This window comes from Serratia sp. CY38905, assembly GCF_052168875.1.
GTDB lineage: Bacteria > Pseudomonadota > Gammaproteobacteria > Enterobacterales > Enterobacteriaceae > Serratia > Serratia sarumanii.
The window spans coordinates 1-57,671 of record NZ_JBJNLV010000010.1; the positions used below are offsets into that span (position 1 = coordinate 1).

The following is a 57,671-nucleotide window of genomic DNA, read 5'->3' on the forward strand; positions in this document are numbered from 1 at the left end:
GCAATAGCGCGGTGGTCCCACCTGACCCCATGCCGAACTCAGAAGTGAAACGCCGTAGCGCCGATGGTAGTGTGGGGTCTCCCCATGCGAGAGTAGGACACTGCCAGGCATCAAATAAAACAACAAGCCTCATGCGAAAGCATGGGGCTTTTTGTTTTGTCTGTTATCTGGCGTTCTGCACGAGCATGGGCATGCGAAAGGCCCGTCGGGAACGGGCCTTAACGCCGCTCGCGGCGGCCCCGGAGGGGAGAGTCTCAGGATGAGACGAATTGTGTAGGACAAATCCGCCGGGAGCGGATTTGAACGTTGCGAAGCAACGGCCCGAAGGGGGGCGGGCAGGACGCCCGCCATAAACTGCCAGGCATCAAATTAAGCCGAAAGCCCTGAACTGACGTTCAGGGCTTTTTGCTATGCGTAAAACGGAAAAAAGCGCAGCTATGCTGCGCTGTTTCTCCGACAAAACAGCCAGAGAAAAGGCCCCGAAGGGCCTTTGATTAGGGTGTGTTTGCTTTTTTCACTTATTATTCGGTCAATGCGAGCTGCCCTGAGAGATGCCCAACCCGGTTTGCGAACGGACAAACTGAGCCCGGAAGCGTTCCCGCTCTTGCTGCCCGGCCAGCGAGCTATCGGTGATCGAGAATAGCCAGGTACCGACAAAGGCGACAATCATCGAGAACAGCGCCGGATATTCATAAGGGTAAATCGGTTTTTCATGGCCGAGGATCTGCACCCAGATCGTCGGGCCGAGGATCATCAGAATCACTGCCGTCAACAGGCCCAGCCAGCCGCCAATCATCGCGCCGCGAGTGGTCAAACGTGACCAGTACATCGACAGGATGATGATAGGGAAGTTACAGCTGGCGGCGATGGAGAACGCCAACCCGACCATAAAGGCGATGTTCTGCTTCTCGAACAAGATCCCCAGGGCAATGGCGACAATGCCTAGCACCACAACGGTGATCTTGGATACTCTCAGTTCGTCGCGCTCGGTCGCCTTGCCGTTTTTCATCACGCTGGCGTACAGGTCATGGGAAACGGCCGAGGCGCCGGCCAGCGTCAGGCCTGCAACGACCGCCAGAATGGTGGCGAAGGCCACCGCCGAGATAAAGCCGAGGAAGAAGTTGCCGCCAACGGCATTGGCCAGGTGTACCGCCGCCATGTTGGTGCCGCCCAGCAGCGCGCCGGTGGCGTCTTTGAAGGCCGGATTGGCGCTGACCAGCAAGATGGCGCCGAAGCCGATGATAAAGGTCAGGATATAGAAATAACCGATAAAACCGGTGGCGTAGAACACGCTCTTGCGCGCTTCCTTGGCGTCACTCACGGTGAAGAAGCGCATCAGGATGTGCGGCAGACCGGCGGTGCCGAACATCAGCGCCAGGCCGAGCGACAGCGCGGAAACCGGATCGGACACCAGGCCGCCTGGGCTCATGATGGCGATGCCTTTCGGATGCACCTTCACCGCTTCGGCGAACAGGGTGTTGAAGTCGAAGTTAACCGACTTCATCACCATCAGCGCCATAAAGCTGGCGCCGGACAGCAGCAGCACCGCCTTGATGATTTGCACCCAGGTGGTGGCCAGCATGCCGCCGAACAGCACGTACAGCACCATCAGGATACCGACCAGGATCACCGCCACGTGGTAGTTGAGCCCGAACAGCAGCTGGATCAGCTTGCCGGCGCCGACCATCTGCGCGATCAGATACAGCGCCACCACCACCAAAGAGCCGCAGGCCGACAGGGTACGGATCGGTTTCTGTTTTAGGCGGTAAGAGGCGACATCGGCAAAGGTATAGCGGCCGAGGTTGCGCAGGCGCTCCGCGATCAGGAACAGAATGATCGGCCAGCCGATGAGGAAGCCGATGGAATAGATCAGGCCGTCATAGCCCGAGGTGTAGACCAGGGCGGAGATGCCGAGAAACGAGGCGGCAGACATGAAGTCGCCGGCGATCGCCAGCCCGTTTTGCAGGCCGGTGATGCGCCCGCCCGCGGTGTAGTAATCCTGACGGGAACGGGTGCGTTTGGACGCCCAATAGGTGATGTAGAGCGTGGCGCCGACAAACAGGATAAACATCACGATCGCCTGGATGTTCAGCGGCTGACGATGCACTTCGCCGCCGATGGCTTCGGCGCAGGCCAGACCGGGCAGCAACAGCAGCGCGGTGGCAGAGAATAAGCGCTTCATTGTTTCACCTCACGCAGAATTTCTGCGGTGAGGCGATCGAACTCGCCGTTGGCGCGAAACACGTAGATCCCGGTCAAGACGAAAGAGATCACGATCAGCCCGACGCCGACCGGGATCCCGCGGGTGATGGTCGATCCGGCGGCGATCGGCGTGCCGAGCCATTGCGGATCGAAGGCGATCAACAGAATAAAGCCGACGTACAGCGCCAGCGTAATCAGCGAAAGCAGCCAGGCGAACCGGCCGCGTTTTCTCACCAGCTCTTTAAAGCGCGGGTTTTCTTCAATCCCTTGATAAATGGTGTCATTCATCAGAGTGTCTCCAGTCGGTATTGAGAGATTACGCCGCGCCAGGGCCGCTCAACGGCGCGTTATCCGAATGAACGGCCTGAAGCGGCGTAAATTATGACGGCACTTTCATTGATTGTTTTTCTTCCAACAGCTTGTCGACTACGGCCGGATCCGCCAGCGTGGAGGTGTCCCCCAGGTTGCTGGTGTCGCCGGCGGCAATTTTGCGCAGGATACGCCGCATGATCTTGCCGGAGCGCGTCTTGGGCAGCGAATCTGTCCAGTGCAGCACGTCCGGCGTGGCGATCGGCCCTATCTCTTTGCGCACCCAGTTGCGCACTTCGGTATAGAGCTCCGGCGTCGGTTCTTCGCCGTGGTTCAGCGTGATGTAGGCGTAGATCGCCTGGCCTTTGATGTTATGAGGAATGCCGACCACCGCCGCTTCGGCGATTTTCGGGTGCGATACCAGCGCAGACTCGATCTCGGCGGTGCCCAGACGGTGGCCGGAGACGTTCAGCACGTCGTCGACGCGGCCGGTGATCCAGTAGTAACCGTCCTCGTCGCGACGGGCGCCGTCACCGCTGAAGTACATACCTTTGAAGGTCGAGAAGTAGGTTTGCTCGAAGCGGTCATGATCGCCGAACAGGGTGCGTGCCTGGCCCGGCCAGGAGTCGACGATCACCAGGTTGCCTTCGCAGGCGCCTTCCTGCGGTGTGCCGACGTTATCGACCAGCGCCGGCTGTACGCCGAAGAACGGCCGCGTGGCGGAACCGGCCTTCAGCTCGGTGGCGCCCGGCAGCGGGGTAATCATGAAGCCGCCGGTTTCGGTTTGCCACCAGGTGTCGACGATCGGGCACTTTGCGTTGCCTATCTTGTTGTAGTACCACTCCCAGGCTTCCGGGTTGATCGGCTCGCCGACCGAGCCCATGATGCGCAGCGAATCGCGTCGGGTGCCTTCGATCGCCTTGTCGCCTTCGGCCATCAGGGCGCGAATGGCGGTTGGTGCGGTATACAGAATGTTGACCTGGTGCTTGTCGATCACCTGCGACAGGCGATTGACGCCCGGATAGTTAGGCACGCCTTCGAACATCAGCGTGGTGGCGCCGCAGGCCAGCGGGCCGTACAGCAGATAGCTGTGGCCGGTAACCCAGCCCACGTCGGCGGTGCACCAGTAAATGTCGCCGTCGTGGTAGTCAAACACATATTTAAAGGTCATCGCGGCGTACACCAGGTAGCCGCCTGTGGTGTGCAGCACGCCTTTCGGTTTGCCGGTCGAGCCTGAGGTGTACAGGATAAACAGCGGATCTTCGGCGTTCACTTCTTCCGGCGGGCAGTCGGCGGAGACGCCCTGGATCAGCTCATGCCACCACAGATCGCGCCCTTCCTGCCAGTAGCCCGGTTTCCCGGTGCGTTGGAACACCACCACGTTGGTGACGCTGACCACGCTGGGATTTTTCAGCGCATCATCGACGTTCTTTTTCAGCGGCACGGCGCGGCCGGCGCGCAGGCCTTCATCGGCGGTGATCACCAGCTTGGCGTTGGAGTCGATAATGCGCCCGGCGACCGCTTCCGGCGAGAAGCCGCCGAAGATCACCGAATGTACGGCGCCGATGCGCGCACAGGCCAGCATCGCGACCGCCGCTTCCGGCACCATCGGCATATAGATAGCCACCACGTCGCCCTTTTTCACGCCGAGCTTTTTCAGCACGTTGGCGAACTGGCAGACGTCATGGTGCAACTGTTTGTAAGTCACTTTTTTGGATTGGGTCGGGTCATCGCCTTCCCAGATAATGGCGGTTTGGTCGCCGCGCTCGGCCAAATGGCGATCCAGACAGTTGGCCGCCAGGTTCAACGTGCCGTCTTCAAACCAGCGAATGCTGACGTGGCCCGGATCGAACGAGGTATTTTTAACTTTGGTATAGGGTTTGATCCAATCCAGGATTTTGCCATGCTCACCCCAGAAAGCCTCTGGGTCTTGAACCGACTGTTGATAATACTCTTGGTATTGTGCCGGATTAATCAGGGCGCGTTCTGCAATTGCAGAAGGAATAGCGTGTTTATGCAGTTGGCTCATAGCTTTTCTCCTTGAAGTTGTTAATGATATGTCAACTGAAGGTTAAGTATAGTTTGCTACGATTCTTTGTTTCTTTTTTGCGCGGCAGATCACGCAACAAAGATATTGATTTGTAATCGTTCTGTCGCATTTGCAGGGCATATCTATCTCTTTGGTGCTTAAATCCCCATAAACCCGCATTTTTAACCAAAAACACTTATATAAAGAACAAAAAAGAATAAACAAAGACGGGGGGGAACTGTCTCGATATTAATAGATACGCGCAGGGTCATAATTATTTCTCGCTATAAATCTTTTTGGATTATTTTTCGCTATTAATATTCGAAGTTGGTATTAACACCATATAACGATGGACGACATATCGTGAAATAACGTTTTATTAACCTTAATTCCTGATGAAAGGTCGGATGATACCTTATGGCATTCGCTCTGCAATATCGTTCGTTTTTTAATCTGAATATAAAGTGGCGCTGCATTTATGGCCGAAAGTGTCACTCGGTCAATTCTCATTTGTTTGACTTTTAAGTAACAAAATATAAACATTTTATGCGGATTAAATATGCAGAATGGGTGAAAAATAACGCATTTTAATGGCGTTCAAAAAATCGTCTCCGGCGTGCTTATGTGCTTCATTGTATGAAAAATTATGTTTTTAATAACAAGCAATTATGCTGTTTGAAATAGTAACGCGAAATTTTTGTTATTCGATTCAGCGCTCAACCCTGACAAATCAAGGCTTGCAGAGCATGCCGCCCGGATGATACAGATTTATACTGCGTCGCACCCAGGGCAGGTGAACGCTTCCACTGAATTAACATAAGCCTGTAATAAATGATTAAGTATTCTTTTCGCCGTGTTGCGACTTTGTACGGCGAAAAGGGTCTTTGAGGACTTTTTGGGTATGAAAAGTGTAAAAATTAGCCTGGCTTGGCAAATCCTGATCGCGTTGGTGCTGGGTATTATTGTTGGCGCGGTATTGCACAACCAGACCGAATCTCGTGAGTGGCTGGTGAGTAATATTCTCAGCCCGGCGGGCGATATCTTTATTCGTCTGATCAAGATGATTGTGGTGCCGATCGTTATTTCCACGCTGATTGTCGGTATTGCCGGCGTGGGCGATGCGAAAAAGCTGGGCCGCATCGGATTGAAAACCATTATCTACTTCGAAGTGATCACCACCGTTGCCATCGTGGTGGGGTTGACGTTGGCCAACGTATTCCAACCCGGCCACGGCATCGATATGTCGACGCTGACCACGGTGGACATTTCGCAGTATGAGAAAACCACCGAACAGGTGCAAAGCGGTTCGCACAGCCTGGTGGCGACCATTCTGTCGCTGATCCCGTCGAACGTCTTCTCGTCGATGGCCAAGGGCGACATGTTGCCGATTATCTTCTTCTCGGTGCTGTTCGGTCTGGGGCTGTCGTCGTTGCCGAAAGAGACTAAAGAGCCGCTGCTGAAGGTGTTCAAGGCGGTGTCCGAAAGCATGTTCAAAGTCACCCACATGATCATGCGCTATGCGCCGATCGGGGTGTTTGGCCTGATTGCGGTCACGGTAGCCAACTTCGGTTTCGCTTCGCTGCTGCCGCTGGCCAAGCTGGTGGTGCTGGTGTACTTCGCCATCGCGTTCTTCGCCCTGGTGGTGCTGGGGGCGGTCGCCCGGCTGTGCAACCTGCGCATCTGGACGCTGATCCGCATCCTGAAAGACGAACTGATCCTGGCTTATTCCACCGCCAGCTCGGAAACGGTGCTGCCGCGCATCATCGAAAAGATGGAGGCTTACGGCGCGCCCAAGTCGATCACCAGCTTCGTGGTGCCGACCGGCTACTCCTTTAACCTGGATGGCTCGACGCTGTACCAGAGCATCGCCGCCATCTTTATCGCCCAGCTGTACGGCATCGAGCTGTCGTTGGGGCAGGAGATCGTGCTGGTGCTGACGCTGATGGTCACCTCGAAAGGGATCGCCGGCGTGCCGGGCGTCTCGTTCGTGGTGCTGCTGGCCACGCTGGGCAGCGTCGGCATTCCGCTGGAAGGCCTGGCGTTCATCGCCGGCGTGGACCGTATCCTGGATATGGCGCGCACCGCGCTGAACGTCGTGGGTAACGCGTTGGCGGTATTGGTGATCGCCAAATGGGAGCACCAGTTCGATCGCAAGAAGGCGCTGGCCTACGAAACGGAGTTTCTGGCGCAGAAGGTGAAGCCGGCCAATCAGGCCTAATCGCCGAGTCTCGCCGATGTTAAAAACGCCCCGGGCAGTTGTGCCGGGCGTTTTGTTTTTATGGCCCTTCAACCTGCCGCTTTCTTTTCTTTGCCCTACTGCGCGACTTGCATCCCCGCTTAACAGAATCTAAAGTGTTACCAAATTAATAGAAATGATAATAGATGTTATTATCATTTTCATTTGATGATGTATGGAGACACGCAAAAGCCGTTGAACGGCGGGGTTACGCCCGTTCGGCGTCTTTATTCGGGCTTATCAAAGGTAGGTAACATGTCGGACACCGCTTTGGCCTCTGAATGGTTGCCGCTGGCGCCAGCGCAGCTTGATTTCTGGGAAGAACACACCTTGCACCCCGGGCAGACCCTGTCCACCGTCGCACACTGCACCGAACTGTGCGGCGCGGTAGAGGAAGAGACGCTCTGCCGGGCGATCGCCACTACCCTCGCCGAGACGCAGGCGTTTGCCCTGCGCTTTGGTGAGCGGCGTGGCGACGCTCCTCCGCCGTTACGGCACGATCCACAGTGCATACCGCCATTACAACGCATCGATCTGCAAACGCACGGCGATCCCTGGCAGGCGGCGCAAAGCCTGATGCGCGAAGATATCGCGCAGCGCCGGGCGCTGCACAGCGAGCCGCTAGCCGCCGCCTGGCTGCTCAAGCTGGGGCCGGAGCGCTACCTCTGGTACGTGCGTGCGCACCATATTCTGGTTGATGGCTTCGGCATGGCCTTGATTGAACACCGTTGCGCCGCGTTATATGCGCACTATCTGGGTGAAGGCAGCGCGGGTATTCCCCTGGGCGCCTTTGACGCCTTTCAACAGGCCGAGCTGGCCTACGCTGATTCTGAGCGATGCGAGCGCGATCGGCGCTTTTGGCAGAGCTATCTGCCGCCGTCGCAGGCGCTGCCGACGGTGCGCAAAGGCGGCAGGGAGTATGGCGTACGGCGTCTAAGCACCCACCACCGGCTGCCGGCGGCGGTATCGCAACGGCTGGCACAGCTGGCGGAACGCAGCGGCATAAATTGGCCCGACTTGCTGGTGGCGCTGTCGGCGGCCTGGCTGTTTCAGGTGATGCCGCGCGACACCCGACAAGGCGATACGCTGCCGATGTGGATGCCGGCGATGAATCGCCGCGGGCAGGCTGCCACCAACGTGCCTTCGCTGGCGGTCAACACGCTGCCGCTGCTGGTGTCGTCACCCCCGTCGGCGACGCTGGGAGATTTTCTGATGACGATGGCGCAGCAACTGCGGGAGCTGCGCAGCCACGCCGGCTACCGCCTGCGTCAACTGGCCGCCGATCGCGGCGTGGAGCCAGGCTCGCGCTTCTTTATTTCTCCTTTCATCAACGTGCAACCCTTCGATGCGCCCCGGTTTACCGGCTGCAGCGGCACCCGCCGCGTATTGGCCGGCGGTTCGGGCGACGGTTTTAATCTGACTTATCGCGGCCGCACCGACGCCCGCGATCTGCAGGTCGATATCGATATTTATCTGGAACAGTTCCCGACGGAGGATGTGCTGGACTATGGCGAGGCGCTGCAAGAGTTTCTGTTGCGCGCGCTGCAGCGGGAAGCCTGGGAACAACCGCTGGCGGTTCTGACGGCGTTGCCTGCCTGATAAAGTGCGGGCGGGGGATGTCCCCGCCCGAGTTTTATGGCATCAGTTGGCCAGCAATGCCGCCACTTCGCGCGCGTTCTTGCATGGCAGGAGCGAACTGCTTACCAGCCGGGTGCCGAAAGCGTCATTGAGGCGCTCCGCCACCTGTTTGATATGCGGCAACTTCAGCCCCATGGTGATAAACGCCGTCTCTTCCCCCCATTCCGGGCGTGGCGTTACGCCGATCGCCTGCCAGTAAATAGTCAGGATCTCTGCGCTGCGCGCCAAAGGCGCGTTCGGCGGCGGCGCCGCACAGGCGTTCAGCGCCGGCGCGGTTTGCTGGTGGCTCAGATCGGCGCGGATGCGATGGCGGTCGGTTTTGCCGTTGGCGGACAGCGGCAGCGCCTCGGCATGGATAAAGCGCGTGGGAATATGGGTGCAGGGCAGATAGCCGGTGGCGAAGGCGCGGATCTCGGACAGCGGCAGCGGTTTGCCGTCGCGGGTCAGATACAGGGCGCCGAGCGCCGCTTCTTTGTTCTCTCCGCTGGGATAGTCCACCACCACCATATCCAGGATCGCCGGATGGCGGCGCAGCACATCTTCGATTTCCGGCAACGAGACGCGCACGCCGCGGATCTTCACATAGCCGTTCACCCGGGTGGCGAACATGATGTTGCCGTCCGCACGGTAGTAGCCCTGATCGCCGGTGCGAAAAGCGCGCAGCGGTTGCCCGTCCGGCCCTTCGAGGGTGACGAAGTCATGTTGCTTCAGCTCCCCCTGCTCCAGATAGCCCAACGCCAGGTTGACCCCGGCGGTATGAATGCGGCCGACCACGCCGGCCGGGCAGTGGCTGCCGTCGTCATGGCAGATGAAGTAGCGGTTGGCCGGCAGCGGGCGGCCGTAAGGCACGGTGCCGCTCTCCTGCGGGGCGATCGGGTGCCAGATGCTCCAGATGGTGGTTTCGGTCGGCCCGCCGAGCGAGAACAGCGCGAGATCCGGGCGCAGGGTGCGCAGGGTTTGCACCGTCGCCGGCTTGATGTAGTCGCCGCCTTGCGCCACCAGGCGCAGCGAACGCAGGCTGTCGGCCGTTTTGCAGGTGAGCAGCATCTCCAGAATGGCGGGCACCGAACACCACAGGGTGACCCGGTGCTTTTCCACCAGCTGGTTCCAGCTGATGGCGTCCTTTTCCTGATGCGGCGCCGGCAGTACCAGCGTGGCGCCGGCGCACAGCGAACCGAACAGATCGAACATCGACATGTCATGGTGCGGCGGCGTGACGGAAATGAAGACGTCGTCGGCAGTGACCGCCCAGCGTTGCTGAGTCTGGTGGACGACGTTGGCGGTGGCGCGGTTGTTGAGCACCACGCATTTGGGTTTACCGGTGGTGCCGGAGGTATACAGGTAGTAGCTCGCGGCCTGGCTGGTGCTGCGTTCCGCCAACGTCTGTGCATCCGGCAGCGCAGGCGCGCGATCCGTCGGCGCCAGCAGGGCCGCCGGCGTTACGCCGATCGGCGTCTCCAGATCGCCGCCGTGCACCACCAGCGTCGGTCGGCAGTTTTCCAGCAGGTAGGCGGTGCGTTCCGGCGGCGAGTTGATATCGACAGGTACCCAGATCACGCCCTGCAGGGCGCAGGCGAGGCTGAAGATGATCTGTTCCGGGCTGCGCGGTAGATACAGCGCCACCACGTTGCCCGGCTGCACGCCGCGGCTCTGCAGGTTGGCGATCGCCGTGGCGATCCGCTGGCCCAGTTCGCAGTAGGTCAGCGTCTGTTCGCCGCAGATCAGCGCGTTGCCGCCGTTTTGTACGCCAAACAGCCGCTCGGCCAGCTGCGCCAAATAAGGATAAGGTGCGTAATTCGCTTCGCTGTCGTTGTGGCGGTAATGCGCCAGATCGATGAAGTCCCGCGGCGCGATCGCCAGGTCGGCCCGTTGGCAGCTGTGCAGGATGCGTCGCTGCAGTGCCGCCAGCATGGCTTCTACCTGCTCGCCGTGCAGCGCCTGCTCGGCGTAGTCCACGCACAGCTGCAGGTTTTTTTCGCTGTCCAGCGTCAGGCGAATGTCGATGGCGACCTGCGGCGTTTGGGTCAGGCCGTCGTGGAAGCGCACCGGCGCCTCGGCCGGCAGCGTTTCCCAGCCCAGGCAGTTGGTCAGGATCACCGGCAGCGCCGGGCCGCCCTGGCTTTGGCCGAGCAACTGCCGCGCCAGATCGACGCCGGAAAACGTCAGGTGGTCGAGCGCGCCGAGCACGTCGTCCTGTAAGGCTTGCGCGCGTTGGATAAAGTCTTCGCCGTGGCGGGAATAGCGCACCGCCACGAAGCTGGAGGCGTTGCCCAGAGCGCCGTCGGCGGCGGGGAACGCTACCGGCACGCCGACGCACAGCTCGCCGTCGGTGGTCCAGTGGGCCAGCGTATCGAGGATCAGCGCCGACAGCAGGCTGTTGCGCAGCAGCGCATGCGGCGATCCCAGACGGCCAAGCCGTTTTATCGTATCGCGCGGCAGCGTCAGGCTGGCGCGGCGATAGCGCGATGAGGTGAGATTGGCGAGCGGGGCGCGCCACGGCAACGCCGACGGCGTGGTGACATCCTGCAGCTTTTCGCGCCAGTAGGCGGCGTCGGCCTGGCGCTGCGCCGCCGATGCGGTGGGGAGCGGCAGCGCGGCGGCGGTCGGCGTCAGAGGGCGATCGTCGAACAGGCGCGCGATCACGGTGGAGATCCCTTGGCCGTCGAGGATCAAGGCATCGAAACTGGTAAAGATCAGCGTATCGTACGGCGATCCCGTCGGATCCTGCTGTTCGGCAAGTTGGATCACGGCGATGCACCACAGCGGTTGGCTCGGATCGTGGCGCTGGTGGGAGTAACGCTCGCGCAGTTGTTCGACCTGGCGCTGCGCCGCTTCGCCATCAAGGGCGCGCAGATCGTGACGATCCAGATGCAGCGTCACCTCCGGGCGTACGTGCTGCGTGCCGCGCTGCACATCGATGCAGGTGCGCAACGCCGGGTAGTGCTGTACCAGCTCGGTCAGGCGCGCTTCAAAGCGCGGCATATCCGGCTGCCGGGCGCGGTATTCGCGAAAGTCGTGCATCGCCACGCCGCCGAGCGGCCATCGATCGCTGCGGCCCAGAAGATAGGCCTGCTGCAGTGCGGTTAATGCTGTCTCCATGGTACTTCCCTATAGTCGCTAACCGATTAAAACGAGCCGGGCGCCGCGCGCCCGGAAACCGATCTCAGTGCTGCGGCGCCAGCGCGGCGAGCAGCGTTTTCGCATGCTTTCCTGCCTCGGGCGAGCGTTGGCAGATCAGCGCCGCCAGCGCCGCAGGGGAGGAATGCGCCGCCAGATCCTGCGCCGTCAGCGCCGCCGCCAGATACTTGTTGAGCACCGTCAGCAGCGCGTTCACCCCGGCATCCGGCAAGGCCAACCGGCGGATATCGTCGTGGTCGCGCAAGCCGGCCCCGGGGGCCACCCGCGCCAGCAGCCGATGCAGCACCTGGCGCACCGGCGCCTGCTGCGCCAGCGCGTCGGGCGTGCATTGCGCCAACAGCTGCGACAGCGGGCGATCGAACGCCTCCGTTTGCCGCGCGGCCAAGTGCAGCAGCGCCCGGTAACAGGCCAGCAGGCGTGGCAGCACCTGCTCGGGGAACGCATCCAGCCGCACGTCCCAGTTGATCAGAATGCCATCGTCGACGTGGGCGACCTGCGCATCCAGCGCCACCTGCGGCCCCTGAGAGATGACCCAGCCGAGATGGCCGAAGGTGTCGGTGACCCGTTCGGAAAACAGCGTCTTGCCGCGGATGCCGAAACCGGCGGTAAACACCACCGGCGAAGGCTGCAGGCTGCCGTGCAGGCGCGACAGATCGCGCATCACGCTGACGCCGGGGTAATCCGCATGCTCGATCAGCTCCGCCAGCTGCGTCATCAGGCGCCGGCAGAAGGCGCTCAGATTTTCCGTCGGGTTCAGCTCCACGCCGAGCAGCACCAGGTTAGAGAAATCGCCGATGAGGCGATGCGCGTCCTCCCGTTCGCTCTCGCGGTGGAACAGCGGCACGTTGAGCCGGAAACGCGTCATATTCCAACCCTGGCCGACGGCCAGGGCGAACAGTGCGAGAAACAGCGTCGAGAGCGAGGTGTGGTGCCGTTTGGCGGCGCTCTCCAGCGCGCGGCTTTCTTCCGCATTCAGCTGTATGGCCAGGCGATCGCTGCGGCAGCGGTCCGGCGTGCGCAGCAGGCGCGGCGCCGGTGGCACCTGCGCCAGGCGCTCACGCCACCAACGCTGGCCGCGTTCGCGCCGCTGGCGCAGCGCCTCGTCGGCGTCGCGCCGTTCGAGGTGGTCGAAGTAGGCCGGCGGCACGTCATGGGGGGGCGCCGGTGGGCACTGGTGATAAAACGCCGTCAGATCTTCCATCAACAGGCGAAAGCTCATGGCATCGCCGGCGATCATATCGAGATCGACATGCAGGCGGCTGCGCCCTTCCGGCAACAGGCTCAGGCTGATATCGCAGGGCACACCCTGCTCCAGCGGCAGCAGTTGGGTGCTTTTCGCCTGGCGTTTGGCGGCGAGCGCGGCCGCCAGCGTCGCTTCATCGGCATGTTGCCAGTCGTCGATATGCAAGGTGTGCCGGGGGCCGGGAGGCGCGATCGTCTGCCGGCCATCATCGGTAATGCGCAGGCGCAACAGCGGATGATGCAGGTACAGCGCATCAACGGCCTGGCGTAGTCGGACGAGATCCAGCTCGCCGCCGTCGAATTCCGCATACAGGTGGGCGGCCATGCCGCCGAGGGGAGGAGCGGACTGTCGGCCTACCCAATAGGCGGCCTGCATCGTGGTCAAAGCTTTCATCGGGTATCCATTTTGATTCAGCCAACGAGACTGCAAGAATATATCCAAATGTTAATAGGAATGAAAATTATTATTATTTAATCCATTTGGCGCGAAGGTGCTATTTATAAGGGGTTTTAGCGATGCCGGGCAGGTAGGGCTTTGGAGGTGAATAATTTATCTATATTATTCTTAGCATTGAAATGATTGCTTGTTATTGCAGCGCTTGTTTTACCTGCAAAAATATAAGGCTTTCTGGCTGTTTCCGTGCTCGGCTCCTCATCTTTGTTGATAATGATTTGCATTAGAAAATGCAAAATATTATCATTCTTAACACTCTTTTACGTTTTTATACAAGCTGCCGGCCGCTTCGCCGGCGGCTTGGCCGTGGACGGGGCCGCGCTCGTTTGGCCGCGAAAAACATGGGTTTGCCGCAGGGATAAGCAACAGCAAGGCCGGGAAGGCCGCAGCGTCATGGTCTGTGTGAGTGTCGATGTAGGTTGTGTAAAAAAAATCAAATTTTGTGCACCTCTGGGATGAAAGGAGAAGACATCTATGGGCAAGCATTTTGCGGCTCAACGGCATGAAAGCGTAGGAAACGGGGAAAAAGCGGGGATGAAAGCCATTGGGGCGTTTTCCTCCGTATTTTTAGGGGTTTGTTCACTGGCGATCGGTAACGTCAACGCGGCGGAAACGAAGAGCAACGAAACCTACCAGGACGCGGAAACGCTGCTGGTTACCGGTGAGAAGGTCAAACGTTCTATTTTCGACACCAGTTCCAGCGTGCAGGTGTTCGACAGCAACCGCATTGCATCGATGCCCGACGCAGTGCAGATCCCCGATCTGCTGCGCATGACCCCCAACGTGGTGGATCTGGGCATCGGCAACGAACTTCCGACCGTGCGCGGTATCGACGGTTCCGGTCCGAACGTCGGCGCCAACGCTTTCCTCAGCGGCACCCGCCCGCGCCTCAACCTGTCGTTGGACGGCCGTTCGCTGACCTATAACGAACAGGCGTTCGGCCCGCAGTCGCTGTGGGATCTGGATCGCGTCGAAGTGTTCCTCGGCCCGCAAAGCTACATTCAGGGGCGCAACGCCATCGCCGGCGCCATCGTCATGGCCAGTAAAGATCCGACCTTCGAGTGGGAAAGCGCCTTCAAGGGCGGCGCCGGCAACCAACACTCTTCGCAACTGGCCGCCATGGCGTCCGGCCCGCTGGTGGAAGATCAGCTGGCGTTCCGCGTCAGCGTCGATCGCCAGCGCCGCCGCAGCGAGGCCGATCTGCCGGCCTATGCGCCGGTGGGCGATCCGCGAGAAGTGGAAGCCACCACCGCCCGCGCCAAGCTGTTGTTCAATCCGGCCGGCTTGCGCGACCTGACTACCAAACTGACCTTTAACCATTTCGGCAGCACCGCACCACAGAACGAAAGCCTCAACCCGCAGCCGCACCCAACCAATCCGCGCCACGATCCGCGCCGCGCCGTGTTCAAAAGCAACATGAACAGCACCATCTGGGATCTGGCCTGGGAGGCCTCCGATGCGCTGACGTTGGAAAACCGCGTTATCTATACCGATTTCAACATCAACCGTCCTACCGCTTACAACATCCAATACGCCGAGATTGACGGCCAGGAAGTTCACGTAGAGCCGGTGGTGCGCTTCGGCGGCGCGGACAGCCGCCTGCACGGGCTGGCTGGGCTGCGTTATTTCCACGGTACGCAGGATGAGTTCGTCAACATCTTCGGCGGATCGACCTTCAAGGATAAAACCGATACCCATTCGGCGTTCGCTGAGCTGACCTATGCGCTGACGCCGCAGGTGGACGTGACCGCCGCCAGCCGTCTGGAACGCGAACACCGCCGCCGCGACGGCGGCAGTCAGGCGGTGCGTATCGACTTCGATGAAACCTACACCGTGTTCCTGCCGAAGCTGGACGTGGCCTGGAAACCGACGGATACCCAAACCTACGGCGCCAAGATCGCGCGCGGCTATAACGCCGGCGGCGGCGGCATCACGATCGGCACGCCGGTGGTCAGCTATACCTACGGTTCCGAGTATGTGTGGAACTATGAGCTGTACACCCGCCATCACCTGAAAGACGCCAACGTGGTGCTGACGGGTAACATCTTCTACAACGATTACAAAGACATGCAGCTGCCGTACTCGTTGGGTGAGAACTCCAGCGTGATCCGCAACGCCGACAAGGTGGAAACCTACGGCGCGGAAATCGGCGCCACCTGGCAGCCGCGTTGGGACTTTGAACTGTTCGGCAACCTCGGCCTGCTGAAAACCGACATCAAGAAATTCTCGGGCAGCGGCGTGGAAGGGCATGAGCTGGCGCGCGCACCGGCTTACACCGCCAATATGGGCGCCAAATATCAGTTCCTGAAAGGGTGGGAGCTGAGCAGCAACGTGGCGTTCTCGGACTCCTATTACTCGGCGTATGACAACGATTCGCGCGGGCGTATCGGCTCCTATTGGACGGCCAACGCCCAGCTGGCTTACACCTTCGACTACGGCCGCGCCACGCTGTATGCGAAAAACCTGTTTGATTCCGACCGCCGCGAGATGGTCAGAAGTAATGACATCTACACGGCGACCCTGCAGCGAGGCCGCCTGGTCGGCGCGGCGGTTGAGCTGAATTTCTAACGCTATCGTGATGACGGGGGACGAATGTCCCCCGTTTTATGCGCTATCCCGGCACGGCCGGGCAGAGGAGATAACGCAGTGATCGGTGATTTTGACAGCATTCTGAGCGATGAAGAGGCCCAGCGGCTGGAGAGCGCGTTTCAGGCGCTGGGCGCGGCGTCGGCGAGCGGCGAGCGGCCGGTGAGCGAAGCCGAAGAGCGGGCATGGTTTGCCCATCTGCAGCAGGGTGACGCACGCGGGCAGCGGGCGTTGGCTTGGCGTTTGACGGGGGATGTGGATATCGCCCAATTGACGGCGGCGCTGCAGGCGCTGGTGCGGGAAACGCCGGGCGTGGACGTGCGCTACGTTTTTGATGACGAAAACGGCCTGGTGAAACGCCCCGCCGGCTCGGCGCCGTTGCCGTTGAGCCTTCGTCAGGTGGCGGACGAACAACAGGCCATTTGTCGCCTGCTGCAAGCGCAGGCAACGCCGTTTGTACTGGAAAGCGAAGCGCCGCTGCGCTGCCTGGTGTTGCTCACGCCGGGCGATAACGTGATTTTGGGCGTGGTCTTGCATGACATCCTGGCGGAAACGCTGCCGTGGCGTCATCTGCCGGCGATGCTGTCCGCCCGTTATAACGGGGACGCGATGCCTCTGCCTTTCGCGGCGGAGCCGGTCGAGCTGGCGGAAACTCCGGAGCCGCAGCTGCCGTGGGTGCGCCAGGCGGTCTCACTGCAGGATTATCGCAGCCCGGCGCAGCGCGCTGAAGCCTTACCGCCGGTGGGCGCGCGCGTGGTCACGCGCATTGCGCGCTCGCTGTTGCCCGCCAACGACACGCCGCGGGCGCTGCTGGCGGCGGTGGCGGCGCGGTTTGCCGAGTTCGTCGCCGCGCAGGCCGGCGGCCAAGCGGTGCAGCTGTGCGTGCCGGCGGCGGATACGGCAGAGTGCGTCGGCCTGGAGCTGGGCCTGACGGCGCCGCCGCTGATGCGCCTGACCGTGCAGCATGGCGAGGGCGACGCCGGGCAGCGGCTGCTGGCGCAAACCGTGGCTGAACAGCCGGATCCGCAACGGGCGCAGCTGCTGGTGGCCTGGCGCGACGATCTGGCCGCAGAGTGGCGGCTGGAAGGCGTTCACGCCGAACGCCTGTTGCTGCCGCCGCTGCATACGCCGTTTGAGCTGGCGCTGCTGCTGGGGTTGCCGGAGGCGGAAGCGCTGACGCTCGAGCTGGTCACCGATCCGCGCCTGTCTCCGCATGTGGCGCCTTTCCTGCTGGAGCAGTTCAGCGCCTTCCTGGCCGGGCAGCGGATTGCCGTCGCATTGCCGGCGGCTGAGTCCGTTTCCCCGGCGATGGCCGCGCCGGCGGCGAACGGCGACGCGGACGAAAGCGTTGCACCGCTGATTTTGCAGGAATTCCGTGAGGCGCTGGTGGCGCCGGAAATGACCCTGGATGAAGACTTCTTCGATCGCGGCGGCCATTCGCTGGTGGCCACCCGGGTGATCGGCCGTTTGCTGAGCCTGCATCAGATCGAAATCAACATTAACGATCTGTTCAGCCATCCGACGGCGCTCGGGTTGGCGGGCTATGCCAAACGCCTGAACGTTGCGCAGCCGAATGCCGCGGTGGCCACCGCCGACGATCATGATCGGGCGCAGGCACCGCTGTCGCTGGCGCAGGAATCGCTGTGGAAGGTGTATGAAGCCTTCGGCCATGACGAAATTTTCAACCTGCCGTTCTCTCTGCGCTTCTTCGATGCGGTGGATGAAACGGCGCTGCGTCAGGCGTTTATCGACGTCATGACTCGCCATACAGTGCTGCGTTCACGCTTCGTCGAGCAGCAGGGCGCGGTGGTGCAGGTGGTGGTGCCGGCCGCCGAGCTGCCGGAGTACCAGTGGTTCCGCTTCTCCCACGAGACGCCGGCGGGCAACGCCGCCGCCCTGTTGGCCGACGCCGGCCAGCACCGGTTCGATCTGGCCGCCGAGCTGCCGCTGCGCGTCACGCTGCTGCGCGATGCGGACAACGGCCAGCAGCTGCTGTCGCTGCTGTTCCACCATGTGGTGCTGGATGAATGGTCGCTCAACCTGATGATGGATGAATTGGGCGTCGCCTACCGCCATCGCGTCGTCGGCCAGGCGCCGCAGTGGAGCGGGCAGCCGCCGCAGTTCCACACCTTCGCCCGGCAGCAGCGGGCCTCCGGGGTGCAGCAGCAACATCTGGACTACTGGCTCGACGCGCTGCGCGGCGCGCCGGTCGGCCAGCCGATCTTCCGGCAAGAGCCATCCACCCACCCGGCGGTGCCGGCACCGGCGGACGTCAACGGCGGCTGGCTGGAGTTCGAGGTCGATCCCGCCGTGGCGGAAGGCCTGTATCAGCTCGCCCGCCGCAACAACGCTTCGCTGTTCAACGTGGTGTATGCCGGGATTACCTCGGCGCTGCACCTGCTTGGCGGCCCGGCGGATCTGTTGGTGGGCACCTCGACCTCCGGCCGTAACGACGCCGAGTTCTTCGATACCGTCGGCTACTTCACCACCGTGGTGGTGCACCGCGTGCGCTTCGACGAGGGGCTGACGGTGGCCGGGTTGGTCAGCCAGGTGAAAAACACCATCAACGGCTCGCTGCCGTACACCGATATTCCAATCGATCTGGTGGAGGAAGGGTTGTTCGGCGTGGACGCTGACCGCAAGAACCACATGTTCGAAGTGTTTATCCAGATCCACAGCCGCATCAAGCTGAACGGCGAGTTCCGGCTGCAGGACGGCAGCGCGATCGCCTACCGCCAGGTGGAGCCGGAAAAAGCCGAGTCGCTGCTTGGCCTGCAGTTTGAGGTGATGGAAGACGATCTGGCCGGGGCGAAATCCCTGCGGGTGATGATGACCTACCGCCAGGATCACTACAGCCGGGAGCAGGCCAATCTGATCGCCGACGGCGTTCAGCACGTCTTTACCCAGTTTGCGCAGCACATCGCTGGCGATATCGCTCTGGCGGCGCTGCCGCCCGGGCCGCAGGCATGACGTTGTTTCACTCTAACCGAAAGCATGATTTTCAAGGAGATAAAAGGATGTCTGGAACCCTAGCAACCCCGCGCGCGTTACTTTCGCTGCTGGTGGCGGCCTCTCTGGTGGTCGCCGGCGCTGCGCAGGCCGACGATGCCGGCATCAAACCGCAGGACATCAAGCGCGAGGCGCTGTCGTCGGCGGTGGTGGAGATGGCCTACAGCACCTCGCAACAGGCGCTGTTCGTCAGCGCGCCGGACTGGAAGGAAGAGGCGCGCTCCCGTGTGCTGCGGCTGGATCCCAACACCCTGGCGATCAAGGCGGAGATCCCGCTGCAGGTGAAAGGCTTCGGCGTGGCGCTGAACGATGCGGGCAATCGCCTGTACCTGACTCAGGGCTTCAACGGCGAAGTCGGGGTGGTGGACACCACCACCAACCACGCGCTGGGCAGCATCAAGCTGCTGGACAAAGCGGTGCTGGAGCAGGCCTACAAGCAGGCGGGCATCAGCGGCAAGCGCCTGGACTTCCTGCTGGCGGAGTTGAAGAAGTTCAAAATCACCGAGGACTACCTGTACCGCATTCGCGAGATCAAGTATGACGCGCAAAGCGGCCGCTTGTTCCTGCCGGGGCTGGGCTTCGGCGTCGACAGCGTGCTATACGTGGTCGATACCAAGGCCGGCAAGCTGGAGAAAGTGATCCCGGGCTTCGGCTACAACGCGGTGGGTATCACATTGGATGAGAAGGGCCGCCGGGTATTCGTCTCCAACATGCAGGGGCAGGTGATCACCCTGAACGCCGACACGCTGGCGATCACCGCCACCCACGAAGTGCAGGCCGATCAGCTGCTGAATCTGGTGTATGATCCGGCGAGTAATCGTCTGCTGGGTGTCGATCAGGGTATCGATCGCGATAACTACCGCAATCATCATCTGGGGCACGACTACGTGAAGCGCAGCAGCGGCCACCGGGTATTCGCGCTGGATGCGGACAGCGGCAAGGTACTGGCCAGCGAGCTGACGGATGAGGTGCCGATCGGCCTGCTGCTCGACGAGCGCAGCCAGCGGCTGTACGTCGCCAACCGCAAAGGCGTGCGCGTGGATCACGGCGCCGGGACGCTGACGGTGTTCGACGCCAAGACGCTCAAGCGCCTGCAAACCGTAGACCTGCCGCCGCACCCTAACAGTCTGGCGTTGGATCCGAAAGGCGACGCGCTGTTCGTGACGGTGAAAAACGACGGCGCTTCCACCAAGGCCGGTAAGCCGGAAAGCGTGGTGCGTATTCAGCTGCACACCAACTAACTGAATATAAATATAAAAAAGGGGCGCCACGGCGCCCCTTTGTCATTGGGTCATGTCGTCAGAAGTGGGTGTTGATGCTCATGTAGTAGGTGCGGCCCGATTCGTTATAGGTGGCTGCGCCTGCGCCATACATGTAGGAGTTGGTTTTCGCGTTACCGACAGTTTGTGCATTACCGGCGCGGAACTGGCGTTTGTCGAACAGGTTGTCGATGCCGGCGGTGAGGCTGACGTTTTTGGTCAAGTCATAGGTCGCGCTGGCGCCGACGATGGCGTAAGGGCTGACCTCGCGGGCTTCTGAGCCGACAGCGCTCTCTCCTTTATAGTTATACTTCTTCGGCTTCTGGCGGCCGTACCAGGTCAGGGTGGACTGCATCGACAGATCCTGCGTGGCCTGCCAGCTGAGGGTCGAGTTGACGGTGAATTTCGGGATCACTGACAGGTAATCGCCGGTGGTCTTGTTCTTGTTCTCGATCATGTAGGTGGCGTTGTTGCTCCAGGTGACGGTCTCGCTGACCGGCACGTTCAGCGAGCCTTCCAGCCCCTGCACCACCGCCTTCGGCACGTTTTCCCACTGATAGATATCGGTTTTAAGACTGTTTGAGGAAATTGGCGCGTAGCCAGCCTCAATTTTGTTGCGGTAATCGTTGCGGAAGTAGGTCACGCCGGCCAGCCAGCCGTCGTTATGGAACTCCAGCCCGATCTCTTTGTTAACGCTGGTTTCCGCTTTCAAATCGTCGTTGCCCATCAGATAGCAAGCACCAGCACTGGCTGCACAACCTTGACCACGGCTGTACAGGATATAGTTACCGTTGTTCTGGAACAGATTGGGCGCTTTGTAGGAGCGTGCGATACCCATCTTAAGCGTGAAGTAGTCGCCCAGTTCCTGCGACAGGTTCAGCGCCGGGCTCCAGTTGTTGCCGGATTCGGAGTGCAGATCGTAGCGCAGGCCCGGCGTCAGCATGGTGGTGTCGGTCAGCTCGATATTGTCTTCGGCGAACAGCGAGAAGATATGTGCGGAGGAATAAGGACTACGGTTAGTGCTGTCCACTCCTGGGATCACTCCACCTTCGGTGAGAGACTGGCTGGTGGAGGTGCCGTCTTTCATCCGTTGCTGAGACCACTCGGTGCCCAGCGTGGCGGTCTGGGCGACGCCCAGCTCAAACGGCACGCTGACTTCGCTGTGCGCCAGGAAGTCGTCCAGCTTGATGGTGCCGAAGCCGGTGTTATTGGTGTCGAAGATGCCTTCGGTGCCGCCGGCCAACCCTTCGTTCAGGCGGGTGTTGCGGGTGCGCTCAAACTGCACGTAGTTGTTGGTGCTCACGCCGTTGTCCCAGGCGCCGCGGTGGGTCAGGCCGAAGGTTTCACGGTAGATGCGGTTGGTCTCTTTGCCGTAGTTGCTTTGCACCAGGGCGTTGGTGTTGGTGTTCTGGGTATCGCCGGCGTACAGGTTGCCCTGGCGGCCATAGGCGTACTCGAACTCCAATGACTGCAGATGAGCGAAGTCCCAGTGCAGCAGGGCGTCGATATTTTTATCGACCACACCTTCACGTCCGGCAGGTAAAGTATTGGAATAGCTGCCGGTGCGCTCGGATTGATGGCCTTGGTTAATATCCCAGGCGTCGGCCTGCGTTTTGCTGTAGCCGCCGAACAGACGGAAGCTCAGGGAATCGCTCAACGGGCCGGACAGGCTGAAGTCGGTGCGTTTGGTGGCGCCTTCCTGCTTGTGCTGCGGCACGTTGAAGTAGCCGTTCAGCGAGCCGTGCAGCGCATCGCCGGCCTTCTTGGTGATGATGTTAACCACGCCGCCCGCGGCGCCGTTGCCGTAGCGCGCCGCGGCAGGGCCGCGCAGCACTTCGATGCGCTCGATCATTTCCGGCGGTACCCAGGCGGTATCGCCGCGCGAGTCGCGCTCGCCGCGCCAGCCCTGACGCACCGAGTTGCGGCTGGAGGCCGGTTTGCCGTCGATCAGAATCAGGGTGTTTTCCGGGCCCATGCCGCGGATATCGATCTGGCGGTTGTTGCCGCGCTGGCCGCTGGTGGAGTTGCCGGTCAGGTTAACCCCGGGCATGGTGCGGATCAGTTCGCTGATGTCGCGCGCCGGCGGGCGTTTCTTGATCTCATCGGCGGTGATGGTGGACACCCCAGGTGCCTGCAGGTTCTGCCGGGCGGCGGTCACGACGATGGTGTCTTCGCCGCGCGGCTTTTTATCCGCGGCGCCGCTGTTTTCTTCCGTGGTGGGGGTGTCGGTCTGCTGCGCGGCGTTGGCGAACGCGGACGCGCCCAATCCCAAGCCGATAAGAGTGGCTAAAGAATAACGTGATAGCTTGCTTTTCATCTGAGTGTCCTACCTTGCTGCCATCCCTCGCCGAACGGGGGGAAGGGCGGTTGTAGTTTTTGTGTAGTCGGAAATAGAAAATCGGCTGCGGCAAGGGATGCCATTGATATATCCCCGATCCCTGTCCGTTGCGCGCAATACCAGCACGATCTCCAAGCCTTACACACTATTGCAAATGCAAATTATTATCAATAGTATTTGGCGTACAGTGCGTTCGGGCGGTGGCCGGCGATAGGGAAAAGTCGACGTTCCCGGTGCCGCCAACTACAAAATGGGTAGGCGTTGTGAATACAGAACTACAGTCAGAAAGCAGCAGATTATTGGCCAGCAGCAATGCGGGCAGTCCAGGATGGTGGTTGACGGTGGCACGGCGCGGTACGCCATGGGTAGAACCGGCGGGTAATGGCCGCTGGCGAACCACCTTTTTCTGGCGCGATCCTCAGGGATGCGAATTGACCTCCGCCTACCGCCGCGTGTGGATCAACATCAACTGCCTGACCGACCATCACCAGCCGAATCCGCCGCAAAGCCTGCAGCGTCTGGCCGGCACCGACGTGTGGTACTGGCAGACCGAGCTGAGCGGCGCCTGGCGCGGCAGCTACTGCTTTATTCCCTGCTTTGACGAGCGGCCGCCGGCGTTCAGCGGCGACGATGCGCACGCCAATATGCACAACCTGCGCCACTGGTGGCACCAGGTGTTCGCCAGCGCCACCCCCGATCTGCTCAACCCGTATCGCTCCTGGCAAAGCGCCAGCGGCCACAGCGTCTCCGGCCTGCACATGCCGGATGCGCCGCCGCAGCCGGTATGGCGTTCGTTCGACGAGTATGAGATCGCCAGCGGGCGTTGCACGCCGCCGCTGCCGGCGCGTTTGCAGCGCCATACCTGGCAGAGCGAGCGCCTGGGCAACAGCCGCGACGTCTGGATCTACACCACCGGCGACAGCAAGCCGGCCGAGCGCCCGTTGGCTATCCTGCTTGACGGTCAGTTCTGGGCGAAGCAGATGCCGGTCTGGGAGCCGCTGATGCAGCTGACCCGCGAGGGAGCGTTGCCGGAAGCGGTGTATGTGTTGATCGACATCATCGATCTGCCGCACCGGGCGCGAGAATTAACCTGCAAGGACGATTTCTGGCTGGCGGTGCAGGAAGAACTGATGCCGCAGCTGGCCGACTGGGCGCCGCACAGCGACAAACCGGCCGATACGGTGGTGGCGGGGCAAAGCTTTGGCGGCCTGGCCTCCCTGTATGCCGGGCTGCGCTGGCCGCAGCGTTTCGGTGCGGTGATCACCCAGTCCGGTTCCTACTGGTGGCCGCGGCGCGACATGCTGCAGCTGCCGAGCATCCCCGACGACGCCTGCTGGCTGATGCAGCAGGTGGAACGGCATGGCCTGGGCAACCACGGTGCGCTGAAGGTATTTATGGAAGCCGGTTCGCAGGAAAAGCTGGTGCATCGGGTCAGCGGCGAAATGGCGGCTCGCCTGAGCGACGCCGGCCATCGGGTGCACTACCGGGTGGTGGAAGGCGGGCACGACGCGCTGTGCTGGCGCAGCGGCCTGACCGACGGGCTGCAGGCGGTCTGGGCCTCCGCTTTCGCCACCGCTTATCCGGCATCGGCGACGGCACGAGGAACACATGATGGAAAGCCTGAATCCGTTCGATGATCAACAGCAGCGCAGCTTGGTGCTGCGCAACGTACAACAACAATACAGTTTGTGGCCGGATTTCCGCGCCATTCCGTCCGATTGGACGATCGTCTTCGGCCCGGCGGCGCGCACCGCGTGCACCGAGTGGCTGGAACAGCATTGGCAAGACATTCTGCCGGTCGCAGCAAGCAAGGCGTGACCGGCGCCAGGTAATCACGGGAGCAATAAGCAGTGTCACACACCCCTAACTCTCTCAGCGGCCCGGCGCTTGCGGGCGAATGGCCGCTGGTCGCGGCGCAACCCGGCATCTGGGTCGCCGATCAAATCTCCCCGCATCGCAATGCCTACGCGGTGGCCCACGCCATCGAACTCAACGGCCCCATTGCCGTAGAGCCTCTGCTGCAGGCCATCATCCAGGGCCTGGGCGAGGTGGACATGCTGCGCCTGCGTTTTGCGGAACGCGACGGCGTGCCGGTGCAATGGCTGGATGACGCGCTGGCGGTGCACGAGCCGGAACTTGTCGATCTGACGACGTCGCCGGATCCCGAAGCCGCCGCGCGCGCGCTGATGGACATCGATCTGGCGAGCGATCTGCGCGCCGGCAGCGGCGCACCGCTGTATCGCCATGTGGTGATGCGCCTGGCGGATAACCGCTGGTTCTGGTATCAGCGCTATCACCATCTGCTGGTGGACGGTTTCAGCTTCACCGCCATCGCTCGCCGCGTGGCGGCGATTTACACCCATCTTTGCCGCGGCGACGCGCTGGAACCGACGCCTTTCACGGCGTTCAGCGACGTGGTGGCGGAATACCAGGCTTACCGGGAGGCGCCGGCCTGGCAGCGCGACGCCGATTTCTGGCTCGAAAAAGCGCGGCAGTTGCCGCCGCCGGCCACGCTCTGCCCGCAGCCGCTGGCCGGGCAAACCCCCACGCCGCGCATCCACCGGCTGGAACAGCGCTGCGATCCGCAGGCTTTCGCCGAACTGGTGCAGTGCGGCGCGCAGCAGAAGCTGAACGCCGCCGATATGGCGGTGGCGCTGGTGGCGCTGTGGGTATCGCGCCTGAGCGGCCAACCGAGTTTCAGCGCCGGTTTTATCTTCATGCGCCGTACCGGATCGGCCGCCCTGTGCGCCGCCGGGCCAGTGATCAACGTACTGCCGATGGAGATGCATCTCGAGCCGCAGGCCACGCTGTATGAGGCCGCCGCCCGCATCAGCCGCGAGCTGAAAACGGTGCGCCGCCATCAGCGCTACGACGCCGAGCAGGTGCAGCGCGATCTGGGGCGCATCGGCGACGGCGAACCGCTGTACGGCACGGTCTTCAACTTCAAAATGTTCGATTACCAGCTGGATTTCGCCGGTATCGAAGGCATCACTCACGATCTGGCCTCCGGGCCGGTGCGCGATCTGGAGATTGCGCTGTTTATCGACGAACACCATCAGTTGAAGGTGGAACTGCTGGCCAACGCCGAGCGTTACGGTCGCCAGGAACTGCAGGCGCACCTGCAGCGACTGCCGCTGCTGCTGGCGCAGTTCGCCGCGCAGGCAACGTTGCCGATCGGCGAAGCCGATATGCTGACCGCCGACGATCACGCGCTGCTGACGCGGGTCAACGACACGGCGCACCCGGTGCCGGCGACCACGCTGAGCCAGTTGCTGGCGCAGCAGGCGCAAACCACGCCGGACGCGCCGGCGCTGGCGGATGCGCATTTCAATTTCACCTACCGCGAAACGCGCGAGCAGGTCATGGCGCTGGCGCGTGAGCTGGTTGCGCAGGGCGTGCGGCCGGGCGACATCGTGGCGGTGGCGCTGCCGCGTTCGGTGTTCCTGTCGCTGGCGTTGATGGCGATCGTGGAAGCGGGCGCCGCCTATCTGCCGTTGGACACCGGTTATCCGGACGAGCGGCTGGCGATGATGCTGGAAGACGCCGCGCCCCGGCTGGTCATCACCAACCCGGCGCAGCAGGCGCGGTTCGCCGACAAGGGCGAAATTTTGCTGTATGACGCGCCGCTGCCGGCCGATCACGCCGCCGGGGTGGCGATCGCGGGCCCGACGCCGAACCATGCGGCCTATATCATCTTTACCTCCGGCTCCACCGGGCGCCCGAAAGGTGTGCTGGTCGGCCATCAGGCGATCGTCAACCGCTTGCTGTGGATGCAGCACCAGTATCCGCTGGGGGCGGACGACGCGGTGCTGCAGAAAACGCCGTGCAGTTTCGACGTCTCGGTATGGGAATTCTTCTGGCCGCTGATGGTCGGTGCCCGGCTGGTGATGGCGCCGCCGGAAGCGCACCGCGATCCGCAGCAGCTGCAACAGCTGATCGCGCAGCAGAGCATTACCACGCTGCACTTCGTGCCGTCGATGCTGGCGGCTTTCGTTGCCGCCCTGGACGACGACGCGGCGGTGGCGAGCTGCGCCGCGCTGCGCCAGGTGTTCTGCAGCGGCGAAGCGCTGCCGGCGGAGCTGTGCCGCCTGTGGCAAAGCCGCACGGCGGTGCCGCTGCACAACCTCTACGGCCCGACCGAAGCGGCGGTGGACGTGACCTGGCATCCGGCCTACGGCGACGCGCTGGCGAAGGTGACCGGCGCCAACGTGCCGATCGGCCTGCCGGTATGGAACACCGGGCTGCGCATTCTTGACGCGCGCCTGCGGCCGGTGCCGCCGGGCGTGGCGGGCGATCTGTATCTGACCGGCGTGCAGCTGGCGCACGGCTACCTTGGCCGGCCGGATCTGACTGCCAGTCGCTTTGTCGCCGATCCGTTCGGCGAGGGCGGGCGCATGTACCGCACCGGCGACGTGGCGCGCTGGCTGCCGGACGGCGCGGTGGAATATTTGGGCCGCAGCGACGATCAGCTGAAGATCCGCGGGCAGCGGATCGAGCTGAGCGAAATCGACCACGCCTTGCTGTCGCTGCCGGGCGTGCGCCAGGCGGTGACGCACGCGCTGGTGCTGCAGGGCACGCCGGTGGACGCCGGCGGCGATGCGCGCCAGTTGGTGGGCTATCTGGTGATGCAGCCTGGCGCGAGCTGGGATGCGGAAGCCCTGCGCGCGGCGCTGGCCGACCGGCTGCCGCCGCACATGGTGCCGGTGGCGCTGGTGGAAATGAGCGATTTGCCGCTGAGCGCCAACGGCAAGCTGGATCGCAAGGCCTTGCCGCAGCCGCAGGGCGGCGAGCGCAAGGCTGGGCGGCCGCCGCAGGCCGGGCTGGAAAGCGAGATCGCGGCGGTATTTGCCCGATTGCTGCAGCGCGAGCAGGTGTTCGCCGATGACGATTTCTTCGCGCTCGGCGGCCATTCGCTGCTGGCGATGCGGCTGGCGGCGGAGCTGCGCCGCGATTTGGGCAAGGCGGTGTCCGTCGGCCAGGTAATGGTGGCGTCGCGCGTCGAGCAGCTGGCTGTCTTGTTAGCGGAAGATCGCACGCAGGAAGAGGCCGATCGCAGCGGCTTCGACAGCGTATTGCCGCTGCGCGTCACCGAGGGGCCGACGCTGTTCTGTCTGCACCCGGCGTCCGGTTTCTCGTGGCAGTTCAGCGTATTGCCGCGCTATCTCGATCAGCACTGGTCGCTGGTCGGTATCCAGTCGCCGCGGCCGGACGGCCCGTTGGCGCTGAGCGAAGATATGGATCAGGTGGTGGATGCCCACCTGCAGACGGTGTTGCAGGTACAGCCGCACGGGCCGTACCACTTCATCGGCTACTCGCTGGGCGGCACGCTGGCGCAGGGCATCGCCGCCCGGCTGCAGGCGCGCGGCGAGCAGGTGGCGTTCCTCGGCCTGCTGGATACCTATCCGCCGGAGACCCAAAACTGGGACGTGATGCTGGACGACAACGTGTTGAAGGAGGTGCAGCGCGAGCGCGAGCAGTTCCTGGCGGTGTCGCAGGATACGCTCGATCCGGCGCTGGGCGAGACGCGCACCGCGATGTTCGACAACATTGAAGCCAACTACGCCGACTCGGTGCGGTTGTTGTCGCACACGCGTACTGCCCGTTTCCACGGCCAGGCGACGCTGTTCGTCGCCAAACGCACGCTGCAGGAAGGGATGGACGTGCAGCAAACCTGGTCGCAGTACGTCGATGCGCTGCAGGCGCACGAGCTGGACTGTGCGCATGTCGATATCGTTTCGCCGGCGTCGTTCAAAGTGCTGGGGCCGCTGCTGAACCGGATCTTGCGCACGCTGTAATCGCGTCCGTCATCTCGCCGCCAGGCACGGGGATGACCCCGCGTGTGGCGGCGTTTCTTGCGGTTGCTCACGGTTGAATATCAATGAGTTTTATTATCATTATTGATTTCGCCATCTGTGCTAGCATAGCGCCCCGCAACTGCAGAATCCCCGTTTAACGATGTGGTGAATAACCGATGAGTAGCAAACCCTCCATCCTGCTTGATTTTAGCCTGCTGAAAACCAACCGGGCTTTCCGCGCGGTATTCTGCGCGCGCTTTATTTCCATTGTGGCGCTGGGGCTGATGGCGATCGCCATCCCGGTGCAGATCCAGGCGCTGACCGGTTCCACCCTGCAGGTCGGGCTGGCGGTGACGCTGGCCGGCGGCGGCATGTTCGCCGGGCTGCTGATGGGGGGCGTATTGGCCGATCGCTATGAGCGGCGCCGACTGATCCTGTTCGCGCGCTCCACCTGCGGCATCGGCTTCGTCGGCCTGTGCCTCAACGCCCTGTTGCCGTCGCCTTCGCTGGCGGCCATTTATCTGCTGGCGGTGTGGGACGGCTTCTTCGGCGCGGTGGGGGTGACGGCGCTGCTGGCGGCCACGCCGGCGCTGGTGGGCCGCGAAAACATCGTGCAGGCGGGCGCCATCAGCATGCTGACGGTGCGCTTCGGCTCGATCCTTTCTCCGGCGATCGGCGGCCTGGTGATCGCCCATATGGGCATTGCCTGGAACTACGGCCTGGCGGCGTTCGGCACCCTGCTGACGCTGCTGCCGCTGCTGAGCCTGCCGCAGCTGATGCCGCCGCCGCAGCCGCGTGAACACCCGCTGCGCGCGCTGGCGGGCGGTTTCGCCTTCCTGTTCCAGAACAAGGTGATCGGCATGGTGGCGCTGATCGGCGCGCTGCTGACCATGGCCAGCGCGGTGCGCGTGCTGTACCCGGCGATGGCGGAAAGCTGGCACATCGACGCCGCCCACCTCGGCTATATGTACGCCGCCGTGCCGCTCGGCGCCGCCATCGGTGCTTTCACCAGCGGGCGCGTGGCGCACGTGGCGCGCCCCGGCTGGGTGATGCTGCTGACGGCGATCGCGGCGTTTGCCGCCATTGGCCTGTTCGGCCTGATGCCGTGGTATAGCCTGGCGTTGCTGTGCCTGGTGGCGTTCGGCTACCTGAGCGCGCTGAACTCGCTGCTGCAATACGGCCTGATCCAGAGCCTGACGCCGGACAACTTCCTCGGCCGCATCAACGGCCTGTGGACGGCGCAGAACGTGGTGGGCGATGCGCTGGGCGCGTTGCTGCTGGGGGCGATGGGCGCCTTTATGCTGCCGGCGATGAGCGCCAGCGGTTTCGGTTTCGGCGCGGCGCTGCTCGGCATCCTGTTGCTGTTCGCCATGACCGGTTTGCGCCAGGTGACGCTGCACAAACCGGAGCCGCAGCCCGCCACAGAAAAGTAGTCGAACGCGTTAAGACAACGCTGTGGGATCAAATAGCAATGCTTATCATCGGCATGCGTAAAACCCACAGCGTTTATGTCATGATTTTGAAATGAAAGAAGTGTTTACGTTTATTGACATGGCAAATATCGGCGAGTAATTTAGCGCGGAATTAACTCAAATGATAATCATTATTATATTGGTTATCACTTCAAAATCTGAGGGCGAAGCGATGGATACTGCCGTGAACGACATCAATCGAAAGGAAATGCAGGAGCGCGAAGAACACCTGTTCGCCGCTGATTTTTCTCCGGCGTCGGGCTTCTTCTTTACCTCCCCTTTCCGCAGCTTGACCACCACCGGATGTTTCAGCCGCATTCGCCTGCCGGCCGCGGACGGCGCCGATCTGAACGGCGAGTTCCAGCGCAGCGTGCGGCAGGCGTTTGCCGAGGCCCGTCAGGCCGGTATCAAAAATCCGCTGCTGTGCGGCGCTATCCCGTTCGATACCCGGCAGCCTTCGGCGCTGTTTATTCCGCAGCAGAGCCGCTGGTTCGATCGCGCCGCTTTTATGGCCGGCGTTCAGCCGGCGGCAGAGGGGCCGGAGCTGGCTGGCATAACGGAGCTGCCGCCGCAGCAGCCGTTCATGAACATGGTCAGCGATGCCGTTGACGCGATGAAGGCCGGTGAGCTGGATAAAGTGGTCTTGTCGCGCCTGCTGGAGATCGAAACGCGCCGGCCGGTGGATCGCCATGCGCTGATGGCGCGCGTGATCGCCCAAAACCCGCACGGTTTCCACTTCCACGTGCCGCTGGAGCAGGGCGCGCTGTTGGGCGCCAGCCCGGAGCTGCTGCTGCGCCAGGACGGCGGCCGTTTCTACTCCAACCCGCTGGCCGGTTCCGCCCGGCGCGAGGCCGACCCGCAGCGCGATCGCGAAGTGGGGGAGCGGCTGATGGCCTCGGCGAAAGATCGCCACGAGCATCGCATCGTCACCGAAAGCATGCGTGCCGTGCTGGCCGGCCGCTGCCGCTACCTGAACGTGCCGCACACCCCTGAATTGTTGACCACCACCACGCTGTGGCATCTCTCCACGCCGATCGACGGCGAGGCGGCGTCTCCAGACGAAAATGCCCTGTCGCTGGCCTGCCTGCTACACCCGACGCCGGCGCTGTGCGGCATGCCGACGGCCCAGGCACACGCCCTGATCGGCAAGCTGGAGCCGTTCGATCGCGGCCTGTTTGGCGGCATCGTCGGCTGGTGTGATGACGAAGGCAACGGCGAGTGGGTAGTGACTATCCGCTGCGGCACCGTTGACGGCAACCGGGTGCGGCTGTTCGCCGGCGCCGGCATTGTGGAAGACTCTTCACCCGAATCTGAATGGCATGAAACAGGCACCAAACTCAGCACCATTCTGCGTGCCTTTGGTATGAATCAAGGATAACGACAAGATGAGCATTGCCTTTACCCCCTGGCCGGCGGAGTTCGCCAGCCGCTATCGCGAACGCGGCTACTGGACTGACAAGCCGCTGACCGAGATCCTCGACCGCCAGGCCAACAACGACGCCCCGGCGATTATCGACGCCCAGGGCAGCCTGACCTACCGCGAGTTGCAGCAGCGCTCCGATCGCCTGGCGGCCGCTCTGCTGCGCCGCGGCGTAAAATCCGGCGATGCCGCATTGGTCCAGCTGGGCAACGTGGCGGAGTTCTATATCGTGTTCTTCGCGCTGCTGAAAATTGGCGTGGCGCCGGTCAACGCGCTGTTCAGCCATCAGCGCAGCGAGCTGAATGCCTATGCCGAGCAGATCAAACCGGCGCTGCTGATCGCCGATCGTCAGCACGCGCTGTTTGCCGACGATCAATTCCTGAACGCCTTCCGCGATGCGCATCCTTCGCTGCGGGTTGTGGCGCTGCGCAGCCAGCCCGAGGGCGAGCTGGCGCTGGCCGCCTGGCTGGACGAAGCGAGCGATGGTTTTGTCGCGCAGCCTTCCGCGGCCGATCAGGTGGCGTTCTTCCAGCTTTCCGGCGGCAGCACCGGCACGCCGAAGCTGATCCCGCGCACCCACAATGATTACTACTACAGCATTCGCCGCAGCGTGGAGATCTGCCGTTTCGACGCGCAGACCCGCTACCTGTGCGCGCTGCCGGTGGCGCATAACTACCCGATGAGTTCGCCGGGCGTGCTGGGCGTGTTTTATGGCGCCGGGCTGGTGGTGTTCGCCGCCGATCCGGACGCCGGGCAGTGCTTCCGACTGATCGAACAGCACCAAATCAACGTGACGGCGCTGGTGCCGCCGGCGGTCACGCTGTGGCTGCAGGCGATCGAAGAGTGGGGCGGCAATGCCCAGCTCGCCAGCCTGAAACTGCTGCAGGTGGGCGGCGCCAAGCTGGGCGAGACGCTGGCGGCGCGCATTCAGAACGAAATCGGCTGCCAACTGCAGCAGGTGTTCGGCATGGCGGAAGGGCTGGTGAATTACACCCGGCTGGACGACGACGAACGCCACATCCTGACGACGCAAGGGCGGCCAATGTCGCCGGACGACGAGGTGTGGGTGGCGGATGACGACGGCAATCCATTGCCGGCGGGCGAGGTCGGCCGGTTGATGACGCGCGGGCCTTATACCTTCCGCGGTTACTACCAAAGCCCGGCGCACAACGCCGACGCCTTCGACGCCGACGGTTTCTACTGCTCCGGCGATCTGATCAGTATCAGCGAAGACGGCTACATCACCGTGCAGGGGCGGCAGAAAGATCAGATCAACCGCGGCGGAGAGAAGATCGCCGCCGAGGAGATCGAGAACCTGCTGCTGCGTCATCCGGACGTGATCAACGCCGCGCTGGTGTCGATGCCGGACGCGCTGATGGGGGAGAAGAGCTGCGCCTATATCATCGCCAACGCGCCGCTGAAGCCGGTGGTGCTGCGCCGCCACCTGCGCGAGCAGGGCGTGGCGGACTTCAAACTGCCGGATCGCTTTATTCAGGTGGACAGCCTGCCGCTGACCCCGGTCGGCAAAGTGGACAAAAAACGGCTGCGCCAGCAGCTCGACGCGCAACTACAGACTCAGGCTCAGGGAGATTAATCGATGGCCATTCCAAAACTTAATGACTACGCGCTGCCGACGGCGGACGAACTGCCGCAAAATAAAGTCACCTGGCAGGTAGAACCGCAGCGCGCCGCGCTGCTGATCCACGACATGCAGCAGTATTTCCTCAATTTCTGGGGCGAAGACAGTGCGCTGATTAAACAGGTGGTGGAGAACATCGCCAACCTGCGCCGCTACTGCAAACAGCAGGGCATCCCGGTGTTCTATACCGCGCAGCCGAACCAGCAGAGCGATGAAGATCGCGCGCTGTTGAACGACATGTGGGGGCCGGGCCTGAACAAACACCCCGAGCAGCAGGCGGTGACCGCCGCGCTGGCGCCGGACGAAGACGACACGGTGCTGGTGAAATGGCGCTACAGCGCCTTCCACCGCTCGCCGCTGCAGGAGATCCTGCAGGAGTCCGGCCGCGATCAGCTGATTATCTGCGGCGTGTATGCGCACATCGGCTGCCTGACCACCGCCATCGACGCCTTCATGCGCAATATCCAGCCGTTCATGGTGGCCGACGGCCTGGCGGATTTCTCGCGCGATGAACACCTGATGGCACTGCGTTACACCGCCGGCCGCTGCGGCCGGGTAGTGACCACCGCGTCTCTGTTGCAGGCTGCCGGTATCGCCAGCATCGATGCGCTGCGTCAGCAGATCCTGCCGCTGCTTGACGAAGACAGCGAAGACATGGGCAACGATGAGAACCTGATCGATTACGGCCTGGATTCGGTGCGCATCATGGAGCTGGCGACCCGCTGGCGCAAGATCCGCGGCGACATCGACTTTATCGCGCTGGCGCGCAACCCGACCATCGACAGCTGGTGGGCGCTGCTTTCCGAAGAGAAAGCCTGATTTTAATCACGAGAGAGGGCGGCCGCTCGGCCGCCCCGTTGGTTCTATAAGGAGATTACGATGAATGCTTTGATCACCAAGGGAAAACGTGCGGCATTTCCGCTGATGCTGCTGTCCACGCTGCTGTTCTCCAATACGCTGCTGGCGCAGACCGCGCCGGAAGTGCTGCGCAAGCCGGTTGGCAAGGGCGCCTATGAAATGGCCTACAGCCCGAGCGAGAACGCGCTCTACCTGGCGACGTCGCAGAGCCGCAAGCTGGACAAGGGCGGCATCGTTTACCGCTTGGATCCGACCACGCTGGACGTGACCCAGATTATTCATAACGACATCAAACCGTTCGGCGCCGCCGTCAACGCCAAGACCGGCACGCTGTTCTTCGGCAACACCGTCAATAACTCGGTGACCGCCATCGACGCCAAGACCGGCGACGTGAAAGGCCGCCTGGTGCTGGACGCGCGCAAGCGCTCCGAGACCGTCAAGCCGCTGGCGCCGCGTGAGCTGGTGGCGGATGCCGACAGCGATACCCTTTACATCACCGGTCTGGGTGAATCCAGCGTGGTGTGGGTGGTGGACGGCAAGGATCTGACCCTGCGCGCCACCGTGACCGACACCGGCAAATACGGCACCGGCCTGGCGCTGGACGCCGCCGCCAAACGTCTGTATGTCACCAACGCCGACGGCGAGCTGGTGACCATCGACACCCAATCCAACAAGGTGCTGTCGCGCAAGAAGCTGGATGAGTCCAAAGAGCACTTCTTCCTGAACATCAGCCTGGATACCGCTACCCATCGTGCGTTCATCACCGATTCCAAGCAGCCGCAGGTGCTGGTGGTGGATACCCGCAACGGCAACATCCTGAGCAAGATCGACGTGCCGGAATCGCTGGCGGTGCTGTTCAACCCGGCGCGCAATGAAGTTTACGTCACCCATCGCCAGGCGGGCGAAGTGAGCGTAATCGACGCCAAGAGCTACAAGGTGCTGAACACCATCAAGACGCCGACCCACCCGAACAGCCTGGCGCTGTCGCCGGACGGTCAGACGCTGTACGTCAGCGTCAAGCAGGCTTCCAGCCGCGAGAAAGAAGCCACCGCGCCGGACGACGTGATCCGCGTAGCGCTGAAATAATCCCGCTCAGGGTACGCGCATATCGAACAGGCGAAGCGGCGACGCTCCGCCTGTTTTTTTTCGCCCCAGGATCTGCGGTATAAAGAGTGTATTGATCCGTTAACCCGAAGGAACGTTGGTTATGCCTGCCTCGCGTACCCCGCTGTTATTGTCCGTTATCACCCTGCTGCTGCTGGCCGCGCTGATCCACAGCGGCATCCGCCCTTACGATCGCACCACCTGGCTGATGGAGGTGGCGCCGGTATTGGTAGTTTTGCCGCTGCTGTGGCTGACTTATCGCCGCTATCCGCTGACGCCGCTGCTCTACACGCTGATTTTATTTCATGCGCTGATCCTTATTTTCGGCGGCATGTACAGCTACGCCCGCGTGCCGCTGGGGTTTGAGGTGCAGCAGTGGCTGGATCTTGGCCGCAACCCGTACGACAAACTGGGGCATTTCTTCCAGGGATTGGTGCCGGCGCTGGTGGCGCGCGAGATCCTGCAGCGCGGCGGCTATGTGCAGGGCCGCAAGATGCTGGGCTTTGTGGTGTGCTGCATCGCGCTGGCGATCAGCGCCGTTTACGAGCTGATCGAGTGGTGGGCGGCGCTGGCGCTGGGCCAGGGCGCCGACGAGTTTCTCGGCACCCAGGGCGACCCGTGGGATACCCAGTCCGATATGTTCTGCGCCTTGCTCGGCGCGCTATGTGGTTTGCTGCTGTTCGCCGGTTGGCAAGACCGGCAAATTCGCCGCCTGTGTCGATAAATCTTGGTAACAAAGGCGTGGTTGGAGGGGGCTGCATTTAATCGCGTTTACCGCCGGTTCAGCGTATTTGTGCTATATCACTGGTTCGGAGCGGCTGTTTGAATGCGAGACTGAGTTTGATCATTACCCCCTTATCCCGAAAAGCGTACGCAGTATGGATGTCGTTAACGATAGGGCTCAGCTTTGCGTGGCTAAATCTTTTGGATCTCTATAACAACGACACGTTGTTCTTTCAGAAGTTAACGATTTCCGTCATCAATAACACCTCGTTCGCCGATGTCGTCGCCTCTTACCTGAGGCTGATTCTGTATCTGCCTTTCGGGCTGTTGGCGATCGTGTTGACGCTGTTGTTTTGCGCCCGGCGGCTATGCGATACCCGGCTCTTTGTGCTCGCTTGGCCGATTTCTCTGGCGGTCTTCTTGGTCTTTTGGTTTGTTAATGTCGCTTTCCCCGGACATCTCAATCTGGTGTTGGTCGCTAAATCTTGCGTACTGGCACTGATTGGGCTGGTTCCGCCGAGGAAACGAGAGGCCGAATAATCGAACGCAGTTCGATGGAGAGTCCGTACCCAGAAAGCGAAAAACCCGCCATAGGCGGGTTCTTCTAAATAGGGCGACCGGACTCGGACAACCGGCGCTGGCGCCGCGTTGAACAGCGCTTCAGCGCTGGCCCGCAGGGTGAGGCCTTTGGCCGAATAATCGAACGCAGTTCGATGGAGAGTCCGTACCCCAGAAAGCGAAAAACCCGCCATAGGCGGGTTCTTCTAAATATGGTGCCCGGACTCGGAATCGAACCAAGGACACGGGGATTTTCAATCCCCTGCTCTACCGACTGAGCTATCCGGGCAACGGGCAGCATTAAACCGTATTGGCCGATGGCCGTCAACGGCTTTATGCATGAAAGGCGTTAAAACGCGTCCGGTTGCTGGCTTTTCAGGCAAAGGGCGCAAAAATTGCGCCTGTTCAGGCTATCTCCTTGGGCTGACGGTGCCGCAAGCGCGGCTCGCCTAGCTCAGCGCCCCGTTACGGCGGCACTGCGCCACCTGCAAGATGTCTTCCGCCAGCCGTTTGGCGACCGATACGTCCTGGAGCTGGCGTTTTACCAGCAGTTTGCTCAGGCAGCCTTCTTGAATCAATTCCATTTGCTGCGCCACCATGTCGGCGTCGTCGGCGTCCATTTCGCGCAGCAGTTCGCGGGTCAGCTCCAGCGAGGTCAGCTTTTGCTGCTCCGCCAGCTGGTGGATCGGATGATCCGTTTCCGGGAAAAAGCTGCAGGCGGCGATAAACAGGCAGCCGGGATAGCGGTCGTGCTGCACGTATTCCGCCAGCACGTCATAGCGCGCCAGCAGTTTTTGCTGCGGGCTCAGGTTTTCATCCAGCAGTAGCTGGCGGCGCCAGGTGTCGATCTGTTGGCCGTGGTAGCGCAGGCAGTCGTACAGCAGCGCTTCGCGATCCGGCCAGAACCGTTTGAGATCGCCGGGCTGAACGTCGAGTTTTTCCGCCAGCATCTCTAATGTGGCGGTCGCCAGACCCTGTTGTTCCAACAGGCCCAGCGCGGTATCAAGGACGTGTTCACGTTGCACTTGTGCTTCCTCCCATTCGCTTCCGATCTTCAGTGTCAGTTATCGCATCACTTTCTGCAAATGCGCGTTGAAGGCTTCTGCCTTCATAAAACCGGTGACCCGCTGGGCCGTCAGCTCCTGGCCCGCCGGATCGAAGAATAGGATCGTGGGTAACCCCAGTACCTGCAAATGCTTCAGCAGCGCCGCCTGTTCCGCGCCGTTGGCGGTGACGTCCGCCTGCAGCAGCACCGCGTTGGCCAGGCTCGCCTGCACCGCCGCATCGCTGAAGGTGTATTTCTCGAACTCTTTACAGGCCACGCACCAGTCGGCGTACAGATCCAGCATCACCGGCTTGCCGCGCGCCTGTTGCAGCGCCAGATCGAGCTGCTCGACGTTGTTGATGCGGGCAAAGGCCAGGTGTTGTTGAGCCGCCTGCTGCGCCTGATCGGCGCCGAAGGCCCAGTCCTGCAGCGGCCGCGCGGCGATCACCGCCGCCGCCAGCAGCAGAAGCTGCAGGGCGCGCGCCCAGCCGCGCGCGCTTCTCAGGCTCAGAGCGAAGGCCCAGCCGAAGAACGCCAGGCCGAACAGGCTCCACAGGCGCAGGCCCCACAGATCGCCGATCACCCGCTCCAGCAGGAACACCGGCAGCGCCAGGATGACGAAGCCGAAGGCCTCTTTCACGTACTGCATCCACGGGCCGCTGCGCGGCAGCAGGCGGTTGCCGAACAGGGTGACGATCACCAGCGGAATGCCCATCCCCAGCGCGTACAGGTACAGCGTGCCGCCGCCGGCCCACAGGTTACCGCTCTGGGCGATATACAGCAGGATGGCGCTGAGCGGCGCGGTGGTGCAGGGGGAACAAATCAGCCCGGCCAGGGCGCCCATCAGGAACACGCCAGTCAGTGAGCCGCCGCGTTGGGTATTGCTCCAGCTCGCCAGCCGGGTTTGCAGTGCGGAAGGCAGCTGCAGGGAATAGAGGCCGAACATCGACAGCGCCAGCGCGATAAACAGCACCGACAGACCGATCAGCACGTAAGGATGCTGCAGCGCCGCCTGGAACTGCAATCCGGCGGCGGCCACCACCAAGCCCAGCAAGGTGTAGGTGAGCGCCATGCCCTGTACGTAAACCACCGCCAGCGCCAGAATGCGGCCGCTGCTTTGTGGCCGGTCGCGGCCGAGGATGATGCCGGAGATCAGCGGGTACATCGGCAGCACGCACGGGGTGAAGGCGATGCCGATGCCGATCAGCAGCGCCCACAGCGGCGAGAACGGCAGGCTGGCCGGTGCGGCGGGCGCTTCAGCCGGTGCAGAGGCCGCGAGCGGCGCGGCTGCGGTGGCGCTGACGGCATCCAGCGGGATGATGCGGGTTTCCGGCGGATAGCAGAAGCCGGCCTCGGCGCAGCCCTGATAGGTGACGCTGAGGCTGGCGTTGGCCGCCGCCTGTTGCAGCGGCACCTGCAGATTCAGCTGCTGTTTGAAAATCGCCACTTCGCCGAAGAACTCGTCCTTGTGGCTCAGCCCTTCGGGCAGGGTAAAGGCGCCGAGCGTCGCCTGCTGCGGCACCAGTTTGATCTGCTGGCGATACAGGTAGTAGCCGGGGCGGATCTGCCAGTTCAGCGTTACCTGGCTGCCTTGCTGTTTGAAATCGAAGGCGAAGGCCTGATCGACAGGCACGAACTGGCTGCCGCCCTTCGGCGCGAACAGCGAAGCCTGCGCCGCCTGCGGCAGGAAGAACAGGCTGCACAGCAGCAAAATCAGTTTAAGGAAGCGTTGATCCATAACAGGTAGTCTTTATCTCCGGCCATCACCGGCAAGACCAGCAACTCAGGCGTCTGGTAAGGGTGATGTTGTTTCAGGGTGTCGAGCAGGGCCTGCTGACGGCGGCGATCGCTTTTGAACAGCATCTGCACTTCGTATTCCTGTTCCAGTTTCCCTTCCCAGTAATACAGCGAGGTGGCGCCGGGCAGCAGCGTGGCGCAGGCCGCCAGCTTATCGCCCAGGACCCGCGCCGCCAGTTCCTGGGCGCTGGCTTCATCGGGTGCGGTACAGAGTATGACGACAGCTTCGCAATCAGACATCTTCAGCCCTCTCATCGGTTCGAATGGGCACTATACCCTGAAGGCGGATTGGCTAGAAGGCGAGTTTATCGCCAGAAGGAAAACCGGGGCCGTAGCCCCGGTCGAAGCGTTACAGCATGATGCTGCCGAGCAGGAAGCCGAATACCACGGCGAAAATCACGCCCATGGTGCCGGGAATGAAGAACGGGTGGTTGAACACGAAGCGGCCGATGCGCGTGGTGCCGGTATCGTCCATCTGCACCGCGGCGACCAGCGTCGGGTAGGTCGGCAGGATGAACAGGCCGGAGACGGCGGCGAAGGAGGCGACGGCGGTCAGCGGCGACACGTTCAGCGCCAGCGCCATCGGCATCAGCGCCTTGGCGGTAGCGGCCTGCGAGTACAGCAGCGCCGAGCAGAAGAAGAAGATCACCGCCAGCAGCCACGGGTGCGCCTGAATGACGCTGCCGGCCGTCTCTTTGATCCAGTCGATGTTGGCCTGCACGAAGGTATCGCCCAGCCAGGCGACACCGAGGATACAGATACAGGCGCTCATGCCGGCCTTGAAGGTGCTGGAGTTCAGCACCATGTCGGTGTCGACGCGGCACAGCAGGGTGGTCAGCGTGGCGACGCTCAGCATGATGATCAGGATGGCGTTGGTGGTGTTCATCAGCGGCTTGGCCACCAGGCCAAGGCCCGGGCTGTTGATGATGGCGTAAGCCACTACGCACAGCACGCCCAGCAGGAACAGCAGCACCGAGGCTTTGGCGCGCGGTTTGATCTCCAGCGCGTTGTTGCCGCGCAGGGTGATCAGGCCTTCTTCCAGGCGTTTCAGGTACACCGGATCGTTAGACAGCTTGGAGTCGAACAGCCAGGTTACCAGCAGCGACATCACCAGCACGGCGCAGAAGGTGGACGGGATCACCACCATCAGCAGATGCAGGTAGCTGACGCCGTGGCCTTCCATCACCGAAGACATATACACCACTGCGGCGGAGATCGGCGAGGCGGTGATGGCGATCTGGGCGGACACCACGGCGGTCGACAGCGGCCGGCAAGGCTTGATGCCCTGTTCCTTCGCCACTTCGGCGATCACCGGCAGCGCCGAGAGCGAGATGTTGCCGGTGCCGGCGAAGATGGTCAGGAAGTAGGTGACGATAGGGGCGAGAATGGTGATGTGCTTGGGGTTCTTGCGCAGCAGCTTTTCGGTCTGCTGCACCAGGTAATCCATCCCCCCGGCGACCTGCATGGCGGAGATCGCCGCGATCACCGCCATGATGATGGAAATCACGTCGAAGGGAATGCTGCCCGGCTTGACGCCGATCAGCGCCAGGACCAGAACGCCCAATCCCCCCGCGAACCCGATACCGATACCGCCCAACCTGGCCCCTAAAAAGATGGCCAGCAGAACGATAACCAATTCTACGGCTAGCATAGTGTTTACTCCTTAAAATGAGAGAAATTGAAAATCAAACGTTAAAATTTTGTGGGCGCCTAAAAGTAAAAAGGCACGCTATCCAGAGGATTTAGCGTGCCTTTCAGGGCTACCGGGTAGGTCTGTTATTGTTCATTTTCATCCGTATAGCGTTTGGCTTTATAGGCCGGGTGCATCAGGTTCTCCACGGAGAAGATGTCATCCAGCTCGGCTTCGGTCAGCAGGCCGCGTTCCAGCACCACTTCACGCACGCTCTTGCCGGTTTCGGCGCAGATCTTCCCGACGATGTCACCGTTATGGTGGCCGATGAACGGGTTCAGATAGGTGACGATACCGATCGAGTTGAAGACGTAGTGTTCGCAGACTTCTTTATTCGCGGTGATGCCGTTAATGCATTTTTCCAGCAGGTTGTAGCAGGCGTTGGTCAGGATGTGGATCGACTCGAACATCGCCTGGCCGATCACCGGCTCCATCACGTTCAGCTGCAGCTGGCCCGCTTCGGCCGCCATGGTAACGCAAGTGTCGTTGCCAATCACCTTGAAACACACCTGATTGACCACTTCCGGCACCACCGGGTTCACTTTGGCCGGCATGATGGACGATCCCGCCTGCAGCTCTGGCAGGTTGATTTCGTTCAGGCCGGCGCGCGGGCCGGAGGAGAGCAGGCGCAGGTCGTTACAGATTTTGGACAGTTTCACCGCCAGGCGTTTGAGCGCGCTGTGCACCATCACGTAGGCGCCGCAGTCGGAGGTGGCCTCGATCAGGTCTTCCGCCGGCACCACCGGCAGGCCGCTGACTTCCGCCAGTTTTTGCACCGCCAGCGGCTGATAGCCTTCCGGGGTGTTGAGCGCGGTGCCGATGGCGGTGGCGCCCAGGTTCACTTCCAGCAGCAGCTCCGCGGTGCGGTGCAGGTTGCGGGTCTCTTCGTTCAGCAGCACGCTGAAGGCGTGGAATTCCTGGCCGAGGGTCATCGGTACCGCGTCCTGCAGCTGGGTGCGGCCCATTTTCAGGATGGTTTCGAACTCTTTCGCCTTGCGGTCGAAGCCTTCGCGCAGCTGGTTGATGGCGTCGATCAGCTTCTGGTTGGAGGCGTACACCGCGATGCGGAACCCGGTCGGGTAGGCGTCGTTGGTGGACTGGCACTTATTGAGGTGATCGTTCGGGTTCAGGTACTGGTATTCGCCTTTTTGGTGGCCCATCAGTTCCAGGCCGATGTTCGCCAGCACTTCGTTGGTGTTCATGTTCAGCGAGGTGCCTGCGCCGCCCTGGAACACGTCCACCGGGAACTGATCCATGCACTTGCCTTTATCCAGTACCTCGTCGCAGGCCTGGATGATCACGTCGGCGATTTTGCGCGGGATGGTTTTGAGTTCTTTGTTGGCCATCGCCGCGGCCTTTTTCACCATCACCATGCCGCGAACGAACTCGGGGACATCGCTGATTTTGCTGTTGCTGATGTAGAAGTTTTCAATCGCACGCAGAGTGTGGACTCCGTAGTAAGCGTCTGCGGGGACTTCACGTGTTCCTAACAGGTCTTCTTCGATACGAATGTTGTTTGACATGAGAACCTTCTCTATGTGTTGCTGCCGAATTAATAATGTGTCAGGTCAAGGCTAATAAGGGCACAGCCTAAATTAATGTTGCCGAAGGCTTGGGGCGTGAAACGATTAACCAAATCGCCCGTTGCTGCCCAGATCATATGCTGGTTGGTAAGAAATGACTGAATCCAGATCACCTTATGGTGTTTAAGGATATGCCCTTTTCCGGTTCTGTGACTTCTTTCACGTTTGTGAACTTTAGCAATAAAAACCGGCTCTCGGTTGAAATGGTGGGGGGATGCCCTCATTGTAATGGTGTCGGCCGTTTACGGCCTCTTTTTTCGCGCCGTCGCCCCGTGGCGGCCGCGCTTTACCTACCGATAGGAGAACCAGGTGCGCTGGTTACCGCTACTGCTGATATTTCTGCTGGCTTACATAGAAATATCCATCTTTATCAAAGTCGCCGCCGTGCTCGGCGTGGCTGTCACCCTGCTGCTGGTGGTGTTCAGCTCCTGCGTCGGCATTTCGCTGGTGCGCAATCAGGGCATGAAAACCTTCGTGCAGATGCAGCAAAAACTGGCGGCCGGCGAAAGCCCGGCGGCGGAAATGGTGAAAAGCGTTTCGCTGGTGCTGGCGGGCTTCCTGCTGCTGATCCCGGGCTTCTTCACCGACTTCCTCGGCCTGTTGCTGCTGCTGCCGCCGGTGCAAAAATCGTTGACGCTGAAGCTGATGCCGCATCTGTCGGTTTATCGCCCCGGCGGTTGGACGGGCGGTGACGCCGCCAACGGCAACACCTTCGACGGTGAATTCCAGCGCAAGGACGACGAACGCTCGGTGCTGGAACACCGCCCGGACGAGGAGCGCAAGCCTCACGATCGTTAAGCAAACGCGGCTCAGGCCGCGTTTTTTCTCTCTGTAGCACCCGCGCGGCCAAAAATGCGAAATTTTTTTCGTTAGCCCCCTTGAAGGGGGCTGGAACGCCCCCATCTCAAATGCCACGAGGCCGGTAATAACAACCATCCGGTGTACAACCCTAAATCTGATAGAGACCTTCTTACAGGAGAGCGTTCAATGAGTATTCGTCCATTGCATGACCGCGTTATCGTCAAGCGCAAAGAAGTTGAATCAAAATCTGCTGGCGGCATCGTCCTGACTGGCTCTGCTGCGGGTAAATCCACTCGCGGTGAAGTGGTTGCGGTGGGTAAAGGGCGTGTGCTGGAAAACGGCAACATCCAACCGCTGGATGTGAAAGTTGGCGATATCGTGATTTTCAACGACGGCTACGGCGTGAAAGCAGAGAAGATCGACAATGAAGAAGTGTTGATCATGTCCGAAAGCGACATTCTGGCAATTGTTGAAGCGTAATTGCGCTTTATCTTCTGAACTGAACGAGTTGAAGGGAAATACCAATGGCAGCTAAAGACGTAAAATTCGGCAATGACGCTCGCGTGAAAATGCTCCGCGGCGTGAATGTTCTCGCTGATGCAGTAAAAGTGACCCTGGGCCCGAAAGGCCGCAACGTAGTGCTGGATAAATCTTTCGGCGCACCGACCATCACCAAAGACGGCGTTTCCGTTGCGCGTGAAATCGAACTGGAAGACAAGTTCGAGAACATGGGCGCACAGATGGTGAAAGAAGTGGCCTCCAAAGCGAACGACGCGGCGGGCGACGGCACCACCACTGCAACCGTACTGGCTCAATCCATCATCACCGAAGGCCTGAAAGCGGTTGCTGCAGGCATGAACCCGATGGATCTGAAGCGCGGCATCGACAAAGCGGTTGTCGCTGCGGTTGAAGAACTGAAGAAACTGTCCGTACCTTGCTCCGATTCCAAAGCTATCGCTCAGGTAGGCACCATCTCCGCCAACTCCGACGAAACCGTGGGTAAACTGATCGCGGAAGCGATGGAGAAAGTGGGCAAAGAAGGCGTTATCACCGTTGAAGAAGGCACCGGCCTGCAAGACGAGCTGGACGTGGTTGAAGGTATGCAGTTCGACCGCGGTTACCTGTCCCCATACTTCATCAACAAGCCGGAAACCGGTTCTGTTGAGCTGGAAAGCCCGTTCATCCTGCTGGCCGACAAAAAGATCTCCAACATCCGCGAAATGCTGCCGGTGCTGGAAGCCGTTGCCAAAGCAGGCAAGCCGCTGCTGATCATCGCTGAAGACGTTGAAGGCGAAGCGCTGGCGACCCTGGTGGTCAACACCATGCGCGGCATCGTGAAAGTGGCTGCCGTTAAGGCGCCTGGCTTCGGCGACCGCCGTAAAGCCATGCTGCAGGACATCGCAACCCTGACTGCCGGTACCGTTATCTCTGAAGAGATCGGTCTGGAGCTGGAAAAAGCCACCCTGGAAGACCTGGGCCAGGCAAAACGCGTTGTGATCAACAAAGACACCACCATCATCATCGATGGCGTGGGCGACGAAGCGACCATCCAGGGCCGCGTTGCTCAGATCCGTCAGCAGATCGAAGAAGCGACCTCTGACTACGATCGTGAAAAACTGCAGGAGCGCGTAGCGAAACTGGCCGGCGGCGTTGCCGTTATCAAGGTTGGCGCAGCGACTGAAGTTGAAATGAAAGAGAAGAAAGCCCGCGTTGAAGACGCCCTGCACGCGACCCGCGCCGCAGTGGAAGAAGGCGTGGTGGCCGGCGGTGGCGTAGCGCTGATCCGCGTTGCAGGCAAAATCGCCGCGCTGAAAGGCGACAACGAAGACCAGAACGTGGGTATCAAAGTTGCGCTGCGCGCAATGGAAGCCCCTCTGCGTCAGATCGTGGTGAACGCCGGTGAAGAAGCTTCCGTTATCGCCAACCAGGTGAAAGCGGGCGAAGGCAGCTACGGCTACAACGCTTACTCCGAAGAATACGGCGACATGATCGCGATGGGTATCCTGGATCCAACCAAAGTGACCCGTTCTGCTCTGCAGTACGCGGCTTCCGTGGCTGGCCTGATGATCACCACCGAATGCATGGTTACCGACCTGCCGAAGGCTGACGCACCGGATCTGGGCGCAGCAGGCGGCATGGGCGGCATGGGCGGTATGGGCGGCATGATGTAATCATCCCCCACACGCTGGTGTGCTGAGAACCCCGGTCAAACGACCGGGGTTTTTTTTATCTTAAAAATCAATAAAAAGAATGTTTGTTTAGCTTGTTATTAGTTTATTGAATGAATTATTGCATTATTTTGTTTTTACCCTAAACCGTTGTCGTTTCGTACCGATATAGCCCCTACCGGGCGGGGAATTTTCCCTCGCCGGTGTGACTGTCAACGGAGACGACTTATGCTGAAAAATATGAAAATAGCCACCTGGCTGATGTTGATGCTGTTGCTGTTGGGCTTGATGCCCATGGGAACCGGCGCCATCGCCTTCTATTTCATGCAGCAAAACGGCAACAGCATCGGCAGGATGAGCACTTTCTCCGACGAGGAAGCGGCGCTGAACCGCAGTTGGCGTGCTTTGCTGCAAACGCAGACGCTGATCGACAACATGGCGTTCGAGCGCATGGCGCAGACGGACGCCGCCGATATCCGTAAGGGCATCACTGAGGCGCGTAACGAGCTGCGCAGCGCCGACGTTGCGTTCAACCTGTTTTGGGAGACGCCGGGCCTGACGGTATCGCGCCCGGATCTGGGCGAGGCGATGAAAACGGTCTATCTGGCGCAGCAGGCGGTGCTGAAGCAAGAGCTGACGCTGTTGGCCGACACGCCGCAGGCGGCGCTGATCGAGCGGCTGCACGCCATGGCCGCTGAGAAGCGCCAGGTGCGCCAGCGGCTGGATAGCCAGTTTGCCGACTACATGCGGGCCACGGTGGCCGCTCATCGTCTGGCGGTGGAGGCGGCGGTGCAGACTCAAAAAGTCTTTGCACGCCTGCTGAGTGGCACCCTGGCGGCGATCCTGCTGCTGCTGGTCGCCGTGCAACGTGATTTCCGCCGGCGCTTGATCCTGCCGCTGCGCCAGGTTGCCGAACACTTGCAAAAGGTTGGGCGCGGCGATCTGCGCAGCGAGATCGCGGTACGCAACAGCAATGAGATCGGCATGCTGTTCGCCAGCCTGCGGACGATGCAGCAGGAGCTGAGCGCCACCGTGCAGCAGGTGCGTGACGGCGTGGAGTCGATCAATCACGGTACGCACGAGATCGCCGTCGGCAACGCCGATCTTTCCAGCCGTACGGAAGAACAGGCCAGCGCGCTGACGGAAACCGCCGCCAGCATGGAACAGATCACCGCTACGGTGCGGCAAAACGCCGATAACGCCAGCCAGGCCGCCGGCATGGTCAATCAGACTGCCGGCATTGCCCGCAACGGCGAAACGCTGATGGCCAACGCGGTCGACAAGATGCGGGCTATCAACGACAGCGCGCGCCAGGTGGGGGATATCACCAGCGTGATCGACGGCATCGCCTTCCAGACCAATATTCTGGCGCTGAACGCCGCCGTGGAGGCCGCGCGGGCCGGAGAACAAGGCAGGGGTTTTGCGGTGGTGGCCGGCGAGGTGCGCAATCTGGCGCAGCGCTGCGCGACCTCGGCCAAGGAGATCAGCAGTTTGGTCGACGGCGTAACCGGCGATATCGCCGTCGGCGTGCGCCTGGTCGAGCAGGCGGGCGAGACGATGAATGCCATCGTTGGCTCGGTGAACCAGGTGACGTCGCTGATGGACAACATCTCGTACGCGTCGGAAGAGCAAAGCAAGGGCATTGAGCAGGTCGGAGTGGCGGTGACCCAGATGGATCAGGTGACGCAGCAGAACGCCGCGCTGGTGGAGGAGGTGGCGACCACCGCCGTCGGCGTGGAGGAGCAGGCGGCCCTGCTGGCGCAGGCGGTGGCGGTATTCCAACTGGCGGAGGGGGAAACGCGCCAGGACGAAGCGCAGGCATCGGCGGCCGTTGCCGGTTGGGCATAACGCCGCCGCACTGTATTTGATGATATTTTTGCCGCCGGGGGCGATTTAGCTGGTAAACTGTTAAGTCATCAGCTGTCGCTCAAGACGTTGGCCCGCTCGCGTGGCAACGGATGCTTAAGAGATGGCATCGCTTTCTGATAAGCTTTTGCGTAATTCTCAACATCGAATGGGGAACAAGATGCGGATTAAAGCCTTACTGGGTCTCTCGGCAGCGATGCTGCTGGCAGGTTGCAGCACCACTCATGAACTGACCGCTGCGGGTCAGCAGATCAAGTTCACCGACAGCAAGCCGGCGGCGGAATGCCAGCTGCTGGGGGAAGTGACCGGCACCCAGAGCAACTGGCTGTCCGGCAACGGCGGTGAAGGCAGCTCCATGCGCGGGGCGGCCAACGATCTGCGCAACAAGGCGGCGGCCATGGGCGGCAACGTGATCTACGGCGCCAACAGCCCGAGCCAGAACCTGCTCTCCAGCTTCGCACCGCTGGACAGCAAAATGGTCGGCCAGGTTTACAAGTGTCCGTAAGGCGCTGAGGCCGCAGCCGCAAAGAGGTAAAAAAAGAGGAATGCCACGGCATTCCTCTTTTCGTTGGGGCATTTGGCGCACGTCACTCCTGCATCAGGCGCAGATCGATCGGCGTTTTGCTCGGTTCGCCGCCCACTTCGCGCGTCAGGCGCGGCACCAGATAACCGGACACCTTGCTCAGCAGCGCCTGCATGATGGCGCGCGCTTCATCGTCGCTAACCATGAAGTGCGCCGCGCCCTGCACCTTGTCCAGCACGTGGATGTAGTAAGGCAGGATACCGGCGTCGAACAGCGCGTTGCTGAGTGCCGCCAGCGTGTCGGCATCGTCGTTGACGTCGCGTAGCAGCACGCTCTGGTTGAGCAGCGTGACGCCGGCGAGACGCAGCTGCGCCATGGCGCTTTGCAGATCGCGGTCAATTTCGTTGGCGTGGTTGATGTGCGTGACCATCAGCACCTGCAGGCGCGAGGCCGACAGCAGGCGGCACAGCGCCGGCGTGATGCGCGCCGGGATCACCACCGGCAGACGGGTGTGAATGCGCAGGCGTTTCAGGTGCGGGATGGCTTCCAGCTCGCCGACCAGCCACTCCAGCTCGCTGTCTTTGGCCATCAACGGATCGCCGCCGGAAAAAATGATCTCGTCCAGTTCCGGGTGTTGGCGGATATAATCCAGCGCCTGCCGCCAGTTGTTCTTGTTGCCCTGATTATCCTGATAGGGGAAGTGGCGGCGGAAGCAGTAACGGCAGTTGACCGCACAGCCGCCCTTGACCAGCAGCAGCGCGCGATTGCGGTATTTGTGCAGCAGGCCCGGCACCACGCTGCGCTGCTCATCGAGCGGATCGGTGGTGAACCCTGGGGCGTTGATGAACTCCTCTCTGGCGGTCAGCACCTGGCGCAGCAGCGGGTCGTTGGCATCCCCGGGGCGCATGCGTGCGGCGAAGGCGCGCGGCACGCGCAGGGCGAACAGCCGGCGGGCATCGCGCCCCTGCGGCAGTTCCGGGTGCGTATTCAGTGACAAAAGCTGCAGTAATTCATCTGGATCGGTAATAACATCGGCGAGTTGATGCAACCAATCTTCTCTATGTGCCGTACTTTGGGTTATAATGTGTGCCATTTTTTTGGCTAAGCTACCAGTTCAAATATTCAGAGGGCCATCATGGCGACTTATTCTAGCAACGATTTCCGTCCGGGTCTTAAAATCATGTTCGAGGGCGAACCTTACGCCGTCGAAGCCAGTGAGTTCGTTAAGCCGGGCAAAGGCCAGGCGTTTGCACGCGTGAAAATGCGTCGTCTGCTGACCGGCACCCGCGTGGAAAAAACCTTCAAGTCTACCGATTCTTGCGAAGGCGCAGACGTGATGGACACCAACATGAACTACCTGTACAGCGACGGTGAGTTCTACCACTTCATGCACCCTGAGTCTTTCGAACAGCATCAGGTTGACGGTAAAACCGTCGGCGACGCGGCCAAATGGCTGCAGGATAACGCAGAGTGCATCATCACCCTGTGGGATGGCCGTCCAATCGCCGTTCAGCCGCCGAACTTCATCGAAGCGGAAATCACCGATACCGATCCTGGCCTGAAAGGCGATACCGCAGGGACTGGTGGCAAGCCGGCTACTCTGAGCACCGGCGCCGTGGTTAAAGTGCCGTTGTTCGTCCAGATCGGCGAAGTGATCAAAGTTGACACTCGCTCTGGCGAATACGTCTCTCGCGTTAAATAAGTTTCAAAGCAGAGGAACCCCCGCGGTTCCTCTGTTTTATCCCATCCCCGTTCGTTGGCAGAAAACCCGCATGTTCAAGAAAACGTTGTTGGCCGTGCTCTCCCTGTTGTTCCTTTTCTCCCTTAGCGGTTGCAATACGTTTCGCGGTTTCGGCGAAGACGTGCAGCATCTCGGCGGCGCCATTTCGCGCACGGCCAGCTGATCCCGCCCTTTAACCCGATGTATTTGCGCCACAAAGCCGGTGGTGATTCCACTCCCTGCGCCAATTTTGACTAAGCTTAGAAAGCCGTACTTTTTCATCAACGACAAATAAGGACTTTCTTATGCTGAAGAAAAGTATTATCGCGATCTTCTCTTTGATGATTTTGACCTCGTTGACCGCCTGTAATACCACCCGCGGCGTGGGTGAGGACATTCAGGCCGGCGGCAAGGCCATTCAGCGCAGCGCGGAATAATCCGTTCTCCACCCGGCGGCGTTCCGCGTGCGGAGCGCCGCCGCATTTCCTCCTCTTGCCTGAGCGTTAACGCTGCTGCTATCCTGCCGCAGTGCGGGTGAGGTTACCCGCCGTTCATCACCCCGCTGAACGGGACGACCCGTTTACGCGTCATTATATCGGGGACGACCCCAGTGGAAGGGAGGCCGTCTCATGGCCTGGATTATTCTGCTTATCGCCGGTTTGCTTGAAGTGGTTTGGGCTATCGGTCTGAAATACACCCACGGTTTTACCCGGCTGACGCCGAGCATCATCACCATCGCCGCGATGGTGGTCAGCATGTTGTTGTTGGCCAACGCGATGAAAACGCTGCCCGCCGGCACCGCTTATGCGGTGTGGACCGGCATCGGCGCGGTGGGCGCGGCCATCATGGGCATGGTGCTGTTGGGCGAGTCGACCAATATCGCGCGTATCATCAGCCTGTGCCTGATCGTGGTCGGCATCCTCGGGCTGAAGTTCAGCAGTCACTGATCGGCGGGCTGCTCCACCCAGATCAGCGCATCGGTGGCGAAACCGTAGCCTTTGGCCGTCTGCAATAAGCTGTCGCGTACGCCGGCGTCAAGCGTCGGGGTGCGCGACAGGATCCACAGATAGTCGCGGTTAGGGCCGCAAACCAGCGCGTAGCGATACTCCGGATCCAAGGCTATCACGTTATAGCCGCCGTAGAAGGGGCCGAAGAACGACACTTTCAGCGCCGCGACCTGCGGTGAACCGATAAAGTAGGCTTTGCCTTCGCTTTCTTGCCATTGCTGTTTCTGCGGATTGAAGCCGCGATTGATGACTTTCAGCCCGCCGTCGGCGCGTGGGCTGTAGTGGGCGGTCACCCGCTGCAAACCGCGTTCAAAACGATGATCCAGACGCGCGATTTCGTACCAGGTGCCGAGATAGCGCTGACTGTCGAAAGGGGTCACGACCTTGATGTCTTTGGGCGGGGAGACGCTGCAAGCGACGGAGAGCAGGGCGGAAAGCATGACGCTAAGCTTTGACCATAAACGCATCGGTGACTCCTGTTTACCGGGGGCGAGTAGACAGTGTAGCCGATGAGCAAAGGGCGGCCAACGGGCGTTGGCCGCCTGAGCGGTTTACAGGGTGACGACGCCGATAACGGTGACCACGCTGAGGATCGCCGCCAGACCGTAGAATACCCATTTGCCGGCCGGTACGTGGATCTTCAGATCGTGCATCGCATGGTGGATGCGGTGCAGGCCGCACCACAGTGGCAGAATGATCATCAGCAGCAGGAACAGGCGGCCGATCAGGCTCTGGCAGAACGCCAGTACGCGCTCGTAACCCAGTGCTTCACCGGGGAACAGCCCCAGCGGCAGCAGAATGCCGACCAGCAGCACGATGGCCGGCGCGACGATCGCGCTCCACATGCCACCGGCGCCGAACAATCCCCAGAAAACCGGCTCGTCGGAGCGTTTAGGTGCTTGATTTATCATGTTTCCTCCGGATTAGATCAGGGCCACGGCCAGGATGACCACGCTGACGACGACCGTGACGGCCCACAGCCCTTTCACGATGGGGCCCGGCCCCATTTTCTCGCTGTTGACCACGATATTGGCGGCCTTCGGCGCCAGATCGAACCAGGTTTTGGTGTGCAGCGCCGCCGCCAGCAGGGCGACGACGTTGATCAACAGCACCAGCGGGTTCTGCAAGAAGCCGACGAAGCCGGCCCAGCTCTCGGCGCCGCCCTTCAGCGCGAACACGCCGTAGAGCAGCACGATGCTGAACCACACCGCCAGCACTGAGGTGCCTTCGCGCAGCATGTAGAAACGGTAGAAGCCGAGCTTTTGCCACCAGGTGGGCGTCATGGTGCGCACATAGGGCTTACGTTGAGTTGTCATGGCAATTTTCTCCCTTATTGCGGCTTCAGCATGGCGATCATGAAGTCTTTGGCGCTCTCCACCTTGCCCTGCTGGATGGCGGCGGCGGGATCGACGTGTTTCGGACAGACTTCTGAGCAATAGCCGACGAAGGTGCAGCTCCAGACGCCGTTTTGGCCGTTAAGCTGCGGCATGCGCTGTTTCTTGCCGTGGTCGCGGTTGTCCAGGTTGTAGCGGTGCGCCAGCGTGATCGCCGCCGGGCCGATAAACTCGGGGTTGAGGCCGAACTGCGGGCACGCGGCGTAGCACAGGCCGCAGTTGATGCAGCCGGAGAACTGGTGATACTTGGCCATCTGCGCCGGGGTTTGCACGTTCGGGCCGTCTTCCGGCTTGCGATCGTTGCCGATGATGTACGGCTTGATCGCCTCCAGGCTTTCGATGAAGTGGGTCATGTCGACCACCAGATCGCGCTCGATCGGGAAGTTGCCCAGCGCTTCGACCTTCATGCCGCCGACGTAATCGCGCAGGAAGGTTTTGCACGCCAGCTTCGGCACGCGGTTGACCATCATGCCGCAAGAGCCGCAGATCGCCATGCGGCAGGACCAGCGGTAGGAGAGATCCGGCGCCAGGTTGTCCTTGATGTAGCCCAGCGCGTCGAGCAGCGAGGTCTGTTCGTCGTAAGGCACGGCGTAGGTGACGAAATGCGGCTCGGCGTCGCTTTCCGGGTTATAGCGCATGACTTCGATCTTCAGGGTTTGCATCTCAGCCATTTGCCTGCTCCTTATTCTTTTTCTCCTGCGCTTCGGCTTCTGCGCCGTAGACGCGTTTGGCCGGCGGCAGCTTGGTGATTTTCACGTCGCTGTATTCGAGGCGTGGCGCACCCTGCGGGTTATGGAACGCCAGCGTATGCTTGAGGAAGTTGACGTCGTCACGCTCGGTGCAGCCTTCGTCCAGGCGCTGGTGAGCGCCGCGCGACTCTTTGCGGTTAAACGCGGAGTGCGCCATGCATTCGGCGACGTCCAGGCCGTAACCCAGCTCGATGGTGTACAGCAGATCGGTATTGAACACGCTGGAGTTGTCGGTGATGTTGACGCGCTTGAAGCGCTCTTTCAGCTCCGCCAGCTTATCGATGGTTTTTTGCATCAGCTCCGGCGTGCGGTAGATGCCGCAGCCTTCTTCCATCGACAGCCCCATTTCGTCGCGGATCTTCGCCCAGTTTTCGTTGCCTTCCTGCTTCATCAGGTTGCTCAGGCGGGTTTCGACGTCGCGGGTTTGCGCATCCAGCGCGCTGCCGTTGGCCGGCGCGGTTTCCAGCGCGCGGCGGGCCGCTTGCTCACCGGCGACGCGGCCGAACACCACCAGTTCTGCCAGCGAGTTGGAGCCGAGACGGTTGGCGCCGTGCAGGCCGACGGAGGAGCATTCGCCGACTGCGAACAGCCCCTTGATGCGGGTTTCGCAGTTCTGGTCGGTTTCAATGCCGCCCATGGTGTAGTGCGCGGTAGGGCGCACCGGGATCGGATCTTTCACCGGGTCGACGCCGACGTAGGCCTTGGCCAGTTCGCAGATGAACGGCAGCCGCTCCAGCAGCTTTTTCTCGCCCAGGTGGCGCAGATCGAGGTAGACCACGTCGCCGCGCGGGGTGGCGATGGTGCGGCCGGCGCGCCATTCGTGCCAGAAGGCCTGGGACACTTTGTCGCGCGGGCCCAGCTCCATGTATTTGTTCTTCGGCTCGCCCAGCGGGGTTTCCGGGCCCATGCCGTAATCTTGCAGGTAACGGTAGCCGTCTTTGTTCACCAGGATGCCGCCTTCGCCGCGGCAGCCCTCGGTCATCAGGATGCCGGAACCGGGCAGGCCGGTCGGGTGATACTGCACGAACTCCATGTCGCGCAGCGGCACGCCGTGGTGGAACGCCATGCCCATGCCGTCGCCGGTAACGATGCCGCCGTTGGTGTTGTAGCGGTAGACGCGCCCGGCGCCGCCGGTGGCCATCACCACCGCGTTGGCGCGGATCTGCACGCGGGTGCCTTCCATCATGTTGAGCGCCACCAGGCCGCGCGCCTGGCCGTCATCCACCAGGATATCCAGCACGAAGTGCTCGTCGAAGCGCTGGATCTGCGGGTATTTCAGCGAGGTCTGGAACAGGGTGTGCAGCATGTGGAAGCCGGTCTTGTCGGCGGCGAACCAGGTGCGTTCAATCTTCATGCCGCCGAAGCGCCGCACGTTGACCGAACCGTCCGGTTTGCGGCTCCACGGGCAGCCCCACTGTTCGAGCTGGGTCATCTCGCGCGGGCACTGATGCACGAAGTGATCGACCACGTCCTGTTCGCACAGCCAGTCGCCGCCGGCGACGGTGTCGTGGAAGTGGTAGTCGAAGGTATCGTGATCCTGGGTGACGGCGGCGGAGCCCCCCTCGGCGGCGACCGTGTGGCTGCGCATCGGGTAGACCTTAGAGATCAGCGCGATTTTCAGTTGGGGATTGGCTTCCGCTGCGGCTATTGCTGCACGTAAACCAGCGCCCCCGGCCCCAATAATGGCAAGATCGGCGTTAAAGGTTTGCACTGCATTCCTCCAATGTTCTTATTAAGAACGGCAAGTTAAATATCTATGCTTAAAATTTAGCGAACTCTTCGGGTGCTAACTAATTGAACCGATTAATGTTGCTTAAAGGTTAAGGATAGATATCTCCCACCAATAATGGGGAATTAACTATACCTAAAGTTAAGTAGTCGAAATTTGATGTGATCGATTGTTTTGTCGATTAACGCTCGACCAACAGGCTTGCCTGCCTTTTCGCGTGTTCGGCGTGCTTTACCCTTTTTAACGCGCTTTTGCCGCCTATTTATCGGAAATTGGCGTTATGGCCGGTTGTGCATCGTGAAGAATTTGTTTGGCTGCAAGGATGCGAGTAGACTGCATCCCCTGTTTGATTTCGGAGTTAATTACCATGAGCGAAACGGCAAGCTGGCAGCCTAGTGCACCCATCGCCAATTTGTTGAAACGCGCAGCGATTCTGGCTGAGATCCGGCGTTTCTTCGCCGATCGTGGCGTGCTGGAAGTTGAGACGCCCACCATGAGCCAGGCGACGGTCACCGACGTTCACCTGTTCCCGTTCGAGACGCGTTTCGTCGGGCCGGGGGCGGCAGAGGGCCTGACGCTATACATGATGACCAGCCCGGAATATCACATGAAGCGCCTGCTGGCGGCGGGCAGCGGCCCGATCTACCAAATGGGGCGCAGCTTCCGCAATGAAGAAGCCGGGCGGCATCACAACCCGGAATTCACCATGCTGGAGTGGTACCGTCCGCACTACGACATGTACCGCCTGATGAACGAAGTGGACGATCTGCTGCAACAGGTGCTGGACTGCGAGAGCGCGGAGACCCTGTCCTATCAGCAGGCCTTCCTGCGCCATCTGGACATCGATCCGCTGTCGGCGGAGAAGGCGCAGCTGCGTGAAGCGGCGGCCAAGCTCGACTTGAGCAACATCGCCGATACTGAAGAAGACCGCGATACGCTGCTGCAGCTGCTGTTTACCGTGGGCGTGGAGCCCCATATCGGCCGTGAAAAGCCGGCGTTCGTTTACCACTTCCCGGCCAGCCAGGCGGCGTTGGCGGAGATCAGCACCGAAGACCACCGCGTGGCGGAGCGTTTCGAGGTGTACTTCAAGGGCATTGAGCTGGCGAACGGTTTCCGCGAGCTGACCGACGGCCGTGAACAGCAGCAGCGCTTCGAGCAGGACAATCGCAAACGCGCGGAGCGCGGCCTGCCGCAGCAGCCGATCGACTACAACCTGCTGGCGGCGTTGCAGCACGGCATGCCGGAATGTTCCGGCGTGGCGCTGGGCGTGGATCGCCTGGTGATGCTGGCGCTGGGCGCCGAGAGCCTGAGCGACGTGTTGGCTTTCCCGGTTGGGATCGCCTGACGTTTCAGGCGCAGAGAAAAGCAAAAGGGTCGGCATTTGCCGGCCCTTTTTTTATCGCGAGAACCGCTTACAGCCCCCCGGCGTCGCGCTTGGTGTTCGGCGCCGGCGTGGACGGCGGCGTACGGCCGTTGTTGGTCAGCCGCGACAGCGTCTCGGTGCGCACCTGGAACGGCGGGTACGGCAGCGTGATGCCGTGCTCGCGGTAGCCCGCCAGGATCAGCTGGTGGATCTCGTGGCGCAGCGGCATGCGGTGGCCCATCTCGGCGGCGTAAATACGCATCTCGAAGATCTGAATGCCCTGTTGCAGATCGACCAGGTAGACTTCCGGCACCGGATTGTCCAGCACCAGCGAACAGCGCTCGGCGGCGTTCATCAGGATCTTGGTCACCTCTTCGCTATTGGCCTCGCCCGGGGCCGGCACGGTCAGCACCACGCGGGTGATGGCGTCCGAGAGCGACCAGTTGACGAACTGCTCGGTGATGAACGCCTTGTTCGGCACGATGATCTCTTTGCGGTCCCAATCGGCGATGGTGGTCGCACGGGTATTGATCTTGGTTATCGTGCCGGTCAGGTTGCGGATCGTTACGGTATCGCCGATGCGGATCGGCTTCTCGAACAGGATGATCAGGCCGGAGATGAAGTTGGAGAAAATCTCCTGCATGCCAAAGCCGAGACCCACGCTGAGCGCGGTGACCACCCACTGCAGTTTCGACCATTCGATGCCGATCCAGGAAAAGCTGAGAATGGCGCCGAACAGCAACAGCAGGTATTTGGTGATGGTGGTGATGGCGTAACCGGTGCCCGGCGACAGATCCAGGTGCTGCAGCACCGCCAGTTCCAGCAGCGCCGGCAGGTTGCGCACCAGCTGCATGGTGATGATCAATACCAGAATGGCGATCAGCACTGCGCCGAGGGTGATCGGGTGGGCGGTTTCCACGCCGTTGACCGTCGAGGTCACGTCCCACAGCGAGATATTTTCCAGGAAGCTGAAGGCGGAGTGGATCTCCGACCACAAAACGATCACCGACACCAGCGCGATCAGCGTCAGGATCGAACGCACCAGCCGCAGCGACTGGGCGCTGATGGTATCCAGGTCTATCTCTGAGTAGTCCATATCCACCGAACCTTCGGTGCTGTTCGGGGTATGCGAGGTTTCGTCTTCGCCGCGGGCGCGCTGGGCCAGAATGTCCGCGCGGCGCTGTTTGGCGCGGTCGAAGGCGATGCGTCGCCGTTGGATCAGCATCCAGCGGCGGATGATGTGGTAGACGACCAGCAGCAGGAACCAGATCGCCACCGAGGTTTCCAGGCGCGCCAGCAGCGCCTGCGCGGTGGTGAGATAACCGACGCTCGACGCCAGCGCCGCCAGCAGCGGCGCCGACAGCAGCAGCCCCCAGAAGGCGCTGTTGAGCATGTTGTCGCCGGAGCCGTTTTTATCCAGATACAGCGGGATGCCGGCGCGCTTGAGGCTGTGGGTGACCAGCGCCAGCGCCAGACACAGCAGAATGAAGCACAGCCGCCCCAGCGTGTTGGCGAACTCGCGCTCTTTCAGGCTATCGAAGGTGATCAGCGCCATGATCAGCGGCACGATCAGCCAGATCGACATCTTGTAGTAGCGCATGGCGCGCGAAACCTGCTTTGCCGGCCAGCGGAAGTGCACGATGAACAACCCTTGCGGGTGGGCGAAGGCGGCGCAGATCATGCAGATCCACAGGATCGGCAGCGTGGCGGTCACCCCTTTGCCGATCGCTTCCGCCACCGGGTAGTTCCAGGCGCTCTGCAGGCCGTAGCCGAGCGCGGCCCACAGCACCGGCAGCGGCATCGCCACCAGAATCGACCAGAACACGGTGCGCACCGTCAGGAAGAATTCGTCCTGCGTCACCTTGCCGACGCGGCTGCTGGCGCGCTCGAGGAAGGCGTGGTAGTGCTTGCGCGAACTGATGCTGAAAATCACCAGCAGCAGGGCGCCGAAGATCGGGATCAGCGTTTCGCGGCTGGTCACCATCATCATGAAGGCGCCGCCGAGCTGCGACAGCGTGTCCAGCGACAGAACGCGCGTCAGATCGTGCGCCACGTTGAGCGGATAAGAGAAGTTGATCGGATTGACGTCCGGCACCCAGAACAGATAGCGGTGGGTGGCGTCGCGAATTTCGTTCAACGCTTCGATCAACTGGGTGTTGGCCACCTTCAGCTTGGTCAGCTCGAGGATTTGGGTGTCGCAACCGGACAACAACGAGTTCAGCAGCTC

At 61.4% G+C, this 57,671-nt stretch carries 43 protein-coding genes, 1 tRNA gene and 1 rRNA gene (1 of these 45 running past the window's edge); 26 read left to right on the forward strand and 19 right to left on the reverse strand.

Features of this window, described 5'->3' with window-relative positions; all coding sequences use genetic code 11:
- A 5S ribosomal RNA gene (gene rrf / locus ACJ8MK_RS18875) occupies window positions 1-109 on the forward strand; the annotation flags it as partial.
- A 420-nt stretch (window positions 110-529) separates the two neighbouring features.
- Here rrf and actP read toward each other — a convergent pair.
- The 3 genes from actP to acs form a co-directional block, all read right to left on the reverse strand.
- On the reverse strand, window positions 530-2,182 hold the full coding sequence (actP, locus tag ACJ8MK_RS18880; RefSeq protein WP_041037522.1) for a cation/acetate symporter ActP: 1,653 nt from the start codon (window positions 2,180-2,182) through the stop codon (window positions 530-532).
- Window positions 2,179-2,490: a DUF485 domain-containing protein gene (locus ACJ8MK_RS18885; RefSeq protein WP_004930047.1), complete on the reverse strand. Its 312-nt coding sequence runs from the start codon at window positions 2,488-2,490 to the stop codon at window positions 2,179-2,181. Before ACJ8MK_RS18885 ends, actP begins: the two co-directional genes overlap by 4 nt.
- A 91-nt stretch (window positions 2,491-2,581) precedes the next feature.
- A complete protein-coding gene (gene acs, locus ACJ8MK_RS18890) occupies window positions 2,582-4,540 on the reverse strand; it encodes an acetate--CoA ligase (protein ID WP_033649947.1) in 1,959 nt (652 codons plus the stop codon).
- Between the two features lie 901 nt (window positions 4,541-5,441).
- Here acs and gltP point away from each other — a divergent pair.
- Together gltP and ACJ8MK_RS18900 are read left to right on the forward strand one after the other, a co-directional pair.
- Window positions 5,442-6,758: a glutamate/aspartate:proton symporter GltP gene (gene gltP / locus ACJ8MK_RS18895; RefSeq protein ID WP_015376334.1), complete on the forward strand. Its 1,317-nt coding sequence runs from the start codon at window positions 5,442-5,444 to the stop codon at window positions 6,756-6,758.
- A gap of 273 nt (window positions 6,759-7,031) precedes the next feature.
- Entirely contained in the window at window positions 7,032-8,375 is a 1,344-nt protein-coding gene (locus ACJ8MK_RS18900) for a condensation domain-containing protein (protein ID WP_334283076.1), read from the forward strand.
- 42 nt (window positions 8,376-8,417) lie between these two features.
- On the opposite strand, the gene ACJ8MK_RS18905 is transcribed toward ACJ8MK_RS18900, so the two are convergent.
- Window positions 8,418-11,513 carry an amino acid adenylation domain-containing protein gene (locus ACJ8MK_RS18905; RefSeq protein WP_334283075.1) on the reverse strand — a complete coding sequence of 1,032 codons (3,096 nt, stop codon included), beginning with the start codon at window positions 11,511-11,513 and terminating at the stop codon, window positions 8,418-8,420.
- Between the two features lie 64 nt (window positions 11,514-11,577).
- Window positions 11,578-13,188: a condensation domain-containing protein gene (locus ACJ8MK_RS18910; protein WP_334283074.1), complete on the reverse strand. Its 1,611-nt coding sequence runs from the start codon at window positions 13,186-13,188 to the stop codon at window positions 11,578-11,580.
- A gap of 534 nt (window positions 13,189-13,722) precedes the next feature.
- Here ACJ8MK_RS18910 and ACJ8MK_RS18915 point away from each other — a divergent pair.
- The 3 genes from ACJ8MK_RS18915 (at window position 13,723) to ACJ8MK_RS18925 (ending at window position 20,084) form a co-directional block, all read left to right on the forward strand.
- A complete protein-coding gene (locus ACJ8MK_RS18915) occupies window positions 13,723-15,816 on the forward strand; it encodes a TonB-dependent receptor (protein WP_033636744.1) in 2,094 nt (697 codons plus the stop codon).
- A 78-nt stretch (window positions 15,817-15,894) separates the two neighbouring features.
- Window positions 15,895-18,804, forward strand: a complete 2,910-nt coding sequence (locus ACJ8MK_RS18920) for a condensation domain-containing protein (RefSeq protein WP_103829845.1) — start codon at window positions 15,895-15,897, stop codon at window positions 18,802-18,804.
- Between the two features lie 47 nt (window positions 18,805-18,851).
- Window positions 18,852-20,084: a YncE family protein gene (locus tag ACJ8MK_RS18925; protein ID WP_033636746.1), complete on the forward strand. Its 1,233-nt coding sequence runs from the start codon at window positions 18,852-18,854 to the stop codon at window positions 20,082-20,084.
- Window positions 20,085-20,142: 58 nt separating this feature from the next.
- Here ACJ8MK_RS18925 and ACJ8MK_RS18930 read toward each other — a convergent pair whose 3' ends face one another.
- Entirely contained in the window at window positions 20,143-22,419 is a 2,277-nt protein-coding gene (locus ACJ8MK_RS18930; RefSeq protein ID WP_041037534.1) for a TonB-dependent siderophore receptor, read from the reverse strand.
- A gap of 284 nt (window positions 22,420-22,703) precedes the next feature.
- On the opposite strand from ACJ8MK_RS18930, the gene fes reads away from it, so the two are divergent.
- From fes to ACJ8MK_RS18980, 10 genes are all read left to right on the forward strand, one after another.
- Window positions 22,704-24,077: an enterochelin esterase gene (gene fes, locus ACJ8MK_RS18935; RefSeq protein WP_072265060.1), complete on the forward strand. Its 1,374-nt coding sequence runs from the start codon at window positions 22,704-22,706 to the stop codon at window positions 24,075-24,077.
- A complete protein-coding gene (locus ACJ8MK_RS18940; protein ID WP_033636748.1) occupies window positions 24,052-24,258 on the forward strand; it encodes an MbtH family protein in 207 nt (68 codons plus the stop codon). The genes fes and ACJ8MK_RS18940 overlap by 26 nt, the downstream gene beginning before the upstream one ends.
- 32 nt (window positions 24,259-24,290) lie before the next feature.
- Window positions 24,291-28,235: an enterobactin synthase subunit F gene (locus ACJ8MK_RS18945; RefSeq protein WP_442517975.1), complete on the forward strand. Its 3,945-nt coding sequence runs from the start codon at window positions 24,291-24,293 to the stop codon at window positions 28,233-28,235.
- Window positions 28,236-28,411: 176 nt separating this feature from the next.
- Window positions 28,412-29,668, forward strand: coding sequence for an enterobactin transporter EntS (gene entS / locus ACJ8MK_RS18950; protein WP_033649954.1), 1,257 nt, complete (start codon window positions 28,412-28,414; stop codon window positions 29,666-29,668).
- 211 nt (window positions 29,669-29,879) lie between these two features.
- On the forward strand, window positions 29,880-31,085 hold the full coding sequence (locus tag ACJ8MK_RS18955; RefSeq protein ID WP_103772870.1) for an isochorismate synthase: 1,206 nt from the start codon (window positions 29,880-29,882) through the stop codon (window positions 31,083-31,085).
- A 7-nt stretch (window positions 31,086-31,092) separates the two neighbouring features.
- Window positions 31,093-32,721, forward strand: a complete 1,629-nt coding sequence (locus ACJ8MK_RS18960) for a (2,3-dihydroxybenzoyl)adenylate synthase (protein ID WP_033636753.1) — start codon at window positions 31,093-31,095, stop codon at window positions 32,719-32,721.
- Window positions 32,722-32,724: 3 nt separating this feature from the next.
- Window positions 32,725-33,585: an isochorismatase gene (locus tag ACJ8MK_RS18965; RefSeq protein WP_049194485.1), complete on the forward strand. Its 861-nt coding sequence runs from the start codon at window positions 32,725-32,727 to the stop codon at window positions 33,583-33,585.
- A gap of 105 nt (window positions 33,586-33,690) precedes the next feature.
- A complete protein-coding gene (yncE, locus tag ACJ8MK_RS18970) occupies window positions 33,691-34,710 on the forward strand; it encodes a 7-bladed beta-propeller protein YncE (protein WP_369916763.1) in 1,020 nt (339 codons plus the stop codon).
- A gap of 121 nt (window positions 34,711-34,831) precedes the next feature.
- Complete coding sequence (locus tag ACJ8MK_RS18975) at window positions 34,832-35,452, forward strand: DUF2238 domain-containing protein (RefSeq protein WP_033649958.1); 621 nt, start codon at window positions 34,832-34,834, stop codon at window positions 35,450-35,452.
- 158 nt (window positions 35,453-35,610) lie between these two features.
- Window positions 35,611-35,991: a hypothetical protein gene (locus ACJ8MK_RS18980; RefSeq protein WP_033649959.1), complete on the forward strand. Its 381-nt coding sequence runs from the start codon at window positions 35,611-35,613 to the stop codon at window positions 35,989-35,991.
- Between the two features lie 231 nt (window positions 35,992-36,222).
- Here ACJ8MK_RS18980 and ACJ8MK_RS18985 read toward each other — a convergent pair.
- The 6 genes from ACJ8MK_RS18985 to aspA all read right to left on the reverse strand — a co-directional run bounded on the left by ACJ8MK_RS18985 (window position 36,223) and on the right by aspA (window position 42,064).
- Window positions 36,223-36,298: transfer RNA gene (locus ACJ8MK_RS18985), tRNA-Phe, on the reverse strand.
- A 160-nt stretch (window positions 36,299-36,458) separates the two neighbouring features.
- Window positions 36,459-37,034: a division control transcriptional repressor DicD gene (dicD, locus tag ACJ8MK_RS18990; RefSeq protein WP_033636761.1), complete on the reverse strand. Its 576-nt coding sequence runs from the start codon at window positions 37,032-37,034 to the stop codon at window positions 36,459-36,461.
- 39 nt (window positions 37,035-37,073) lie between these two features.
- On the reverse strand, window positions 37,074-38,792 hold the full coding sequence (locus ACJ8MK_RS18995) for a protein-disulfide reductase DsbD (protein WP_442517976.1): 1,719 nt from the start codon (window positions 38,790-38,792) through the stop codon (window positions 37,074-37,076).
- Complete coding sequence (gene cutA / locus ACJ8MK_RS19000) at window positions 38,768-39,091, reverse strand: divalent cation tolerance protein CutA (RefSeq protein ID WP_004929657.1); 324 nt, start codon at window positions 39,089-39,091, stop codon at window positions 38,768-38,770. The genes ACJ8MK_RS18995 and cutA overlap by 25 nt, the downstream gene beginning before the upstream one ends.
- 109 nt (window positions 39,092-39,200) lie before the next feature.
- Window positions 39,201-40,502, reverse strand: coding sequence for an anaerobic C4-dicarboxylate transporter (locus tag ACJ8MK_RS19005; protein ID WP_041037552.1), 1,302 nt, complete (start codon window positions 40,500-40,502; stop codon window positions 39,201-39,203).
- A gap of 125 nt (window positions 40,503-40,627) precedes the next feature.
- On the reverse strand, window positions 40,628-42,064 hold the full coding sequence (aspA, locus tag ACJ8MK_RS19010) for an aspartate ammonia-lyase (protein ID WP_004929659.1): 1,437 nt from the start codon (window positions 42,062-42,064) through the stop codon (window positions 40,628-40,630).
- Between the two features lie 369 nt (window positions 42,065-42,433).
- Here aspA and ACJ8MK_RS19015 point away from each other — a divergent pair, with 369 nt between their 5' ends.
- The 5 genes from ACJ8MK_RS19015 (at window position 42,434) to ACJ8MK_RS19035 (ending at window position 47,464) form a co-directional block, all read left to right on the forward strand.
- Complete coding sequence (locus ACJ8MK_RS19015) at window positions 42,434-42,922, forward strand: FxsA family protein (RefSeq protein ID WP_033654883.1); 489 nt, start codon at window positions 42,434-42,436, stop codon at window positions 42,920-42,922.
- 189 nt (window positions 42,923-43,111) lie between these two features.
- The gene (locus ACJ8MK_RS19020) at window positions 43,112-43,405 is read left to right on the forward strand and encodes a co-chaperone GroES (protein WP_004929661.1); all 294 of its coding nucleotides are present in this window, start codon (window positions 43,112-43,114) and stop codon (window positions 43,403-43,405) included.
- A 44-nt stretch (window positions 43,406-43,449) separates the two neighbouring features.
- Window positions 43,450-45,096, forward strand: a complete 1,647-nt coding sequence (groL, locus tag ACJ8MK_RS19025; protein ID WP_004929662.1) for a chaperonin GroEL — start codon at window positions 43,450-43,452, stop codon at window positions 45,094-45,096.
- Window positions 45,097-45,321: 225 nt separating this feature from the next.
- Window positions 45,322-46,941, forward strand: a complete 1,620-nt coding sequence (locus ACJ8MK_RS19030) for a methyl-accepting chemotaxis protein (protein WP_103774161.1) — start codon at window positions 45,322-45,324, stop codon at window positions 46,939-46,941.
- A gap of 178 nt (window positions 46,942-47,119) precedes the next feature.
- Window positions 47,120-47,464, forward strand: a complete 345-nt coding sequence (locus ACJ8MK_RS19035; RefSeq protein ID WP_025305007.1) for a DUF4156 domain-containing protein — start codon at window positions 47,120-47,122, stop codon at window positions 47,462-47,464.
- Between the two features lie 82 nt (window positions 47,465-47,546).
- Here ACJ8MK_RS19035 and epmB read toward each other — a convergent pair whose 3' ends face one another.
- A complete protein-coding gene (epmB, locus tag ACJ8MK_RS19040; RefSeq protein ID WP_033636765.1) occupies window positions 47,547-48,575 on the reverse strand; it encodes an EF-P beta-lysylation protein EpmB in 1,029 nt (342 codons plus the stop codon).
- Window positions 48,576-48,617: 42 nt separating this feature from the next.
- On the opposite strand from epmB, the gene efp reads away from it, so the two are divergent.
- The 4 genes from efp (at window position 48,618) to sugE (ending at window position 50,149) form a co-directional block, all read left to right on the forward strand.
- Window positions 48,618-49,184 carry an elongation factor P gene (efp, locus tag ACJ8MK_RS19045; protein ID WP_004929666.1) on the forward strand — a complete coding sequence of 189 codons (567 nt, stop codon included), beginning with the start codon at window positions 48,618-48,620 and terminating at the stop codon, window positions 49,182-49,184.
- 70 nt (window positions 49,185-49,254) lie between these two features.
- Window positions 49,255-49,386 (forward strand): entericidin A/B family lipoprotein, encoded by a 132-nt coding sequence (locus tag ACJ8MK_RS19050; RefSeq protein ID WP_019453400.1) that lies wholly within the window; start codon window positions 49,255-49,257, stop codon window positions 49,384-49,386.
- A 121-nt stretch (window positions 49,387-49,507) separates the two neighbouring features.
- The gene (locus tag ACJ8MK_RS19055; protein ID WP_033636766.1) at window positions 49,508-49,639 is read left to right on the forward strand and encodes an entericidin A/B family lipoprotein; all 132 of its coding nucleotides are present in this window, start codon (window positions 49,508-49,510) and stop codon (window positions 49,637-49,639) included.
- A gap of 192 nt (window positions 49,640-49,831) precedes the next feature.
- Entirely contained in the window at window positions 49,832-50,149 is a 318-nt protein-coding gene (gene sugE, locus ACJ8MK_RS19060; RefSeq protein WP_004929669.1) for a quaternary ammonium compound efflux SMR transporter SugE, read from the forward strand.
- Here the strand turns inward: sugE and blc are convergent.
- The 5 genes from blc to frdA all read right to left on the reverse strand — a co-directional run bounded on the left by blc (window position 50,143) and on the right by frdA (window position 54,063).
- The gene (blc, locus tag ACJ8MK_RS19065; RefSeq protein WP_033648715.1) at window positions 50,143-50,676 is read right to left on the reverse strand and encodes an outer membrane lipoprotein Blc; all 534 of its coding nucleotides are present in this window, start codon (window positions 50,674-50,676) and stop codon (window positions 50,143-50,145) included. The two genes, sugE and blc, sit on opposite strands and share 7 nt — an antisense overlap.
- Before the next feature lie 84 nt (window positions 50,677-50,760).
- On the reverse strand, window positions 50,761-51,120 hold the full coding sequence (gene frdD / locus ACJ8MK_RS19070; RefSeq protein ID WP_033636768.1) for a fumarate reductase subunit FrdD: 360 nt from the start codon (window positions 51,118-51,120) through the stop codon (window positions 50,761-50,763).
- 12 nt (window positions 51,121-51,132) lie between these two features.
- Window positions 51,133-51,525, reverse strand: a complete 393-nt coding sequence (frdC, locus tag ACJ8MK_RS19075) for a fumarate reductase subunit FrdC (protein ID WP_038879241.1) — start codon at window positions 51,523-51,525, stop codon at window positions 51,133-51,135.
- 14 nt (window positions 51,526-51,539) lie between these two features.
- Entirely contained in the window at window positions 51,540-52,274 is a 735-nt protein-coding gene (locus tag ACJ8MK_RS19080) for a succinate dehydrogenase/fumarate reductase iron-sulfur subunit (protein ID WP_033648713.1), read from the reverse strand.
- Window positions 52,267-54,063: a fumarate reductase (quinol) flavoprotein subunit gene (gene frdA / locus ACJ8MK_RS19085; RefSeq protein WP_038879239.1), complete on the reverse strand. Its 1,797-nt coding sequence runs from the start codon at window positions 54,061-54,063 to the stop codon at window positions 52,267-52,269. Before frdA ends, ACJ8MK_RS19080 begins: the two co-directional genes overlap by 8 nt.
- 385 nt (window positions 54,064-54,448) lie before the next feature.
- On the opposite strand from frdA, the gene epmA reads away from it, so the two are divergent.
- On the forward strand, window positions 54,449-55,426 hold the full coding sequence (gene epmA, locus ACJ8MK_RS19090) for an elongation factor P--(R)-beta-lysine ligase (protein ID WP_004929681.1): 978 nt from the start codon (window positions 54,449-54,451) through the stop codon (window positions 55,424-55,426).
- Between the two features lie 67 nt (window positions 55,427-55,493).
- On the opposite strand, the gene mscM is transcribed toward epmA, so the two are convergent.
- Window positions 55,494-57,671, reverse strand: partial view of a miniconductance mechanosensitive channel MscM gene (gene mscM, locus ACJ8MK_RS19095; RefSeq protein ID WP_033648710.1) — the 3' portion only. 1,170 nt of this gene lie beyond the right edge of the window; 2,178 of the gene's 3,348 nt are visible here — the last part of the coding sequence; its start codon lies off the right edge, out of view; the stop codon is at window positions 55,494-55,496.

Bases quoted from the DNA above. Each gene is read 5' to 3' on its own strand.
- actP (WP_041037522.1), bottom strand. From the start codon at position 2,182: ATGAAGCGCTTATTCTCTGCCACCGCGCTGCTGTTGCTGCCCGGTCTG.
- ACJ8MK_RS18885 (WP_004930047.1), bottom strand. From the start codon at position 2,490: ATGAATGACACCATTTATCAAGGGATTGAAGAAAACCCGCGCTTTAAA.
- acs (WP_033649947.1), bottom strand. From the start codon at position 4,540: ATGAGCCAACTGCATAAACACGCTATTCCTTCTGCAATTGCAGAACGC.
- gltP (WP_015376334.1), top strand. From the start codon at position 5,442: ATGAAAAGTGTAAAAATTAGCCTGGCTTGGCAAATCCTGATCGCGTTG.
- ACJ8MK_RS18900 (WP_334283076.1), top strand. From the start codon at position 7,032: ATGTCGGACACCGCTTTGGCCTCTGAATGGTTGCCGCTGGCGCCAGCG.
- ACJ8MK_RS18905 (WP_334283075.1), bottom strand. From the start codon at position 11,513: ATGGAGACAGCATTAACCGCACTGCAGCAGGCCTATCTTCTGGGCCGC.
- ACJ8MK_RS18910 (WP_334283074.1), bottom strand. From the start codon at position 13,188: ATGAAAGCTTTGACCACGATGCAGGCCGCCTATTGGGTAGGCCGACAG.
- ACJ8MK_RS18915 (WP_033636744.1), top strand. From the start codon at position 13,723: ATGGGCAAGCATTTTGCGGCTCAACGGCATGAAAGCGTAGGAAACGGG.
- ACJ8MK_RS18925 (WP_033636746.1), top strand. From the start codon at position 18,852: ATGTCTGGAACCCTAGCAACCCCGCGCGCGTTACTTTCGCTGCTGGTG.
- ACJ8MK_RS18930 (WP_041037534.1), bottom strand. From the start codon at position 22,419: ATGAAAAGCAAGCTATCACGTTATTCTTTAGCCACTCTTATCGGCTTG.
- ACJ8MK_RS18940 (WP_033636748.1), top strand. From the start codon at position 24,052: ATGGAAAGCCTGAATCCGTTCGATGATCAACAGCAGCGCAGCTTGGTG.
- entS (WP_033649954.1), top strand. From the start codon at position 28,412: ATGAGTAGCAAACCCTCCATCCTGCTTGATTTTAGCCTGCTGAAAACC.
- ACJ8MK_RS18955 (WP_103772870.1), top strand. From the start codon at position 29,880: ATGGATACTGCCGTGAACGACATCAATCGAAAGGAAATGCAGGAGCGC.
- ACJ8MK_RS18960 (WP_033636753.1), top strand. From the start codon at position 31,093: ATGAGCATTGCCTTTACCCCCTGGCCGGCGGAGTTCGCCAGCCGCTAT.
- ACJ8MK_RS18965 (WP_049194485.1), top strand. From the start codon at position 32,725: ATGGCCATTCCAAAACTTAATGACTACGCGCTGCCGACGGCGGACGAA.
- yncE (WP_369916763.1), top strand. From the start codon at position 33,691: ATGCTGCTGTCCACGCTGCTGTTCTCCAATACGCTGCTGGCGCAGACC.
- ACJ8MK_RS18975 (WP_033649958.1), top strand. From the start codon at position 34,832: ATGCCTGCCTCGCGTACCCCGCTGTTATTGTCCGTTATCACCCTGCTG.
- ACJ8MK_RS18980 (WP_033649959.1), top strand. From the start codon at position 35,611: ATGTCGTTAACGATAGGGCTCAGCTTTGCGTGGCTAAATCTTTTGGAT.
- ACJ8MK_RS18995 (WP_442517976.1), bottom strand. From the start codon at position 38,792: ATGGATCAACGCTTCCTTAAACTGATTTTGCTGCTGTGCAGCCTGTTC.
- cutA (WP_004929657.1), bottom strand. From the start codon at position 39,091: ATGTCTGATTGCGAAGCTGTCGTCATACTCTGTACCGCACCCGATGAA.
- ACJ8MK_RS19005 (WP_041037552.1), bottom strand. From the start codon at position 40,502: ATGCTAGCCGTAGAATTGGTTATCGTTCTGCTGGCCATCTTTTTAGGG.
- aspA (WP_004929659.1), bottom strand. From the start codon at position 42,064: ATGTCAAACAACATTCGTATCGAAGAAGACCTGTTAGGAACACGTGAA.
- ACJ8MK_RS19020 (WP_004929661.1), top strand. From the start codon at position 43,112: ATGAGTATTCGTCCATTGCATGACCGCGTTATCGTCAAGCGCAAAGAA.
- groL (WP_004929662.1), top strand. From the start codon at position 43,450: ATGGCAGCTAAAGACGTAAAATTCGGCAATGACGCTCGCGTGAAAATG.
- ACJ8MK_RS19030 (WP_103774161.1), top strand. From the start codon at position 45,322: ATGCTGAAAAATATGAAAATAGCCACCTGGCTGATGTTGATGCTGTTG.
- ACJ8MK_RS19035 (WP_025305007.1), top strand. From the start codon at position 47,120: ATGCGGATTAAAGCCTTACTGGGTCTCTCGGCAGCGATGCTGCTGGCA.
- epmB (WP_033636765.1), bottom strand. From the start codon at position 48,575: ATGGCACACATTATAACCCAAAGTACGGCACATAGAGAAGATTGGTTG.
- efp (WP_004929666.1), top strand. From the start codon at position 48,618: ATGGCGACTTATTCTAGCAACGATTTCCGTCCGGGTCTTAAAATCATG.
- ACJ8MK_RS19050 (WP_019453400.1), top strand. From the start codon at position 49,255: ATGTTCAAGAAAACGTTGTTGGCCGTGCTCTCCCTGTTGTTCCTTTTC.
- ACJ8MK_RS19055 (WP_033636766.1), top strand. From the start codon at position 49,508: ATGCTGAAGAAAAGTATTATCGCGATCTTCTCTTTGATGATTTTGACC.
- sugE (WP_004929669.1), top strand. From the start codon at position 49,832: ATGGCCTGGATTATTCTGCTTATCGCCGGTTTGCTTGAAGTGGTTTGG.
- blc (WP_033648715.1), bottom strand. From the start codon at position 50,676: ATGCGTTTATGGTCAAAGCTTAGCGTCATGCTTTCCGCCCTGCTCTCC.
- frdD (WP_033636768.1), bottom strand. From the start codon at position 51,120: ATGATAAATCAAGCACCTAAACGCTCCGACGAGCCGGTTTTCTGGGGA.
- frdC (WP_038879241.1), bottom strand. From the start codon at position 51,525: ATGACAACTCAACGTAAGCCCTATGTGCGCACCATGACGCCCACCTGG.
- ACJ8MK_RS19080 (WP_033648713.1), bottom strand. From the start codon at position 52,274: ATGGCTGAGATGCAAACCCTGAAGATCGAAGTCATGCGCTATAACCCG.
- epmA (WP_004929681.1), top strand. From the start codon at position 54,449: ATGAGCGAAACGGCAAGCTGGCAGCCTAGTGCACCCATCGCCAATTTG.